General features: G+C 52.2%; 59 protein-coding genes (1 of these 59 cut by a window edge). All 59 read right to left on the reverse strand.

The features are described from left to right. Nucleotides 1-841: the 5' portion of a polysaccharide deacetylase family protein gene (locus CHH67_RS13395; RefSeq protein ID WP_095265691.1), read on the reverse strand. It extends 140 nt beyond the left edge of the window; 841 of the gene's 981 nt are visible here — the first part of the coding sequence; it begins with the start codon at nt 839-841; its stop codon lies beyond the left edge, outside the window. Nucleotides 842-997: 156 nt separating this feature from the next. Continuing rightward, nucleotides 998-3,097 carry a polyribonucleotide nucleotidyltransferase gene (gene pnp / locus CHH67_RS13400; protein ID WP_095265692.1) on the reverse strand — a complete coding sequence of 700 codons (2,100 nt, stop codon included), beginning with the start codon at nt 3,095-3,097 and terminating at the stop codon, nt 998-1,000. A 294-nt stretch (nt 3,098-3,391) separates the two neighbouring features. Continuing rightward, nucleotides 3,392-3,661, reverse strand: coding sequence for a 30S ribosomal protein S15 (gene rpsO / locus CHH67_RS13405; RefSeq protein WP_095265693.1), 270 nt, complete (start codon nt 3,659-3,661; stop codon nt 3,392-3,394). A 183-nt stretch (nt 3,662-3,844) separates the two neighbouring features. After that, nucleotides 3,845-4,798 (reverse strand): bifunctional riboflavin kinase/FAD synthetase, encoded by a 954-nt coding sequence (locus tag CHH67_RS13410; protein WP_095265694.1) that lies wholly within the window; start codon nt 4,796-4,798, stop codon nt 3,845-3,847. 35 nt (nt 4,799-4,833) lie between these two features. Then, nucleotides 4,834-5,745 carry a tRNA pseudouridine(55) synthase TruB gene (truB, locus tag CHH67_RS13415; RefSeq protein ID WP_095265695.1) on the reverse strand — a complete coding sequence of 304 codons (912 nt, stop codon included), beginning with the start codon at nt 5,743-5,745 and terminating at the stop codon, nt 4,834-4,836. Next, nucleotides 5,742-6,719, reverse strand: a complete 978-nt coding sequence (locus CHH67_RS13420) for a DHH family phosphoesterase (protein ID WP_095265696.1) — start codon at nt 6,717-6,719, stop codon at nt 5,742-5,744. The genes truB and CHH67_RS13420 overlap by 4 nt, the downstream gene beginning before the upstream one ends. A 32-nt stretch (nt 6,720-6,751) precedes the next feature. Continuing rightward, a complete protein-coding gene (gene rbfA / locus CHH67_RS13425; protein ID WP_095265697.1) occupies nt 6,752-7,105 on the reverse strand; it encodes a 30S ribosome-binding factor RbfA in 354 nt (117 codons plus the stop codon). Nucleotides 7,106-7,122: 17 nt separating this feature from the next. Next, nucleotides 7,123-9,648, reverse strand: a complete 2,526-nt coding sequence (infB, locus tag CHH67_RS13430) for a translation initiation factor IF-2 (protein ID WP_095265698.1) — start codon at nt 9,646-9,648, stop codon at nt 7,123-7,125. Further along, the gene (locus CHH67_RS13435; protein WP_179292127.1) at nt 9,641-9,964 is read right to left on the reverse strand and encodes a L7Ae/L30e/S12e/Gadd45 family ribosomal protein; all 324 of its coding nucleotides are present in this window, start codon (nt 9,962-9,964) and stop codon (nt 9,641-9,643) included. Before CHH67_RS13435 ends, infB begins: the two co-directional genes overlap by 8 nt. Next, complete coding sequence (gene rnpM / locus CHH67_RS13440; RefSeq protein ID WP_095265700.1) at nt 9,957-10,265, reverse strand: RNase P modulator RnpM; 309 nt, start codon at nt 10,263-10,265, stop codon at nt 9,957-9,959. Before rnpM ends, CHH67_RS13435 begins: the two co-directional genes overlap by 8 nt. Nucleotides 10,266-10,293: 28 nt before the next feature. Continuing rightward, nucleotides 10,294-11,391, reverse strand: a complete 1,098-nt coding sequence (gene nusA / locus CHH67_RS13445; protein ID WP_095265701.1) for a transcription termination factor NusA — start codon at nt 11,389-11,391, stop codon at nt 10,294-10,296. Between the two features lie 32 nt (nt 11,392-11,423). Further along, on the reverse strand, nt 11,424-11,885 hold the full coding sequence (rimP, locus tag CHH67_RS13450; protein ID WP_095265702.1) for a ribosome maturation factor RimP: 462 nt from the start codon (nt 11,883-11,885) through the stop codon (nt 11,424-11,426). 192 nt (nt 11,886-12,077) lie between these two features. Further along, on the reverse strand, nt 12,078-16,394 hold the full coding sequence (locus tag CHH67_RS13455) for a PolC-type DNA polymerase III (RefSeq protein ID WP_095265703.1): 4,317 nt from the start codon (nt 16,392-16,394) through the stop codon (nt 12,078-12,080). 211 nt (nt 16,395-16,605) lie between these two features. After that, complete coding sequence (gene proS, locus CHH67_RS13460) at nt 16,606-18,063, reverse strand: proline--tRNA ligase (RefSeq protein WP_095265704.1); 1,458 nt, start codon at nt 18,061-18,063, stop codon at nt 16,606-16,608. 162 nt (nt 18,064-18,225) lie between these two features. Continuing rightward, nucleotides 18,226-19,500 (reverse strand): RIP metalloprotease RseP, encoded by a 1,275-nt coding sequence (rseP, locus tag CHH67_RS13465; RefSeq protein WP_095265705.1) that lies wholly within the window; start codon nt 19,498-19,500, stop codon nt 18,226-18,228. A 129-nt stretch (nt 19,501-19,629) separates the two neighbouring features. After that, the gene (locus tag CHH67_RS13470; RefSeq protein WP_095265706.1) at nt 19,630-20,769 is read right to left on the reverse strand and encodes a 1-deoxy-D-xylulose-5-phosphate reductoisomerase; all 1,140 of its coding nucleotides are present in this window, start codon (nt 20,767-20,769) and stop codon (nt 19,630-19,632) included. Nucleotides 20,770-20,786: 17 nt separating this feature from the next. Next, nucleotides 20,787-21,587: a phosphatidate cytidylyltransferase gene (locus tag CHH67_RS13475; RefSeq protein ID WP_095265707.1), complete on the reverse strand. Its 801-nt coding sequence runs from the start codon at nt 21,585-21,587 to the stop codon at nt 20,787-20,789. Between the two features lie 20 nt (nt 21,588-21,607). Further along, complete coding sequence (locus tag CHH67_RS13480; protein WP_095265708.1) at nt 21,608-22,375, reverse strand: undecaprenyl pyrophosphate synthase; 768 nt, start codon at nt 22,373-22,375, stop codon at nt 21,608-21,610. Nucleotides 22,376-22,447: 72 nt separating this feature from the next. Continuing rightward, nucleotides 22,448-23,002, reverse strand: a complete 555-nt coding sequence (gene frr / locus CHH67_RS13485; RefSeq protein WP_095265709.1) for a ribosome recycling factor — start codon at nt 23,000-23,002, stop codon at nt 22,448-22,450. Then, nucleotides 23,002-23,730, reverse strand: coding sequence for a UMP kinase (pyrH, locus tag CHH67_RS13490; protein WP_095265710.1), 729 nt, complete (start codon nt 23,728-23,730; stop codon nt 23,002-23,004). The genes frr and pyrH overlap by 1 nt, the downstream gene beginning before the upstream one ends. A 169-nt stretch (nt 23,731-23,899) precedes the next feature. Beyond that, nucleotides 23,900-24,550, reverse strand: a complete 651-nt coding sequence (gene tsf, locus CHH67_RS13495) for a translation elongation factor Ts (RefSeq protein ID WP_095265711.1) — start codon at nt 24,548-24,550, stop codon at nt 23,900-23,902. Between the two features lie 132 nt (nt 24,551-24,682). Further along, nucleotides 24,683-25,381 (reverse strand): 30S ribosomal protein S2, encoded by a 699-nt coding sequence (gene rpsB, locus CHH67_RS13500; RefSeq protein ID WP_095265712.1) that lies wholly within the window; start codon nt 25,379-25,381, stop codon nt 24,683-24,685. Between the two features lie 237 nt (nt 25,382-25,618). Next, the gene (locus CHH67_RS13505; RefSeq protein ID WP_095265713.1) at nt 25,619-26,218 is read right to left on the reverse strand and encodes an endolytic transglycosylase MltG; all 600 of its coding nucleotides are present in this window, start codon (nt 26,216-26,218) and stop codon (nt 25,619-25,621) included. After that, on the reverse strand, nt 26,215-26,772 hold the full coding sequence (locus CHH67_RS13510; RefSeq protein ID WP_095265714.1) for a DUF6115 domain-containing protein: 558 nt from the start codon (nt 26,770-26,772) through the stop codon (nt 26,215-26,217). Before CHH67_RS13510 ends, CHH67_RS13505 begins: the two co-directional genes overlap by 4 nt. Before the next feature lie 32 nt (nt 26,773-26,804). Beyond that, a complete protein-coding gene (locus tag CHH67_RS13515) occupies nt 26,805-27,113 on the reverse strand; it encodes a hypothetical protein (protein WP_095265715.1) in 309 nt (102 codons plus the stop codon). 75 nt (nt 27,114-27,188) lie between these two features. Further along, the gene (locus tag CHH67_RS13520; protein WP_095265716.1) at nt 27,189-28,598 is read right to left on the reverse strand and encodes a flagellar assembly protein A; all 1,410 of its coding nucleotides are present in this window, start codon (nt 28,596-28,598) and stop codon (nt 27,189-27,191) included. 28 nt (nt 28,599-28,626) lie between these two features. Then, on the reverse strand, nt 28,627-29,415 hold the full coding sequence (locus tag CHH67_RS13525) for a FliA/WhiG family RNA polymerase sigma factor (RefSeq protein ID WP_095265717.1): 789 nt from the start codon (nt 29,413-29,415) through the stop codon (nt 28,627-28,629). Nucleotides 29,416-29,430: 15 nt separating this feature from the next. Then, nucleotides 29,431-29,844, reverse strand: coding sequence for a hypothetical protein (locus CHH67_RS13530; RefSeq protein WP_095265718.1), 414 nt, complete (start codon nt 29,842-29,844; stop codon nt 29,431-29,433). Nucleotide 29,845: 1 nt separating this feature from the next. Continuing rightward, nucleotides 29,846-30,343 carry a chemotaxis protein CheD gene (locus CHH67_RS13535; RefSeq protein WP_095265719.1) on the reverse strand — a complete coding sequence of 166 codons (498 nt, stop codon included), beginning with the start codon at nt 30,341-30,343 and terminating at the stop codon, nt 29,846-29,848. Further along, nucleotides 30,336-30,929, reverse strand: a complete 594-nt coding sequence (locus CHH67_RS13540; protein ID WP_155618140.1) for a chemotaxis protein CheC — start codon at nt 30,927-30,929, stop codon at nt 30,336-30,338. The genes CHH67_RS13535 and CHH67_RS13540 overlap by 8 nt, the downstream gene beginning before the upstream one ends. A 35-nt stretch (nt 30,930-30,964) precedes the next feature. After that, on the reverse strand, nt 30,965-31,426 hold the full coding sequence (locus CHH67_RS13545; protein ID WP_095265721.1) for a chemotaxis protein CheW: 462 nt from the start codon (nt 31,424-31,426) through the stop codon (nt 30,965-30,967). An 85-nt stretch (nt 31,427-31,511) separates the two neighbouring features. Continuing rightward, nucleotides 31,512-33,620: a chemotaxis protein CheA gene (locus tag CHH67_RS13550; RefSeq protein WP_095265722.1), complete on the reverse strand. Its 2,109-nt coding sequence runs from the start codon at nt 33,618-33,620 to the stop codon at nt 31,512-31,514. A 23-nt stretch (nt 33,621-33,643) separates the two neighbouring features. Then, complete coding sequence (locus CHH67_RS13555) at nt 33,644-35,035, reverse strand: protein-glutamate methylesterase/protein-glutamine glutaminase (protein WP_095265723.1); 1,392 nt, start codon at nt 35,033-35,035, stop codon at nt 33,644-33,646. Between the two features lie 34 nt (nt 35,036-35,069). Then, complete coding sequence (locus CHH67_RS13560; RefSeq protein WP_095265724.1) at nt 35,070-35,957, reverse strand: MinD/ParA family protein; 888 nt, start codon at nt 35,955-35,957, stop codon at nt 35,070-35,072. Further along, nucleotides 35,954-37,363, reverse strand: a complete 1,410-nt coding sequence (flhF, locus tag CHH67_RS13565) for a flagellar biosynthesis GTPase FlhF (protein ID WP_095265725.1) — start codon at nt 37,361-37,363, stop codon at nt 35,954-35,956. The genes CHH67_RS13560 and flhF overlap by 4 nt, the downstream gene beginning before the upstream one ends. Next, a complete protein-coding gene (gene flhA, locus CHH67_RS13570) occupies nt 37,360-39,393 on the reverse strand; it encodes a flagellar biosynthesis protein FlhA (protein WP_095265726.1) in 2,034 nt (677 codons plus the stop codon). Before flhA ends, flhF begins: the two co-directional genes overlap by 4 nt. A gap of 24 nt (nt 39,394-39,417) precedes the next feature. Continuing rightward, a complete protein-coding gene (gene flhB / locus CHH67_RS13575) occupies nt 39,418-40,512 on the reverse strand; it encodes a flagellar biosynthesis protein FlhB (protein ID WP_095265727.1) in 1,095 nt (364 codons plus the stop codon). Nucleotides 40,513-40,538: 26 nt separating this feature from the next. Continuing rightward, nucleotides 40,539-41,324, reverse strand: a complete 786-nt coding sequence (gene fliR, locus CHH67_RS13580; RefSeq protein WP_095265728.1) for a flagellar biosynthetic protein FliR — start codon at nt 41,322-41,324, stop codon at nt 40,539-40,541. A gap of 11 nt (nt 41,325-41,335) precedes the next feature. Next, the gene (fliQ, locus tag CHH67_RS13585) at nt 41,336-41,605 is read right to left on the reverse strand and encodes a flagellar biosynthesis protein FliQ (RefSeq protein WP_095265729.1); all 270 of its coding nucleotides are present in this window, start codon (nt 41,603-41,605) and stop codon (nt 41,336-41,338) included. Between the two features lie 40 nt (nt 41,606-41,645). Continuing rightward, nucleotides 41,646-42,398, reverse strand: coding sequence for a flagellar type III secretion system pore protein FliP (gene fliP / locus CHH67_RS13590; RefSeq protein WP_095265730.1), 753 nt, complete (start codon nt 42,396-42,398; stop codon nt 41,646-41,648). Next, nucleotides 42,395-42,916 carry a flagellar biosynthetic protein FliO gene (locus CHH67_RS13595; protein ID WP_095265731.1) on the reverse strand — a complete coding sequence of 174 codons (522 nt, stop codon included), beginning with the start codon at nt 42,914-42,916 and terminating at the stop codon, nt 42,395-42,397. The genes fliP and CHH67_RS13595 overlap by 4 nt, the downstream gene beginning before the upstream one ends. An 11-nt stretch (nt 42,917-42,927) precedes the next feature. Then, nucleotides 42,928-43,293: a response regulator gene (locus CHH67_RS13600; RefSeq protein WP_095265732.1), complete on the reverse strand. Its 366-nt coding sequence runs from the start codon at nt 43,291-43,293 to the stop codon at nt 42,928-42,930. Between the two features lie 28 nt (nt 43,294-43,321). After that, entirely contained in the window at nt 43,322-44,560 is a 1,239-nt protein-coding gene (gene fliY / locus CHH67_RS13605) for a flagellar motor switch phosphatase FliY (RefSeq protein WP_095265733.1), read from the reverse strand. Beyond that, the gene (gene fliM / locus CHH67_RS13610) at nt 44,550-45,548 is read right to left on the reverse strand and encodes a flagellar motor switch protein FliM (RefSeq protein WP_095265734.1); all 999 of its coding nucleotides are present in this window, start codon (nt 45,546-45,548) and stop codon (nt 44,550-44,552) included. The genes fliY and fliM overlap by 11 nt, the downstream gene beginning before the upstream one ends. A gap of 36 nt (nt 45,549-45,584) precedes the next feature. Next, complete coding sequence (locus tag CHH67_RS13615; protein WP_095265735.1) at nt 45,585-46,043, reverse strand: flagellar basal body-associated FliL family protein; 459 nt, start codon at nt 46,041-46,043, stop codon at nt 45,585-45,587. Then, the gene (locus tag CHH67_RS13620; protein ID WP_095265736.1) at nt 46,040-46,264 is read right to left on the reverse strand and encodes a flagellar FlbD family protein; all 225 of its coding nucleotides are present in this window, start codon (nt 46,262-46,264) and stop codon (nt 46,040-46,042) included. Before CHH67_RS13620 ends, CHH67_RS13615 begins: the two co-directional genes overlap by 4 nt. Before the next feature lie 53 nt (nt 46,265-46,317). Continuing rightward, nucleotides 46,318-47,142: a flagellar hook-basal body complex protein gene (locus CHH67_RS13625; protein ID WP_095265737.1), complete on the reverse strand. Its 825-nt coding sequence runs from the start codon at nt 47,140-47,142 to the stop codon at nt 46,318-46,320. Nucleotides 47,143-47,215: 73 nt separating this feature from the next. Beyond that, complete coding sequence (locus CHH67_RS13630) at nt 47,216-47,611, reverse strand: TIGR02530 family flagellar biosynthesis protein (RefSeq protein ID WP_095265738.1); 396 nt, start codon at nt 47,609-47,611, stop codon at nt 47,216-47,218. Continuing rightward, complete coding sequence (locus CHH67_RS13635; protein ID WP_095265739.1) at nt 47,608-48,177, reverse strand: flagellar hook capping FlgD N-terminal domain-containing protein; 570 nt, start codon at nt 48,175-48,177, stop codon at nt 47,608-47,610. Before CHH67_RS13635 ends, CHH67_RS13630 begins: the two co-directional genes overlap by 4 nt. A gap of 20 nt (nt 48,178-48,197) precedes the next feature. Beyond that, on the reverse strand, nt 48,198-49,538 hold the full coding sequence (locus CHH67_RS13640) for a flagellar hook-length control protein FliK (protein WP_095265740.1): 1,341 nt from the start codon (nt 49,536-49,538) through the stop codon (nt 48,198-48,200). Between the two features lie 32 nt (nt 49,539-49,570). Next, entirely contained in the window at nt 49,571-50,500 is a 930-nt protein-coding gene (locus CHH67_RS13645) for a MotE family protein (protein WP_095265741.1), read from the reverse strand. A gap of 44 nt (nt 50,501-50,544) precedes the next feature. Then, nucleotides 50,545-50,988 (reverse strand): flagellar export protein FliJ, encoded by a 444-nt coding sequence (fliJ, locus tag CHH67_RS13650; protein WP_095265742.1) that lies wholly within the window; start codon nt 50,986-50,988, stop codon nt 50,545-50,547. Between the two features lie 9 nt (nt 50,989-50,997). Further along, nucleotides 50,998-52,317 carry a flagellar protein export ATPase FliI gene (fliI, locus tag CHH67_RS13655; protein WP_095265743.1) on the reverse strand — a complete coding sequence of 440 codons (1,320 nt, stop codon included), beginning with the start codon at nt 52,315-52,317 and terminating at the stop codon, nt 50,998-51,000. Next, on the reverse strand, nt 52,304-53,155 hold the full coding sequence (locus CHH67_RS13660; RefSeq protein ID WP_095265744.1) for a FliH/SctL family protein: 852 nt from the start codon (nt 53,153-53,155) through the stop codon (nt 52,304-52,306). Before CHH67_RS13660 ends, fliI begins: the two co-directional genes overlap by 14 nt. Then, nucleotides 53,148-54,164 carry a flagellar motor switch protein FliG gene (gene fliG / locus CHH67_RS13665; protein ID WP_095265745.1) on the reverse strand — a complete coding sequence of 339 codons (1,017 nt, stop codon included), beginning with the start codon at nt 54,162-54,164 and terminating at the stop codon, nt 53,148-53,150. The genes CHH67_RS13660 and fliG overlap by 8 nt, the downstream gene beginning before the upstream one ends. An 11-nt stretch (nt 54,165-54,175) precedes the next feature. Next, nucleotides 54,176-55,753: a flagellar basal-body MS-ring/collar protein FliF gene (fliF, locus tag CHH67_RS13670; protein ID WP_095265746.1), complete on the reverse strand. Its 1,578-nt coding sequence runs from the start codon at nt 55,751-55,753 to the stop codon at nt 54,176-54,178. A gap of 34 nt (nt 55,754-55,787) precedes the next feature. After that, nucleotides 55,788-56,096, reverse strand: coding sequence for a flagellar hook-basal body complex protein FliE (gene fliE / locus CHH67_RS13675; protein WP_095265747.1), 309 nt, complete (start codon nt 56,094-56,096; stop codon nt 55,788-55,790). Between the two features lie 44 nt (nt 56,097-56,140). Beyond that, nucleotides 56,141-56,590, reverse strand: a complete 450-nt coding sequence (flgC, locus tag CHH67_RS13680) for a flagellar basal body rod protein FlgC (protein ID WP_095265748.1) — start codon at nt 56,588-56,590, stop codon at nt 56,141-56,143. Nucleotides 56,591-56,596: 6 nt separating this feature from the next. After that, nucleotides 56,597-57,004 (reverse strand): flagellar basal body rod protein FlgB, encoded by a 408-nt coding sequence (gene flgB / locus CHH67_RS13685; protein ID WP_095265749.1) that lies wholly within the window; start codon nt 57,002-57,004, stop codon nt 56,597-56,599. Nucleotides 57,005-57,294: the final 290 nt, after the last annotated feature.

Here is a 57,294-nt window from a genome sequence, read left to right on the forward strand (position 1 = left end):
CGGCCTTGGTTGTGATTTTATGAACGACCGATTCCGGAGACGGCTTTTTCCAATCGACCGTATCCAGCGTCCACAGCACCGTTTTCAGTCCACGGGCGTGGGCAATTTCGACCGTCTGCTGGTTGAAATCGCCGGAAGGCGGAGCGAACCACTTGTTCTCTACACCAAGGCTCTCCTTTAGCAGCTGCTGCGTTTTGGCGATCTCGAGCTCGGCGCGAGCGCGGCTCAAGGAGCTCATATTCGGATGCGAGTAAGCATGATTCTCGACCTCATGACCGCGCTTGACGATTTCCGCTGCCAGCTCCGGGTTCTTTTTGAGCCAGCTGCCGTCCAGGAAAAAGGTCGTCTTTACGTTCTCCTCATCCAGCGTATTGAGCATCGGGACCAAATACTCATTGCCCCAGGCCACATTGATCATCAAGGAAACCATCGGCTTGTTCGGATTGCCGCGGTAGATCGGATGGACGCCCAGATCGTCTAGCTTCACTTTGGCAGGGATCTGGCGATATATGTAGGTAATCGGACTTCCGGGCTTATACTGCTGCACAGCCTGCTCATAGGTCGCCTCCACATCAACTTCAAGGCCGTTATAGCCGGGGATCGCCTTCCATACGCTGTCCACTCTAGCATCCTGCGGCTCTACCCTCACCTTGGCAGCCTCCGCTTCAATCGTATTTAACAGCTCCAGATGGACTTCGCTCTTCCGCTCTGGTTTGGCGGTGATCCCACTGGCTGGATAGGCGCTTATTCCCTGTACATAATCCCAGGCTCCGCTGAACACAGCAAGAGCCGATACCATTGCGGCACCAGACAGGAGCACCGTTATTTTTTTCCGATTCATGGGCTTGATCCCCTCTCTTTGAGAAGCTTTGTCCCATTTTATGAAAAAATCGGTCATTAAATACGTCCTTAAACGCAAAAAAAGAGCCAGAAATCAGTTCTGTCTCTTTTCTACGCTGGTACAAGCTTGATGCGGTTGATCCGAATTCAGCAGGCCTCAGCTTTTGCTCGCTTCGGCTGTCAGCACGGCTTTGCGCGACAGGTTGATGCGGCCTTGCTGATCGATCTCGGTTACTTTTACCGTCACAACATCGCCGATAGACACCACATCCTCCACTTTCGCCACCCGTTCGGTGGACAGCTGGGAAATGTGAATCAGCCCATCTTTATTCGGAAGAATTTCTACGAACGCGCCGAATTTCTCGATCCGTTTTACCGTTCCGGTATAGATTTCACCTACGGCAACTTCGCGGACGATACCTTCGATAATCGACAGCGCCTTCCGGTTCATCTCTTCGTTGGAAGAGGCGATGAATACGCGGCCATCCTGCTCAATGTCGATTTTTACGCCGGTTTCTTCAATAATTTTGTTGATGATTTTACCGCCAGCACCGATAACGTCACGGATTTTATCCGGGTTAATCTGCATGGTGATGATTTTAGGCGCATATTGGGAAAGCGTCTCTCTCGGCTTCTGGATCACTTCCATCATTTTGCCAAGGATGAACATGCGGCCTTCCTTCGCCTGCTCCAGCGCTTCCTCAAGAATCGCGCGGTCGATGCCGTCGATTTTGATATCCATCTGAATCGCCGTAACCCCATCCGGCGTACCTGCCACCTTGAAGTCCATGTCGCCCAGATGATCTTCCATGCCTTGAATGTCTGTCAGAATGGACACATGATCTCCGTCTTTGATGAGACCCATCGCTACCCCGGCAACCGGCGCTTTAATCGGAACGCCTGCGTCCATCATCGCCAGCGTGCTGGCACAGATGCTCGCCTGCGAAGTCGAACCGTTAGACTCCAGCACTTCGGATACGAGACGGATCGTGTAAGGGAAATCCACCTCGGAAGGAATCACCTTGGACAAGGCGCGCTCGCCCAATGCGCCATGACCGATTTCGCGTCGTCCCGGTGCACGAAGCGGACGAGCTTCGCCGACACTGAACGGCGGGAAGTTGTAATGGTGCATGAAGCGTTTCGTTTCTTCCAGATCGATGCCATCGAGGATCTGCACGTCGCCAAGCGCGCCAAGCGTACATATGCTGAGCGCCTGAGTTTGACCGCGCGTGAACAGCCCTGAACCGTGCGTACGCGGCAGCAGGCCGGTATCGCATTCGATCGGTCGGATTTCGGACAGACCGCGTCCGTCCGGACGAACTTTGTCATGGGTAATAAGACGGCGAACTTCTTCCTTCACAATATCGTGAAGAACCTCTTTCACGTCTTTCAGCAGCTCTGGTGTTTCGATATATTTCTCTTCAAAATGGGCATACGCCTCTTCGTTGATGGCATCAATCGCTTCCTGACGCGCATGCTTCTCGGCAATGCGGACTGCCTCAACCAGACGAGCGCCCGCAAATTCGCGCACCTCGCGATTCACCGTTTCGTCAACGGCATGAAGCTTGACTTCCATCTTCTCTTTGCCGGCAACAGCCACCAATTCCTCGATTTTCGCCACGATGTTCTTGATCTCGTCATGCCCGAACATAATCGCTTCCAGCATCACTTCTTCAGGAACCTCGTTCGCTTCAGCCTCAACCATCATGATGGCGTCCTTCGTACCGGCAACGACGAGATAAATGTCGCTTGCCTCCTGCTCCGCAATCGTCGGGTTCACAACAAAGTTTCCGTTCACCCGGCCCACGGCCACGCCGCCGATCGGTCCGTTAAACGGCACGTCCGAGATGCTCAGCGCCGCCGAAGTTCCGATCATCGCTGCAATTTCCGGTTCACAATCCTGATCGACACTCATGACCAGGTTCAGCACCTGCACATCGTTCCGGAAGCCTTCCGGGAACAATGGACGAATCGGACGGTCTGTCAGACGGCTGGCAAGAATCGCTTTCTCGCTCGGTCTTCCTTCACGTTTGATGAATCCGCCCGGAATTTTGCCGACAGCGTACAGTCTTTCCTCATAGTTAACAGTCAACGGGAAAAAATCCAGATCTTTGGGCTCGCTGGAAGCCGTCACCGTACACAGTACAGCCGTTTCGCCGTAGCGCACCATGACCGCCGCATTCGCCTGTTTGGCCAGACGTCCGGTTTCAAGAACCAGCGGTCTTCCACCGAGCTGCATTTCAACACGGGTTTCCATATAATCCCTCCTCGTGGGGACAGTATTTTTTGTTCCTTCAAGTGTTAAGTATTGCCTTTATTATGAATGTTCATAAAATAGGATTGTTCGTTGCAGCCGAAACGATAGCGATTCTGGTTCTCATATGTAAAATACAGCACACAAAACGTTTCATCAACCAGCAGATTCAGCCGACATAACAACTCCTATCCACAGGCAAAACCAAAAAATTTAGAAAAGAGCCCGGCTGCGCCGCTGTCGTTCCAGGAAGGACAGTGGACAACCAGGCTGCTTTTACGCACATCGTATGGATGATTAGCGACGCAATCCAAGCTTTTCGATCAAAGCGCTGTAACGGGTAACATCCTTGTTTTTCAAGTATGCAAGCAATTTACGGCGTTGACCGACCATTTTCAGCAATCCGCGGCGGGAGTGATGATCCTTCTTGTGAGTACGCAAGTGGTCAGTCAGGTTCGTAATATTTTCCGTTAGGATAGCGATTTGCACCTCTGGAGATCCTGTATCGGACTCGTGAGTTTTGTGCTCGTCAATCAGTTGTTGTTTACGTTCTTGAGTCAATGCCATCCTGTTCACCTCCTTCATCATAATCGCCATTGGCCGAGTATACCGACGGTGAGATCAAGCATCCAAGCCAAGGTTATAATTGCCGTGTTTTCCGGCAACCTCTACGAGTATAGCATACTTTGCCCAAAAAAGAAAATCAAAACGAAAGAAAAACATGCTTCATCCGCCGCACGAGGAAAACAATTATTCGGACTCGCTTAAAATTGTGCGGGCTTCCGCTGCATCGCGGTTAATCCACTCCACCAGTTCGTCCACCGATTCGAATTTATGCTCCTTGCGAATGTAGGACACCAGATCGACGGTCAGCATTTGACCGTACAGATCTGCTTCATAATCGAACAGATGCACTTCAAAAACCGGCTTCGTTATCCCTTCGTGGAAAGTTGGCTTGACGCCGACATTCATCACGCCCGGAATGCGGCGGTTCTCGCCGGGAATCTGTGCAAATACGGCATATACGCCGAGCGCAGGCACGACATAGGACTCAGCCAGCTCCAGATTCGCCGTCGGAAAGCCGATCAGCCTGCCCCGCTTCTCCCCGTGAATAACACTGCCGCGGATGCGGTAATGGCGGCCGAGCCACCGGTTGGCATCCGACAGCTGTCCCGTCTTCAGCGCTGTTCGGATGGAGGAGCTCCCCACCTTCTCTCCGCTCATCAAAAACGGCGGAATCGTAATGACTTTCATCGCGCCCTTGCCCAGCTCTGCCAGAATGTCGGCGTCACCCTGGCCCTTGTGACCGAAGCGGAAATCAAATCCGACCACGGCCGTTTTCAGTTCAAGCGGAAGCAGCACATCCGTAAAAAATGCTTCCGGACTTACCTTGGACAGCGCTTCGTTGAATTCAACCACATAGAGGATGTCGATGCCCATATCGGCCAGCAGTGCTTCCTTGTCCGGCTGGGGCGTCAGATAGCCCTCATAGCTCCCTTTGCGAATCACATCCTTCGGATGCGGGTAAAAGGTAATGAGCGCGGCCGGAACGCCTTCTTCCCGGGCCAGACGAACCGCTGTGGACAGCACGCTCGCATGTCCCAGATGCAGCCCGTCAAACTGGCCGATCGCCGCAATTTGCGGCTGACCGAGCTGCTGTTTCAATTCCGATGAAATCGGATAGGATAGGGAAACCACTTTCACGAATTTCTCACCACCAGTCCATATACTATATATCTCTAGGAAAACACTTTTACAGGCGCAATCGCCCCGGATTCTTCCTGCTTCTGAAAGATTCCCAAAAACTTGCCGCTGCCATCATACAAGCGAACAGGACGCTCATCCTGGACCGGGGGAGTAACCACTCTGGCGGACAGCCGCTGCCCTCGAAGCGCCGCTTCCGCCTTCTCCTCTCCGACACGATGAGCCGGGAGATGAGAAATCGCCTCATCCACCGGAATCAAATAAGCGTCCAGCGTGCCTTCGGACATCAACCGTTCGATGTCTTCAATCGACAGGCACTGCTCGGCCGTAACGCCAGCGGATCGGGTTCGCTCAAGCTGGACCATAACCGATGGAAGGCCAAGCGCCTTCCCGATATCCACGCAGAGCGTGCGGATATAGGTTCCTTTCGAGCAGAGCACCCGAAACGAGATATCGGTGCCGGCATCCCCAGCTTCAAAGCCGGTCATCTCGATTTCATGGATGAACACATTCCTGCTTTTGCGCTCAACCACTTTCCCTTCCCTTGCAAGCTCGTACAGCCGCTTCCCGTCTACCTTGACGGCCGAATACATCGGAGGCACCTGGGAAATCTCCCCGACAAAAGAACGCAGCGCTTCCTCCGCCTCTTCTCTTGTCACATGAACCTCATCTACCGATTCCAGCACATTTCCGGTAACATCCTCCGTATCCGTAGCATAACCAAGCCGCATGACCGCCTTGTATTCCTTGGGCAGCTCCTGCAAATATTCCAGCACCCGGGTGGCTCGCCCTAGACACAGCGGAAGCACGCCCGTTACCTGGGGGTCAAGGGTGCCGGCATGGCCGATCCGTTTCATCTTCACGATCCGGCGTACCTTGGCTACCACATCATGCGAGGTCCAGCCAGCCGGCTTGTTCACTGCCAGTATTCCTTCCAGCGTACTCATAAGGCGAGTCTCACCCGCTCAACAATCCGGGTTATGACTTCCTCCAGATTCCCTTCCATTCTGCAGCCTGCCGCGCGTACATGTCCGCCGCCGCCGAAGCTTTGAGCCAGTGCAGCCACGTCCACCTTGCCGGCGGAGCGCAGACTGACCTTAACGCCTCCGTTCTCCAGCTGCTTGAACAAAATGCCGACTTCCACCCCTTGAATGTTGCGTGGATAATTGACGATGCCTTCGAGATCTTCATTGATCGCGCCGCACAGCTTCATATGCTCCGGCGTCACATAGACCCAGGCGATCTTGCCATCCTCGCTCAGACTGAGTGTATTCAGCGCCTGCACAAGCACCTGCATCTGCGGCAGCGTCATCTCCTCCAGCAGCGATTCAGCTAGCTCCGGACCGTTCACACCATAAGACAGCAGTTCCGAAGCGATCCCCATCACCTTCGGGGAAGTATTCGAGTACCGGAAGCCCCCGGTATCCGTCAGCAATCCCGTATAGAGTGCAGTTGCAATATCGGCATCCCAGCGGATATCAAACAACTGTAACAGATCATACAAGATTTCCGCCGTAGCTGCTGCATCAGATCTCACAGCGTTGACGGCGCCGTATCGGTTATTGGTCGGATGATGGTCGATGTTGACGATCAGCGCATCCTCCGCAAACCATTCCTTGGTGCGGCCAACTCGGTCAAAATCCGCACAATCGACGCAAATGACAAATTTGAAGTTCCGACCCGGCTGCTGCTCGGACAGATTGATCAGCTCGTCCGCATTCCACAGCCCGCTCATCCGCTTCGGAATCGGCCCTTCGTTCATCATTGCGAATTTTTTGCCCAGACATGAGAGAAGCCAGCCCACCGCTAGGGTGGAACTGACTGCGTCTCCATCGGGCTGAACATGCGACACTACCAAGTAATCATCATGCTCCAGCAGAAATGACTTCACCTGCTGCAGTTCCTGTTCATAGGTCTGCATTCGCCCTCTCCTTTATACAACAAACTACCTGATCACTTCTCTTCGTTCTCGCCGATCTCATTCAGCAGCTTTTCAATCCGGCTGCCGTACGCAATCGAATCATCGAACTTGAAAAGCAGTTCCGGAACATGGCGAAGGCGGATTCGCTTGCCCAGCTCCGAGCGCAGGAAACCGCTGGCTTTCTCCAGCCCTTTCAAGGAAGCGGCTTTCTGCTCGTCATCCCCGAGAACGCTCAAGTACACCTTCGCCTGGGACAGATCATTGGTTACATCCACGCCCGTCACCGTAATGAACCCGATTCTCGGATCCTTGATCTCCGTCTGGATCAGCTGGCTAAGCTCCTTCTTGATCTGTTCTCCTACGCGTCCTGTTCTTATTTTCGCCATTTAGATCACCTCTTTGATTAGCGCTCCACCGTTTCCATGATAAAGGCTTCAATGACGTCGCCTTCTTTGACGTCGCTATAGTTTTCCAAGGTAATCCCACATTCATAACCTTGAGCAACTTCTTTTGCATCATCTTTGAATCGCTTGAGGGAATCGATCTTGCCTTCGTGAACGACAATGCCGTCGCGAATGAGGCGGACTTCGGCATTTCTCGCAATCTTACCGGAAGTGACCATGCAGCCGGCAATCGTTCCGACCTTGCTCACTTTAAAGGTGTTCCGCACCTCGGCGTGGCCGATAACCGTTTCCTTGTACTCCGGATCCAGCATGCCCTTCATCGCCTGCTCGATTTCCTCGATTACCTTATAAATTACCCGGTGGAGACGAATGTCTACCTTCTCTTGCTCTGCCGTCTGTTTCGCCTGAACATCAGGACGGACGTTAAAGCCGATCACAATCGCATTGGAAGCTGCGGCCAAAATAATATCGGATTCCGTAATGGCACCGACACCGCTGTGAATGATTTTCACGCGCACGCCTTCCACTTCGATTTTGTTCAGCGAGCCTTTGAGCGCCTCGACAGAACCTTGAACGTCCCCTTTGATGATGACATTCAAATCTTTAATCTCGCCATCTTTAATGTGCTTGAACAGATCGTCAAGCGTCACTCTTGTGTTGGTGTTCAGCTCGGATTGACGCTGTGTAACCGCCCGTTTCTCGGCAATGGAGCGCGCTTTGCGCTCATCTTCAAACACCATGAATGGATCGCCGGCGCCCGGCACTTCGGTCAGACCCGTAATCTCTACCGGCGTCGAAGGTCCGGCTTCTTTCAGACGGCGGCCTTTATCGTTCACCATCGCACGAATCCGTCCGAAGCAGTTGCCCGCCACGAAGGCATCGCCGACTTTGAGCGTTCCGTGTTGAACGAGAATCCGCGCTACCGGACCGCGGCCTTTATCCAGCTCGGCCTCGATGACCGTACCGCGGGCGCGCTTATTCGGATTGGCTTTGTACTCGTTCACTTCGGCAACGAGCAGAATCATCTCCAGCAGATCTTCAAGGCCCATGCGCTGTTTCGCTGAGACATTGACAAAGATCGTGTCGCCGCCCCACTCTTCAGGCACAAGCTCATATTCGGTCAGTTCCTGTTTGACTTTATCCGGGTTGGCATCCGGTTTATCGATTTTGTTGACAGCTACGATGATCGGCAGTCCCGCTGCCTTCGCATGGTTGATCGCCTCAACCGTCTGCGGCATCACGCCGTCATCCGCAGCCACAACGATAATCGTAATATCCGTCACCTGCGCACCGCGCGCACGCATCGCCGTAAACGCTTCGTGGCCCGGGGTATCGAGGAAGGTGATCTTCTTGTTGTTGATCTCGACTTGGTAAGCCCCGATATGCTGCGTAATACCTCCGGCTTCGCCACCGGTTACATTGGTGGAGCGGATTGCGTCAAGCAGCGTCGTTTTACCATGGTCAACGTGTCCCATAATGGTGACGACTGGCGGACGCTCAAGCAGATCCTCTGGCGCATCGTTCTCCTCAACCGTCTCGAACCGATCTTCTTCCACCGGAATCTTCACTTCTACCTCAACCCCGAACTCTCCTGCAAGCAGCTGGATCGTCTCGATGTCGAGCTCCTGATTGATCGTGGCCATCACGCCGAGGAAAATCAGCTTCTTGATGACTTCGGAAGCGTCCTTATGAAGCAGCTTTGCCGTCTCACCGACGGTCATGTTGCCGCGGACGATAATTTTCTTCGGCGTGTTGTCGATTTTCTCGCGAGGCGGCTGGTTGTTCTGATTCCGCCCGCGGTTGTTTCTGCCGCCGCGGTTGTTGTTCCGGAAACCTCCCTGGCGGTTGTCATCAAAGCGCTTGCCGCCGCCCGAACGGTTCTGGTTGCCGCCGGTTTTGTTGCGGTTCTGATCGCCGCTTCGATTTGGAGTCCCGCTATTGTTTCCGCCGCCCTGTGGACGGGAACCGCTTGGCTGCCCATTGCTCTGCGGACGCGCTGTCGTTTGTACCGCTGCGCCTGGTCTTTGTCCGTTGTTCCGATTGTTGTTCTGCCCCTGTGGGGAGCCTGGCTGACTTTTTCTTCCGTTTTGGGTGCTGGAAGAGTTCTGGTTATTTTGATGATTTCTATTATTCATACCTACCTGCTTTTCCTGTTGTTTTTTTGGCTGCTGTCCTTGTCCTCGGCTCTGGGAGCGCTGGCTGCCATTGCCATCTCCACTGCGCACAGTGGTCGCTCCGCCCTGTCCGCCTCCGGTCGTTGCCTGGCTGCTCGCGACCGATGCCGACTTGCGGCTGTCTCCGCGAGAAGCTTCTGCAGTATCGCGTTTGGCGGCTGCACTAGACTTGATGTCCTTAAAGAACTGCTCCACCTTGGATACCGTATCATTTTCCATAACACTCATGTGGTTATTGACCGGAATATCCAGACGCTTGAGAATCGTAATGATCTCTTTACTGCTCATATTCAATGATTTCGCGTATTCGTACACACGAAGTTTATTATCCTTGTTTTCCTGTTTACTCAATATACTCCACCTCCGACATTGTCTCCATACCTTTGGAGATCAGTTCTGCGAATCCTTGATCCGTAATGGCCAGCACAACCCTTTCGGGTTTTCCTACACTTGTGCCGAGACTGTCCCGGTCAAATCCGATTACCAGAGGGATGTTGTAAGAACCGCATTTGTCGCGGAACTTTTTTTTCGTAAGATCTGAGGCGTCACCCGCCAGAATAACCAATTTTGCTTCGGAAGACCGGATTGCTTTCAGCACAACCTCATCTCCGGTAACCACCTTGCCTGCGCGCATGGCCAGGCCCAGACGAGAAAGCGTTCTATTCATCATCGGCACGGTCCTTTGCCGCAAGAAATTCATCCTCAACCTTGATGAAGTCCTGGGCCAGCTGCTCGTAAATTTCCGGCTTAACATTATGCTTCAGGGCGCGGTCAAGCGCCTTGTTTTTATGTGCCAGCTTGAAGCAGGAAACGTTGCCGCACAGATACGCCCCTCGGCCCGATTTTTTGCCGGTCAGATCGATGAGTACCTCCTCCTCGGGGGTTCTTACGATCCGGATCAGCTCTTTCTTCGGTTTCATTTCCTGACAAGCCACGCATTTGCGCAGCGGTACTTTTCTTTGTTTCAACACGATAACCCCCCGTCACGCTATGATTTTAGTCGACGGAGACGGAATCCTGATGCATTTCTCCCGCTTGGGATCTCGGTCTGCCAAATTCCTGTTCCGCCTGGCTTTCGCTTTTAATATCGATTTTCCAGCCTGTCAGCTTCGCCGCAAGACGAGCGTTCTGGCCTTTGATTCCGATCGCAAGCGACAGCTGATAGTCCGGAACGATCACCCGCGCCATCTTCTCGTCCTCAAATACTTGAACCTCAAGCACTTTGGACGGGCTGAGCGCATTGGCTACATATTCCTCGACATTATCCGAATAGCGGACGATATCAATCTTCTCTCCGCGCAGCTCGTTGACAATCGTCTGTACGCGCATCCCCTTAGGTCCGACGCAGGAGCCAACCGGATCGACTTCCTCGTTCCGCGAATAGACCGCAATTTTGGAGCGGAAGCCCGCTTCGCGCGCAACCGAACGAATCTCCACCACGCCGTCGAAAATTTCGGGCACCTCAAGCTCGAACAGACGCTTAAGCAGTCCTGGATGTGTGCGGGACAGCATAATTTGAGGTCCCTTAGTCGTATTTTCAACCTTAGTAATATACGCCTTAATCCGGTCTCCGTGCTTGAACTTCTCGTTTGGCATCAGCTCAGTCAGCGGCAGCGCAGCCTCGATCTTGCCCAGATCGATATAAATGTTGCGCAAATCCTGGCGCTGCAGCGTCCCGGTTACGATATCGTCTTCCTTATCGATAAAGGCGCTGTAGATCAGTCCACGCTCAGCTTCCCGGATGCGCTGGGTTACGACCTGCTTCGCCGTCTGCGCAGCAATGCGCCCGAAGTCGCGCGGCGTAACCTCGATTTCCGCGACATCCTCCAGCTGAAAATGAGGATTGATTTCGCGGGCCGCATGCAGAGAAATTTCCGTGCGCGGATCCAGAACCTCTTCCACGATCAGCTTGCGGGCGAACACCTTGATTACCCCGGTGTTGCGGTTCATGTCAACCCGCACGTTTTGCGCGGTGTTAAAATTCCGCTTGTAGCTCGAGATCAGCGCTGCTTCTATCGCTTCAAACAGCACGTCCTTGCTTATGCCCTTCTCTCTCTCCAACTCGTTCATTGCCTCAATAAAATCCATACTCATTGAAAATCGGTTCCCCCTTTCAAAACTTCCGTTTAAAAAATGATGGCCAATCTGGCGCTGGCTACTTTAGCATATGGAATAGCGTGTTTTTTTCTGGCCGTCTGAACAACAAGCTCCTCATTCTCAAAGGACTCCAGCTTGCCTTCAAATTCCTTCAGCCCATCGATCGGCTCGTACAGCGTGACGAACACGTTCTTGCCGACCGCCTTCACAATGTCCTCCTTCTTCTTGAGCGGACGCTCTGCGCCTGGAGAAGAAACCTCAAGAAAATAAGCTGTCGGGATCGGATCGTTCTCATCCAGCTTCTGGCTCAAATATTCGCTGATCAAGCCGCAATCCTCAATATCGATACCGCCTTCTTTGTCCACAAACACACGCAGAAACCAGCTGCTGCCTTCTTTCACATATTCCACATCTACCAATTCAAAGCCGTGTTCGTCCAAGTATGGCTGCACCATTTCTTCCACAGTCGTTTTAATCTTCGGTGTGCTCAAAGAACATAACCTCCAACTTTCTTTTCCTATATACCAAAGAGTAAAGAGTGGGTCGCCCCACTCTTTACACAACGGTTTTATCTCCATGATTACCAAAAAAATTATAACATAGTCTGGTAATAGTGACAAGTATGACTCCTTGACTGTCAAGCCGCTCCGAAAAGCAGGAAGCGGCGGCTTACGTCTCGTTCATTAAAACAGCGACAGCTGGTTGCTTTCCGGCAATCCGCGGAAGCAGCCCATCTGCGATAAAAGCTCCACGGCGGTTTTACTCGCCTTCGCCTTTTGCTGGAAATCTTCAACGGACAGGAATTCCCCGTACTCGCGAGCGGCAGCGATGTTGCGGGCCGCGTTCTCCCCGATGCCTTGCAGCGCGGAGAATGGCGGGATGAGCGAGTCGCCGTCCACAATGAATTTGACTGCGTCGGACCGATACAGGTCGATGGACTTGAACGAGAAACCGCGTGCCGTCATCTCAAGGGCCATCTCCAGAATCGGCAGCATCCCCTTTTCCTTGGCGCTGGCCGAGAAGCCCATCTGCTCGATCTCCTCGATCCGGCGATATATCGCATCATAACCTTGGCAGCACAGCTCGATATCGAAGTCCTCAGCCCGAACCGAGAAGTAGGTCGCATAGTATTCAATCGGATGGTACAGCTTGAAATAGGCTGTCCGTACCGCCGAAATAACGTAGGCCGCGGCGTGCGCCTTCGGGAACATGTACTGGATCTTAAGACAGGAATCGATATACCACTGCGGAACTTTGCAGCGTTTCATCTCCTCGATCCATTCCGGGGTAAGCCCCTTGCCTTTACGCACGCTCTCGGTAATTTTAAACGCCAGGCTTGCGTCCATCCCGGCTTTATAGATCAGGAACAGCATGATGTCGTCGCGGCAACCGATCACGGTCTTGATGTTGCAGGTGCCGTTCTTGATCAGTTCCTGCGCATTGCCAAGCCATACGCCGGTTCCGTGAGACAGACCGGATATTTGCAGCAAGTCCGCAAAGCTGGACGGCTGCGATTCCACCAGCATCTGGCGCACGAACTTCGTGCCCATCTCCGGCACGCCGTAGGTGGCGACCGGGGAACGAATCTGCTCCGGCGTGACGCCGAGCGCCTCGGTCGAGTTGAACATGCTCATGACTTTCGGATCATTCATCGGGATCGTAGTCGGATCAACTCCGGTCAGGTCCTGCAGCATCCGCATCATCGTCGGATCATCGTGCCCCAGAATATCCAGCTTGAGCAAGTTCGCATCAAACGCGTGGTAATCAAAATGCGTGGTCTTCCATTCCGCATTCACATCATCGGCCGGATACTGCACAGGGGTAATATCCTCGACCTCGATGTAATCCGGCACGACGACAATACCGCCCGGATGCTGACCGGTGCTCCGCTTGACGCCGGTACAGCCGGCAGCCAGGCGGCTCAGCTCCGCCCCGCGCCAGCGCTTGTGATGATCTTCCTCATACTTTTTGGCAAAGCCGAACGCCGTCTTTTCCGCAACCGTACCGATCGTTCCCGCCCGGAACACGTTTTTCTCCCCGAACATTTCTTTCGTGAAATTGTGCGCGTGCGGCTGATATTCCCCGGAGAAGTTCAGATCGATATCCGGAACCTTGTCCCCCTTGAAGCCAAGGAACGTTTCGAACGGAATATCCTGGCCTTCCCCCTTCATCATCTGTCCGCAGTCCGGACACGACTTGTCGGGAAGGTCAAATCCGCTCGGCACACTGCCGTCAAGGAACCACTCGCTGTGCTTGCACTCCGGATTGAGGCATATGTAGTGCGCAGGCAGCGGGTTGACCTCGGAGATGCCGAGGAACGTTGCGACGACAGAGGAGCCGACAGACCCCCGTGACCCTACCAGATACCCGTCCCGGTTCGACTTTTTAACCAGACGCTCGGAGATCAGATAGTTGGCCGAGAAGCCGTATTTGATAATCGGCTCCAGCTCTTTTTCCAGCCGGGCGACCACCACTTCAGGCAGCGGCTCGCCATAGATGGATTTTGCCGTCTCATAGCAGGTGTTGCGGATTTCTTCATCCGCTCCGTCAAGAATCGGCGTGAACAGTTTATCCGGGAACAGCTCCAACTCCTCGAAGCGGTCGGCCAGTTCGCTCGTGTTCTTCACGACGACCTCGTAGCATTTGTCCTCGCCCAGAAATTCGAACTCGGCCAGCATTTCCTCTGTCGTGCGAAAGTGGGCATCCGGCTTGCGAATATCCTTAAGCGGGCTAAAGCCGGTGATCCCGTGAATCGTAATATCCCGGAACAGCTTGTCCCGCGGCTCCAGATAATGCACATTGCCTGTCGCGATGACCGGCTTGTCCAGCTTCTCGCCGATGCGGACAACTTTGTGAAGGGCCGTTTTGATTTCCTCCGGACTGCCGACTAGGCCTTTGTCTACCAGATGCATGTACATCGTCAGCGGCTGTATTTCAAGCACATCATAGAACTGGGCGACCTCTTCGGCCTCCTCCTCCGTCTTGTTGAGCACCGTTTCGAAGAACTCGCCTTTCTCGCAGCCGGACAGAATGAGCAGCCCCTCGCGCATCTCCTGCAGCCTCGATTTCGGAATGCAAGGCACGCGCCTGAAATATTCCGTATGGGACATGGACACCAGCTTGTACAAGTTCTTCTTGCCCGTCATATTCAAGGCGTAAATGCCGCAATGGAACGGACGTGCATTGGACAGATCTGTACCGACATAGTCGTTCAGCCGGTCCAGCATTTTGATCCCTTTCATCTTCTCGGCATCAGCCAGCAACCCGTTCAGAATGCCGGCCAAGGCAACGGTATCGTCAATCGCCCGGTGATGGCTTTCCAGTGCAACCTTGTATTTGTCTGCCAGCGTGTTCAACCGGTGGTTTTTCATGCCTGGATGCAGGAGGCGAGCCAGCTCCACCGTATCGAGATACGGGTTGTCGAGCGTCTCCATGCCCAGATTTTTCAGCGACGCCTGAATGAAGCCAACGTCGAACCGGGCATTGTGGGCAACAAGCACCGCATCGCCGACGAATGCTACAAACTCCTTCATCACATCTTCCAGCTCCGGTGCATCCTTCACCATCTCATCGTTAATGTTCGTGAGCTGCTGAATATGGTACGGAATTCGTTCATGCGGGTTGACAAAGGTCGCGTACCGGTCGATCTCCTTACCCTCCTGCATTTTGACAGCGGCGATCTCGATAATTTTGTTCGCTGTGATCGACAGACCCGTCGTCTCGATATCAAAAACAACAAACGTCGCGCTGCTCAGTTCCAGCGGCTTGGCATTCTCGACTATGTTGACCGCATCGTTAACCACGTTGGCCTCAAGACCATACATCATCTTGATGCCGTTCTTCTTCGCGTGTTTGGCCGCATCCGGGTAGGACTGCACGCCCCCGTGATCGCTGACGGCGATCGCTTTGTGCCCCCAGCTTGCAGCTGTTTTGATGTACCGGTCAATCGGGGTTACGGCATCCATCGTGCTCATCGTTGTATGGAGATGGAATTCCACCCGTTTCTCAGGGGCGTTGTCTTTGCGGGAAGGCGGAGCCTGAACTTCAACCAGATCGGAAGGGATCATCACCAGCTCAGGCACCTGCATAAAGCGGTCATACTCCACTCGTCCGCGCGCTTTGACCCATTTGCCATTCGCCAGCTGGCCAAGCACCTTCAGATCATCCTTCGTCTTGGCAAACATCTTCATCTGCAGCGAGTCGGTGAAATCCGTCAAGTTAAACATAAACAGTGTGCTTCCGTTCCGGAGTTCCTTCTGATCCAGCCCGAATATCGTGCCTTGAATCGTAATTTTCTTCTCTTCATCCTGAATTTCCTGAATCGGTACAGGCTGCTCCTTGATCTCATAACCGACCTGCAGGCGGACCTCGCCCTCTTCCTGCTCTTCGGCCAAGCTCTCGGCCTCCAGGCTGCTCATGAGCGCCTCAATCACTTCCCGCTCTTCCTGGCGTTTGCGCTGCTCAAACTCTTCCATGGCAGCCACATCACTTACGCCAACCTGCATCTTCACCCTGAGATCCAGCTCGAAGTACTTGCCAAAAAAGCGTGTGATCGCCTGATCGATCTGCTTCTTGCGGGCAAGCTCAAGCGACATGCCATCCGACATCGTCAGCGTCAACAGCCCTTCATGGACCTCATATCGCGCTCTGGCCATCCAGCCGTTGACCGATGGGATCTCGCGGTGAACCCATTCAAGAAACAATCCCCAATATTCTTGAACGATGTCGGCCTCATGAACTTGGCCTCCATATTTGAACACAAAGCTGATCTTGGCAATGTGGTTCATCTTCTCCTGAATTCTCAGACAGAAGGTCCGGTAGACTTCACCCGGAACCAGCTTTTCCTTATGAATCGTGATCTTCCAATCCTTGCTGGCGCGGCTGATTTCCACCTTCTCAATCCAGCCGTCCAGGAAATAGGGTTCCACCAGACTGGCCGGGACTTCTCCCTGCTTCATCAGCAGTTCAAATCGCTTCCTTTTCTCTTCCTGTGTGCCCATGGCTTCCTCCCCCCGCATAACCTAAAACTTCAAACGAAAGATATGAATGAAAAAGGCTTCCGTCGGCAGCCGCCTATTACTCCTGTTGCCACAGAGCGTAAAGTCATACTGCCATCCGGAAGCCAGCTCCGAATGCTAGTCTTCTTAAAGATTCAATGATTGAACCCGTGTGATCGGGACGAACAAGATCAATGAATCCATACACTGATCCTTAGTACGCTCTTGCAAACAATACGGTATGCTTCGCTGCATCGCCGCACACGAGACATGTTGTTTTCTTCTCGCCTGGTTCAAACGGAATGTTTCGGCTCGTCGCACCGGTCTCCTGCTTGACCGTGTCCTCGCAAGCCTCGGAGCCGCACCAGCCAGCCAGCGTAAATCCGCGCTGCTCTTCCATGCTTGCCTTCATCTCATCCAGCGTATTTACGGAATAGAAGTGATCTTCCATGAACTGCTTCGCACGGTCGTACATCTCCTGATGCACCTGCTCAAGCATCGCCTGAACCTCTTCCACCAGGTTCGCCTGCTGAACGATCTTCTTCTCTCCGGTGATCCGGGATACCAGAACGCATACGCCGTTCTCCATATCGCGCGGACCAATCTCCAGACGAACCGGCACGCCCCGCATTTCATATTCATTGAACTTCCAGCCCGGACGAACGTCCGGATTGTCGTCAACACGCACCCGGATTCCGGCCGATTTCAGCTCACGGAACAGCTCGTCCGTACGCCCGACAACGGCATCACGCGTCTTCGGCGGGCCGATCGGAATCATGATCACCTGCGTTGGAGCGACCTTCGGCGGCAATACGAGCCCGCGATCGTCCCCGTGAACCATAATCAGGGAGCCGATGAGGCGCGTGCTGACCCCCCATGAAGTGGTGTGTGCAAATTCGAGCGTGTTATCACGGCTTAAATACTGGATTTCAAAAGCCTCGGCGAAATTCGTGCCCATATAATGGGACGTTCCTGCCTGAACGGCTCGTCCATCCTTCATCATCGCTTCGATGGAATAGGTATCGACCGCACCCGCAAACTTCTCGGAAGGCGTCTTCTGCCCTTTAATGATCGGAATCGCCAGATAGTTCTCTACAAAGTCAGCGTAGATGTCCAGCATTTGCATCGTTTCCGCTCTCGCTTCTGTTTCGGTCTCGTGAGCGGTATGCCCTTCCTGCCATAGAAACTCGCTTGTGCGCAGGAATGGCAACGTACGCTTCTCCCAGCGCACCACATTTGCCCACTGGTTAATGAGAACCGGGAGATCACGATAGGATTGGATCCATTTCGAATACATATGACCAATCATCGTTTCCGAGGTTGGACGGATCGCCAGGCGCTCCTCCAGCTTCTCCCCTGCTGCCTCGGTTACCCACGGAAGCTCAGGATTAAAGCCCTCGACATGCTCTTTCTCTTTCTGGAAGAAGCTTTCCGGAATGAACAGCGGGAAATACGCGTTGCGATGACCGGTTTCCTTGAAACGGCGGTCAAGCTCCTGCTGGATATGCTCCCATATTTCGTAACCGTCCGGCTTGAATACCATGCAGCCCCGAACCGGAGAGTAGTCCATCAGATCGGCTTTCTTAATAACGTCGATATACCAGCGGGAGAAATCCTCCCCTTGCGGCGTTATCTCAGTCACAAATTGTTTGTTGTTGGCATCCTTCGACATATCAATCGTGTTCCTCCCATAAATAAAACGTCGATGCCCCGCAGCGCTCCCGCGACCATCGCGTTATCGGCATAAGTAAAATACAGCTGCAGGTAAAATGTACAGCAAAAGGCACGGCTCGTAAAGCGGCTGGCGCCTCCAAGCCGTACCGGTGTGTCCTTCTTACCCGTTAATCAGACGCAATATATCATTGTAGGTGACGGCTATCATTAACAGGAACAGCATCGCAAAACCTATGAAGTGGACCATCCCTTCACGGTTGGGATCAATCGGCTTGCCGCGCACGGCTTCCACGCCAAGAAATACAAGGCGGCTACCGTCCAGAGCCGGAATTGGCAGCAGATTGAAAATGCCTAAGTACAAACTCAATATCGCAGCCCAATAGGTGAGCTGTTCAATCCCTTGTCTTGCAATTTGACCGGTAACCTCAAACGTCCGCACAGGACCGCCAAGATCATCCATGGAGAAGCGCTCGATCAGCTGCCTGAATCCCTGGAAGATGATCCCGGTTGTATCCACCATCGCGGTACCGGCCCCCGTCACGGTCTCGATCGGACCCGCTTGCCGGGTCGGCAGCTCCGGTACAATGCCCACCTTGCCGCCTTCCTGTCCTTCCATCGCCCGAGGCGTCAAGGACAAGTCAAAGGTTTCCTCACCGCGCTGTATCGTCCAATCCATCGGCTTGTCCGTCGACGCCGAGATCAGCTCGATCATCTTCCGGTAATCCGCACCGATCGCTGTTCCATTAATGCTGACAATAATATCGCCAACCTGCAAGTTCGCTTCATCCGCCGGCGCGCCTTTCGTAATTTCGCCGATTTTGACATAAGTCGGATTGTCGACAGGAAGCCCTGCCATCTGAATATGAAGCGCGAACAGTATAAAGGCCAAAATAAAGTTCATCAATGGCCCGGCAAAAATAGCAAGTGCCCGCTGTCCGACCGTCTTGCTGTTAAACTGGCGGTCTCTCGGGGCGATCTGCGTTTCGATTCCCTTCGCAACCGTCATCGCCTGCGGGTGAATCTCGTACTGTTGAAATTCGCCATCCACATCCAGGCGAACGGACAGTCGATCCACCATATCAATAAACTGAACTTCCCCGCGGATCACATTCTTCCGGTTATCCAGCTGATCCAGGTAAATCTTCTTCACCTGATTCTCTTGATTGAGGCGGACCGCGATCGTCTGTCCGGCATGAATCTCTACCAGTTCCGGGTCTTCTCCAGCCATGCGGGCATAACCGCCAAACGGCAGTAGCCTTAGCGTAAACTGGGTTTCATTTCGCTTATATGAGAACAGCTTAGGGCCAAACCCGATCGCGAATTCCCGAACCAGAATCCCGGCACGCCGGGCAAAATAGTAGTGCCCCCATTCATGTACGGTCACAATGACAAAAAACATGAGCACTGTCAGAAAGACGATCCGCACCATTTCCAATTGATTACATCCCCCTTTTCCCGCTGAGAACGCAGTATGTCCTTATAGATTATCATTATTCTCCTATCGTCCACAAGAGAATCACAAGCTGACAGCTTTTTTCAAGGGAGATTGCAGGCCAGCTGAATTTCACAGCCTTGATGCCAGTTCACGGGCGGACTGATCAGCCTCTTCAATCGTCTCGAGCGCCGGGTTCGCAATCGTCTCATGACGATCCGTCACCTCTTGAATGATCTCTTCAATCTGAAGGAACGAAATTTCTTTCCGCAAAAAACGGGCAACCGCAACTTCGTTTGCCGCATTAAACACGGTTGGAGCCGTCCCCCCCATTTTACCACATTCATAAGCCAGTCTTAAACACGGAAACCGCTCCATGTCCATTTCACGGAAATTCAGCTTGCCTGCCTCCGCCAATGACAGCCTCGTCGCCGGAGATTCCCAGCGTTCCGGATAGGTCAGGGCGTACTGGATCGGCACGCGCATATCCGGGTTGCCCAGCTGTGCAATAATGCTCGAATCTCTGAATTCAACGAAGGAATGAATGATACTCTCAGGATGCAGAAGCACCGATATCCGGTCATACGGAATCTGGTACAGCCAATGCGCCTCCATCACCTCAAGCCCTTTGTTAACCATCGTCGCCGAGTCGATTGTAATCTTCGCGCCCATCGACCAGTTCGGGTGCTTCAGCGCATCCTCCACCGTCACATTCACCAGCTGTTCACGGGTATAGTCACGAAAGGAGCCGCCCGAGGCCGTCAATGTAATCCGTTCGATGTCCTCATGCCGCTCCCCGTTCAGGCACTGAAAGATCGCCGAATGCTCGCTGTCGATCGGCAGCAGCTTCACACCCTTCTCTTCAGCCAGCGCTGTGACCAGATGACCTGCTGTCACTAACGTTTCCTTGTTGGCCAAGCCAATCGTTTTGCCTTCGCGAATAGCCGCCAGTGTTGACGGAAGCCCCATGCTCCCCATCACGGCTGTCACGACAAGCTCTGCCTCCGTACCCGCGGCAATCTCGACAAGCCCCTCCGAACCGTAATACAGCTGCGTACCAGACGGAAGCTCATGCTTGATGCGCTCGGCCAGATCCCTGGAAGCTACGGAGACTTTACTTGGCGCAAATTCGTGAACCTGCGCAAGCAAAAGCTCCGTATTGCCTCCCGCCGCCAACCCTTCAATTTGAAACCGTTCCCGGTGCTTCCTGACCACATCCAGCGTTTGCGTTCCGATGGAGCCGGTCGAACCGAGCACACTGATTTTTTTCATGCTTCTCTTTCCTTTCATCAGTAAGGCAGAAGATTAATGATATGTACAAACGGAAAAACGATGATCCAGCTGTCACAGCGATCCAGAATCCCGCCATGCCCGGGCAGAAGCTGGCCGGAATCCTTAATGTCGTACACTCGTTTGTAGGCGGACTGAACGAGATCCCCCAACTGGCCGATTACGGCACAAGAGAGGCCAATCAGCGCTGCTTGTCCCGCAGGAAGAAGCCCGCTGGAGAGAAAAGCGAATACCAGCGATGTAAATACCGCGATAATGACACCGCCAACAGCGCCTTCGATCGTTTTGTTCGGGCTGATCGCCGGCCACAGTTTATGCTTTCCGATCCATTTGCCAACGAAATATGCGCCTGCATCACTTGCCCAAATCGACACCAGAAGCAGAAACGTCCAGAACAAACCGTTGCCGTCCGGTGCGCTACGGGATTCAGCGATATAAGAGAAGCCGATCCCGATATATACCGCACCGAGAAGAAGCAGCGATACCCGGCGAATATCAACACTGTTCTTGGTCGTTACCGTTACGAGCAGCAGCAAAAACAGCAGCAGCCAGATGACCTGCTCCCATGGAAGGGTAAAGGCGATACCGAAACCTTCCCATGGGAACACAAGTGCAGCCACCCCTGCATAACCCAGTGCAGCCGCTCCTCCAAATGGTGCCGTACCTGTCATTCGGGCAAACTCATAGAAGCCGACCAAAGCCATGGCCACAATGAGAAAGTGATACCATAACCCGCCTATGAAACATAATCCCAAAAAGACCGCTCCCGCAATGAATCCGGTAATCAATCGCTGTTTCAATATGCTCCATCCTCCATATTCTACGACAATCCGCCGTAACGACGTGTTCTGTGCTGATACTCCGCAACGGCCTCGATCAAGTGTTCCTTGGTAAATTCCGGCCAGTAGATATCCGTAAACCATAATTCACTGTAAGCCAGCTGCCAGAGCATAAAATTGCTGAGGCGGAGCTCACCGCTGGTACGGATGAGTAAATCCGGATCAGGTAGGTCGCCTGAGAGAAGCCGTTCACCTATCATTTCCTCGGTAATATCCTCAGGCAGTAGGGTTCCCTCGCGGATGTCTTTTCCAAGCGCCCTGATGCTTTCCGTTATTTCCTTGCGGCTGCCATAATTAAGCGCAAAATTTAGGACAAGTCCGGTATTGCTTGCTGTTCGGGCAACCGCTTCTTCCATCGCATCCCGCGTATGCTGCGGCAGATCCTCAGGATGTCCCATCATCCTCACCTGGACATTCTTCTGAATCAGCTCTTCCAGCTCAATTGCCAGAAATTCCTGCGGAAGCTTCATCAGGAAATCAACCTCATCTTTGGGGCGTTTCCAGTTCTCCGTCGAAAAAGCGTACATCGTCAAAATTTTGATGCCTAAATCATCGGCTGCGATAGCCGCTCTTTTCACGGCCTTCAATCCGTTCTGATGTCCAACGATCCGCGGCATACCGCGCCGTTTCGCCCAGCGACCGTTGCCATCCATAATGATGGCGACATGGTGAGGGATATTGTCCGGAGAGATCCGGTGCGCCTGCTGACTGTCCTCCTGATTCAACCACGATCGAACCCGTTTGATCATTCCATTTCCTCCAGGCATCTTTCTGCAAAAAAAGAGACAAACCCCACCATAACCGGAGGGGCCGCAAGTCTCTTATACTTCCATAATCTCTTTTTCTTTAGCAACGAGGACTTTGTCGACTTCCGCGATAAACTTATCCGTCGTCTTCTGGATATCTTCCTGATGTCTCCGGGACTCGTCCTCGGAAATATCCGTTTTCTCCATTTTTTTGATGTCATCATTGGCATCGCGGCGAATGTTGCGGATGGCCACTTTCGCTTCCTCGCCGAATTTCTTTGTCATTTTGACAAGCTCGGTTCTGCGTTCCTCCGTCAGTGGCGGAATCGACAGACGAATCTGATTGCCGTCATTGGCCGGCGTCAGACCGATATCTGACTTCATGATCGCTTTCTCGATATCAGCCAAAGAGGATTTATCCCACGGCTGAATCATGAGTGTACGGCTGTCCGGAATGCTGATATTGGCAAGCTGATTAACCGGAGTCGGAGCCCCGTAGTAATCCACCTGGATTCGGTCGAGCAGCGCCGTGTTCGCTCGTCCGGCACGCAGGGTAGCCAGATCACGTTTTAAAGCTTGGATTGCTTTTTCCATACGTTCCTCAGCATTTTTCTTGACCGATTGAGGCATTAGTCTACACTCCCTTTAACAATCGTTCCTATTTTCTCACCCAGAACGACGCGTTTGATATTGCCTTGCTCCGTAATGGCGAATACGATCAGCGGAATGTTGTTGTCCATACATAACGATGAAGCTGTTGAGTCCATAACACCCAGGTTCTTGTTCAACACATCGAGGTAAGTAAGCTGCTCGTATTTCTCGGCAGTTTCATCCTTAAATGGATCCGCGGAGTACACTCCATCCACCTTGTTCTTCGCCATGAGAATAACTTCTGCTTCGATTTCCGCTGCGCGAAGTGCTGCGGTCGTATCGGTGGAGAAGTACGGGTTGCCCGTTCCTGCGGCAAAAATGACGACACGGCCCTTTTCCAGATGACGAATGGCTCTACGGCGAATATACGGCTCGGCGATTTGCTGCATGGAAATGGAGGTCTGCACACGCGTAGGAACTCCGATCTGCTCCAAGGCATCCTGCAAAGCAAGGGAGTTCATCACTGTGGCAAGCATTCCCATGTAATCGGCGGTTGCCCGATCGATTCCGTTGGCACTGCCGGCGATGCCGCGCCAGATGTTTCCGCCGCCGCACACAATCGCAACCTCGACACCAAGCTCGACAACATCCCGAACTTGCTGCGCAATCGATCCGATTGTGTCAGCATCAATTCCGTAACCATTCTGTCCTGCCAGGGATTCCCCGCTGACCTTCAATATCACACGTTTAAATACAGGCTGTTCCAAATGATAACCCTCCACTTTAAGAGGCGCCGGTTTATTACAGCGCCCGTTTGAAAAACGACATGCAGACGCATTCGTGCTGCTAAAGGCATGTTTACTTATGTTCATTTTTAAAAAAGAAGGAACACCGGTGTGTTCCACTCTTTTTCAATAACGTATTAGCCAATCAGGCTTATTTATTCACTTGAGCCATAACTTCTTCTACGAAGTTGTCTTGTTTTTTCTCCAGGCCTTCACCCAGTTCATAGCGAACAAAGCGACGGATAGAGATGTTTTCTCCGATCGTGCTGATTTTTTCGTTCAGCAGTGTGTTGATCGTTTTGTCCGGATCTTTAACGAATGCTTGCTCAAGCAGGCAATGCTCTTCGTAGTACTTGTTGATGCGGCCTTCGACCATTTTTTCTACGATTTTTTCCGGTTTGCCTTCGTTTAGAGCTTGATTGCGCAAAATTTCCTTTTCTTTCTCAAGCTCTTCAGTAGGAACTTCTTCACGACGAACAAATTTAGGGTTCGCTGCAGCGATATGCATCGCGATATCACGTGCAAACTCTTTGAATTGATCCGTCTTGCCTACGAAGTCTGTTTCACAGTTGATTTCAACGAGAACGCCGATGCGTCCGCCGCCGTGAATATAGGATTCTACAACGCCCTCAGTTGCCACACGTCCCGCTTTGTTTGCAGCTGCAGCCAATCCTTTTTCACGAAGAAGCGCGATCGCTTTATCGATATCACCGTTTGTTTCGTCGAGCGCTTTTTTGCAATCCAGCATGCCCGCGCCTGTTCTTTCGCGGAGTTCTTTTACCGCACTAGCCGTTACTGCCATTAGAATTCCCTCCAAATAGTTAGATTAGAAAAGGTCTTGCTTTGCAGCCTTAAAAAAAGGGCGGCGAGAGGTTATCCACCTACCAACCACCCTTTTCATTTAATTCAAAGTTTATACATTTCACTTTGAGGATTAAGCTGTAGTTTCTTCACCTTGGTGAGCTTCCACAACGGCATCCGCCATTTTACCAGTCAACAATTTAACTGCGCGAATCGCATCATCGTTACCTGGAATTACATAGTCGATTTCGTCCGGATCACAGTTCGTGTCCACGATACCAACGATTGGGATACCCAGTTTGCGAGCTTCCGCTACAGCGATGCGCTCTTTACGAGGATCGATAACAAACAGGGCGCTTGGAAGACCCTTCATGTTCTTGATACCGCCCAGGAATTTCTCAAGACGATCTTTCTCCTTGCGAAGAAGGATAACTTCTTTCTTAGGCAGCACTTGGAACGTACCGTCTTCTTCCCATCTTTCCAGTTCTTTCAGACGGTTGATCCGCTTCTGGATCGTTTCGAAGTTGGTCAGCGTTCCGCCGAGCCAGCGCTGGTTGATGTAGAACATACCGCAACGCTCTGCTTCTTCCTTAACGGAATCTTGAGCTTGTTTTTTAGTACCGACAAACAGAATTGTTCCGTTCTCGGCAGCGATGCTCTTAACGAAGTTAAAAGCCTCTTCTACTTTTTTGACCGTTTTTTGCAGGTCAATGATGTAAATACCGTTTCTTTCAGTGAAGATATATTTATCCATTTTCGGGTTCCAGCGACGAGTCTGGTGACCGAAGTGAACGCCAGCTTCAAGAAGCTGTTTCATGGAAATAACTGCCATCTTCACACACCTCCTAAATTTGGTTTTTGTGTGTCCCTCCGCCAAGGTCATTTTTCGTCAAGACTCCCCATGAAGGAAGCACCCTTAACGAAATCACTCCAGCGTGTGTTTTAACACCGTCAATTACTATATCATACTCGGAGACAGCTTGCAATGTCTTTTGTAGCGAGGCCGCACATCGAAATAGGGACAATCAGCCGAATGCAACAGGAAAAACCATCCACGCCGGCTTACAGCCTAGTTGGACGGTTTTGTCAGTTCACTAATGATGGTGTCGAAATCTTCTCCTGCCTTGAAGGAGTAGGTTCCTGTCTGCACCCTCCTGTTGATGTTGCGCGAGGAAGCTCTTGCAATAAACGCTTGCTTATCCTCAATAATTCCCGCCTGGAGCAAATCCTCTGCCACATCCGCAAGCATGCTGCCTCGAACCACAACCAGTTTGATCGGCTCTTCCGCAGGCGGCTTCGGCTCAGATGGCGGCGATACCTCACCGCCAGCCTGGGTCGAGGCGCTCTGCGCTTCATCTGGCTGTTCCGGCTGCTGTGGTGCCTCCGGCTCTTCCGGAGCAGGCGGATTGACAGGAGCAGCTTCGGCCTCTCCCTCCGACGTGCCGGATGCAGCGTCCGCTTCTTCCCCGGCTCCTTCTTCGTCCTCGGAGCGCTCCACGACCTGCAAATTCATCGCTTCGGCAGCAGCGATCAGCTGTTCTCTCGTCAAATTGGCAGCCGCATCTTCCTGCGTCTGCTTTCCTTCCCCGATGATCATCAGCTGCAGCAGTATGGCGCCAAGAACAAGTCCGATGCCCAGACCCATCATAAATGTACGGTTTCTGATCATGCGGACTCCTCCTGTTTCGCCAGCTGGATAATCACTTGAACCTCTCCGCGCTGAAGTCCCAAGGATTTTGCAATGCTGTCAATCGACTTGCCCTGATCATATAAATCAAACAATTCCGCATACCTTTGTTTAATGGAAGGAACGGGAGGCGGGCTTGTCTCTTCTGCCAACACTTCGGGACCTTCGACTGCCCCCCGCTCTTCTTCTAAAGCCCTGTAGTTTGCTGCCGCCGCAGAAACCGCTGCTTCTGCGGTCTGGAGGCGCGCCTCCGACTCGGATAAACGCCTCTCCATATCGATCATGCTCGCCCGAAGCTCCTTGATCTGTTCCTGTTGACTCAGCAGTTTGACCTTATGATCTTCCTTCATCTGGCCGACCAGTTCGACAAGCTGCTCATTCTCATTCTGAATCTCCAGCATATACGTCTCGAGCGTGCTCTCCACTTCCTTCACGATGCCCTGCTCCGCTCCGGAGCCATCCTGCCGCTTGGGAAGTAACCAGGCATACAGCAGCGCTGCGACACCAAGAAGCACAATATATATCCAAGGGTACAAAACAATTAACTCCTTTATGCCGATAAATTAGTTTATAGCGTGACGTCAAAATTTCTCCCTTTATAAGGATGCTCCGCCGGCTTCTCCTGCTGCTCGCTGGAATCAGAAGCGTGCCGCTCCTGCTGCTCGCTGGACTGCCGGTTTCCGTCATCTCTTATCGCCGCTTCAGCGGATTCTGACACTTCTGTACTGCGCTGAGACTGGATGCGACTGTTTTTGATCTGCTCTCCGGCAAGCAGGCTCTGGTCGTTGTAGGGACGCTGCTGCAATTCATTGTGCATTTTACCCGCTTCATGGGTACGCGGTACTGCTATTTGCATTTCAACTGATTTCAAGCTCACAGGGAATCACCTCGTATCCTTGGAATAAGTTGCATCAGCATATGCCTGAACACATGGCACGATTGCTTAACAGCATTATATCAAAGGTACCATTGTAATATCACCTTCATTATAATAAAACGAAACACGTTGCGTCGGATCCTTAATAAATCGGGTATAACGTCCGATAACAATTTTAGAGCCGCTGTAGATCGTCTTGATCACATTCACTCTGGCCTTGCTCGTATCCTCAAGCATCTTTTCAATCTCAAGCATCCGATCCTTGATGCTCTCCTGCTCGGTGAGCGCGCTTTTGCGAGTCGCATTCAGCTTGATGCGCATCGCAAGCTTGTCCGGCGGAAGCTGCCCGGTCGAGGCCATCTGATTCAATAAATAAAGCGCTTTATCCGTTTTGTCCATGTTTTCCGTGATCTGCTTAAGCTGGCTTCTCAGCTCGGTAAGCTCATTTCGAAGATCAGGCAGTACACCAACCTCGATGACGGTAGCCGTAGACATGCTGTTCCCGATCGTGCGCGCAATGACTTTCTCGCCGGCCTGCAGGACACCGCCCACAACCAGCCCTTTCGTCCCGACACATTCGATGTTCTCGGCTGCGCGAATATTCGAGTGCATAATGCTCTGGGATACCAATACATTAGCGCCCGCGATCACGTTCCCATCCTGAATGAAAGAGCTCTTCACATCCCGCCCCGCTTTAACGAAGCCTTTATTGTAGCCGATGATTCCGCCCGAAATGTCGATGGAACCGTCCGCTTCAAGCTCAGCGCCCTCCACAAAACCCGTGACGCGTATATCGCCTGCTGCCTTGATCCGAAAACCGGTTAATACGTTCCCGCGAATGACGACCGTACCAACAAAGTCAATATTTCCGATGCTGTAATCTACGTCACCGTTAATTTCATACACAGGAAACACATTGATTTTGCCGTTGCTCGTTTTGGTCACCAACCCGTCCAGCCCTGCGTACATCGCGCTGTTCTCCCCGTTGACAACCACGTTCTTGCCCACTCGGAAATGCGCCTCTTTGCCAGGCTTGCACGGAATCTCCTCGCCGGTGACGGCCGTGCCGGGTGTTCCGCTGGTCGGCGGAATTCGGGTTGCCAGAAGCTGTCCTTTCTTGACGTTGTTCAAGCGGATCACATCTTTATAGTCCACCTTGCCGTCTTCGCTTTCGCGCGGTTTGAGATGTTCTCCCTCTCCCAGATCCACCCTGTAATCGATCCTGCCATGCTCGCCGTTCTCCGGCTCCTTCCCAATGGCTACAGCTACTTTGGTGTACTGAAATTGCTCCCCATCGGTGGCGATCAAGCGCAGCGCCTCAGGCTGAAGCCCATACCGAATCTGATGACTGGCCAAAAATTGCTCCAATGCCTGTACAGAGCAGGTGAAGCTCTCTTCCCAATTTTTGAACTGCACATAAGCAGTCAGCTTGTCATCAGAGACCGTAACGCTTAAATAATGATCCAAATCATGCCCTGCAGACATCCAGGAACCCCCTTCATCAATGACGCGTTCAATCGGCTTGCATGAGCAAATCCCGATCCTTCTCAAGCGCGCCACGAAGTCTTAAAATCGCCTTGGAATGCAGCTGTGAAATTCGTGATGGAGATAAAGACATCACTTCAGCAATTTCACTGAGTGATAGATCTTCATAATATAACAAAGAAACGACAGTCCGCTCTTTCGGCGTCAGCTTGCCGATTCCTTTGATGAGCGCTTCACGCAAATAAAACTCATGTACTTTATGGTCCGGATTCTTGGCCTTCTCATCGACCAGAAGCGACATGCGCGTCTCCGACTCTTCCTCTCTGATCGGATCTTCAAGGGAAGTCAGCGTCATGACAGCCACCTCCTGCAGCATATGGCGGAACTCCTTCTCCGACACTTCCAAGTACTCGCTCATCTCCGAATCGCTGACACTGCGCAAATACTTCTGCTCCAGCTGCTGGTATGCCGTCTCTATTTTTTTTGCTTTTTCGCGTACAGAACGCGGGACCCAGTCCCCTTGGCGAAGCGAATCCAGAATCGCGCCCCGCACTCGCCAGGAGGCATAGGTTTCAAATTGCAATCCCCGTTTATAATCGAACTTTTCGATGGCATCAATCAAACCCATAACGCCATTGCTGGCCAAATCCCCCTTGGAGACATTTTTCGGAAGGCTGACGGCCAAACGGCTGGAAACATAGTCGACAATGTGCAGATGATATTCGATTAGTTTCTTTTTCGCTTCCTGATCCCCATTTTCCTTCCATGCAGCCCATAAATCTGCATGACTCAGATTCGAAGCTTTACGTTCGTCCAATTGCCTTCACCCTCCTTATTTTTCCGTCAGGGAACGAACAGCCTTTGCCAACTCCTCCGGATCTTTGGTGGAAACCAACTTCGGAGGGTCCAGCGGCTTAAATCCTTCTTGCCCCTTTCCGGATTCGGGTTTGAGAAGATCCATCAGCTCTTTGTCCTCCTCCGGTGTAGAAACATCGTACAAGTTCCCCCGGGCCTCATTCGTATCCGTCCCAGGCGCCGCGCTGCGCTGGTGTGCACCGCCAGGGTCGGGGTTCATAATAAATGAGAATACCCATCTTAGAACAAATGCCGCCAGAAACCATATTACAAATGCAAGCAACGCGCGATTCAAACTAGTGATCCACAGATTGTTCCGAGCAGAAAACATAAATGTCAACATAAAGCCGGCAATGCCTAGCCATAGGTTCAATCGAAGTTTTTGCATCATGTCACAGTTCCTTTATTCCCATTTGTACACTCCGTATCATAAACTTCCCTGTTGTACAATCCAGTTCAACCGTTCTTCCGTAATTCCCCCCCGTATCCTCCGCTACGATTGGAATACCCAGCATGGCGAGTCCTTCACGGCATGATTCTACATTCCGAGGACCGATCCGCATGCTGTCTCCCGCGCCGGCAAACGCAAACATCTGCGCGCCTCCGGCCATCTTGGCGATCATTCGCTGGGGTGATGCCCCCAGGTCTCTCATCTTGTTCAGCAGTATCGGAAGCGCCGTGTCTGCATACTTGGCCAGGTTCAACTGCCCCTCTTTGGCGATGGCCGAGCTGGGCAGCATTACATGTGCCAATCCTCCGATTTTGGTCACCGGGTCATACAAAGTCAGCCCGACGCATGAGCCGAGTCCCATTGTTCTTAGAACACCATCCGGACCTGCGACGTTCAGATCCGCCATCCCCACATGTACAATGGTTTTCTGATCACTCATTCTCCAAAGGCACTCCCAGAGCTTCAAAGATTTTCGTAAATGAATCTGGATCAGGGATCAGAAAGAATTGCCCTTCTACCTCGTTATGTCCTTCAAGAAACGTCGTATTGATTAAGAGGGCATCGTCTCCCATTTCACCAAACTGAATCAATCCGTAGCTCAGAATCGCCCCTGCCATATCCATGGCCAGTCCGGGCACCGTCGGGGTCATCACAAGATTGGTGAAGTCTGCAAGGGACGACAGGTATGACCCAGCCAAAATATTGCCGATTTCACACAGTGCAGACTGCTCCATCTCGGAGAACATCCCGCCTTCTTCAACTTCAATGCCTGCAAGACGCTGCAGCAGGTTTTTCCCCGCCTCTGGGCTCATAATAAAAAACAGATTGCCCGGTGCCTCTCCCTCCACTCTCAAAAAAACTGCCAGCACCAGTTGTTCGGCCCCGCCGACACATTCGGCAATTCTCTCGAACGGGAGAAGCTGAACCATCGGCACAGCCATGTCGATCGGCTTGTTAAGGAGATGAGACAGAGCCGTCGCTGCGTGACCTGCGCCGATGTTTCCTACTTCCTTCAGGACGTCCATCTTGACGTCCTTTCCATGTTTAAAGAGCTCCACCGCTATTCTTCCAAGCCTTCAAGCTGAATGATTTCGCTCTTGTTCAGAACCTCGGAGAGGTTCAACATGACCAGAAGGCGCTCCTCTCCTACCTTCGCCACACCTTGAAGGTATTTCGCTTTAATGCCGCCGACCACCTCTGGCGGGGAATCGATCTGGTCGGAGTTAATATCGATAACGTCGCTGGCCGAATCAACGATAAAGCCGACCTGCATCTCATTTACAGCAACAATGATAATTCGGGTCTGATCGGTTTCTTCAATCTCAGGCAGTCCAAAACGACCGCGCAGGTCGATAACCGGAATGACAACACCCCGAAGATTGATTACACCTTTTACAAATGAATAGGTTTTCGGAACCCGTGTAATAGGCATCATCCGCTCGATCGTCTGAACCTTGTCCACCTCGATGCCATATTCCTCGCTGCCAAGTCTAAAGACAATTACCTTGATTTCTTCTCCCATGATTGAAAACCTCCCCTAAAAATGTTTGCCTGTTGGTCCGCCGCTAGCTGCCGGCAGCCGTATGTTTCGGGACTTTACAACGTCCTCATTTTATAAACGCGTTCGCGTCTATAATCAGAGCCACTTGTCCGTCGCCAAGGATGGTCGCGCCGGATACGCCTTGAATGGCCGGCAAGTATTTGCCGAGGTTCTTGATCACGATCTCGCTCTGGCCGATGAAATCGTCCACGGTCAGGGCGGCAAGGCGATCTCCCTTGCGAATGATCAGAATTTCCGTTTCTTCTTCTTGCTCCTCGTCGAAATCAGGAACTTCGAACACCTGGCTTAGTGAAATAATCGGTATGAGCGACTCGCGGAAGTGAATCATCCGGCTTCCGTGTACATTCTTGATCTGATTGCGCTTGATCGCGGAGGTTTCCACGATGGAAGACAGCGGGATTGCATATTTCTCCGAGCCCATCTTGATCAGCATGGCACCGATGATCGACAGCGTAAGCGGCAGCTGAACCGAGAAGTTCGTGCCTTTACCCGGCGTGGAGTAGATGGTGACATTGCCTCCGAGAGAGACGATCTTCGATTTAACAACATCCAGTCCTACGCCGCGGCCGGATACGTCCGATATTTTCTCTGCAGTACTGAAGCCAGGCGCGAACAGAAGCTGATGCACCTCTTCATCCGACATCGCATCGGCTTCGGCCTGAGTGACAATGCCTTTCTTAAGTGCATTGCCCAGTACCTTTTCCCGGATGATGCCTCTTCCGTCATCTTCGATTTCAATGAACACGTTATTGCCGCTGTGGAAGGCACGAAGCTGAACGGTTCCCGTTTCCGGCTTGCCAGCAGCGATCCGATCTGCCACCGGCTCAACCCCATGATCGGCAGAGTTCCGGAGCAGATGGACGAGCGGATCTCCAATCTCATCGATCACCGTGCGGTCAAGCTCCGTATCAGCGCCCGTGATGACAAGATCGATCTTCTTGTCGAGCGTCTTGGCCAAATCACGCACCATTCTCGGGAAGCGGTTGAACACGGTGTCCACCGGCACCATCCGCAGCTTCAGTACGATGTTCTGCAGATCACTGCTGACCCGGCTCATATGTTCGACCGTATCGGTCAAGGCTTGATTGTTGGTCTCGCTGGCAAGCTGTTCGAGCCGGACGCGGTCGATCAGCAGCTCGCTGAACAGATTCATCAGCACATCCAGCCGTTCGATATCCACCCGGATCGTCCGGGACGGATTAGCAGCGGCGCCTCCGCTTCGGGCCGGCGCTTTGGCTGCAGATGCTGCCGTATCGCCGCTCTTGCCGGATGACGGGGCTGCGGCCGGTGCGCTTGGCGTACTGCTTGGGGCCGGTGCAGCAGTCGGCGCAGCTGTGGCAGCCGTTTCCGCAACAGAAGCGCTTGCCTGTGCCATCTGCTGCAACGATTCATGATCCAGCGCGGTTACCGTCACGCTCTCGATTTCGGACACACCCTGGATTTGTCCTTCGATATCCTGCGCGTCTTTTTGTGTTATGTAATATAAGGAGAAAATACGTTCAAAATCGCCTTGCTCGATCTCCTGAACCGCCGGATGGGACTTCACAACCTCGCCGGACCGCTCCAACAGCTCGAACACCATGTAGGCGCGAACGGCTTTCAGCTGACAGTCCTCTCGAAGCGTTACCTGTATGTAGAGGACCTTGTGTCCCTCCGAGATCGACTGATCCAGAACCGAGTATTGAAACTCATCCAGTTCAATGCCGGCATGAACGGCCGATCCGCCCGAAGCCCCTGCGGCAACTTCAGCTTGTGCAGAAGCCGCTGCCGGCCCTTCCCCGCGCACGATTGCCTGCAGGGAAGCGACGATGGAACTGACATCCGCCTTGCCTTCTCCTCCCTGCATAATATCCTGCACCATGGATTCAAGTGCGTCCAAGCTTTTGAAGAGTGTGTCGAAGATAAAATCCTGCATTTTCAGTTTCTCGTTGCGAACCAAATCCAGCACGTTTTCCATCTGGTGGGTCAGCGAGGCCAGGTCTTCAAAGCCCATCGTTGCTGCCATCCCTTTTAACGTGTGCGCCGACCGGAAAATAATTTGCACAATGCCCAGGTCGTCCGGATTGCTTTCCAATTGAAGCATGTTTTCATTTAATGATTGCAGATGATCATTTGACTCATCAATAAACATCGTCAAGTATTGATTCATGTCCATTGAGAGACACCTCCTCCGTAAGTTCACTTTCCGTTATTTACTGCTTGAACCAGCCTTGGTGCAATTTCATGCAGCGGAAGAATGTGAGTCACACATCCCAGCTCAACGGCCGAGCGCGGCATTCCGTATACGACACAGGTCTCCTCGCTCTCCGCAAAGGTTGAAGTAACCCCAGCGTCATACAGTTTTTTCATCATCTTCGCCCCGTCGCTCCCCATGCCGGTCATCAGGACCAGATGTCGCTTCAGGGAAGTTAACGGCATCAGCGATTCGAACATGACATCGACCGACGGACGGTGTCCGCTTCGCGGCGCATCATCCGTTGTCTTGATTCCCAGCTGACCGCTTGGCAGCTGTTCCACCAGGATGTGGCTTCCGCCCGGGGCGATATAGGCATGTCCTGCCTGAAGCGGCATGCCATGCTCTGCCTCCACCACCTGCACGCTGCTGAATGAATTCAGGCGCTGGGCAAGCGATCTGGTGAATTTGGGCGGCATATGTTGAACGATGACAATCGGTGCAGGAAAGTCACCGGGAATTTTCTCCAGGAACGTCTTCAAGGCCCGAGGACCTCCTGTCGAGCAGCCGATGGCAACCAGGCTGGAGAAATCCGAAGCCGCTGCCGCAGCAGAAGCCGGCTTCTGCATGTCCGGGCGTCCGGCATCCGGAATGCCGCGCTGCTCTTGAACTGCAGGCTTGCTGCTCTCAAGCGTCCTTCTGACTTCAATCGGCTGGGATGCCGGAAGTTTTTGCACCCGCTTTTTGAACTCTTTCGGCTCCGGCAGCTTTTTCTCAGCCCTTTCAGGCTTCCCAGACCTTTCAGGCTTTGCCGCGCTGCTCGCTTTCGGCTTCGCCTGCTTCATACCGGATTGGCCTCCTGATGACAGATCAGAAGGCTTGGTCAATGGGAATGTCGTCTTAGCAGCAGGCGGTGCATGTTTAACTTCCTTCGCGTCCGCACGGCCAGCCTCGGCCCGCAAACGCTCCTCTTCCTCCCATTGCGCTCTCCTTGCCTTCGCCTGCATGGCAACATGCAGCTGTTTCATCAGTTCCTGGCGAACCTGTTCAATATCCATCGCATTGGTGATCGAAGGCTTGCGTATAAAATCAAAAGCTCCGGATTCCAGAGCAAGAATCGTTTCCTTCATCCCCTGCTCGTTAATGCCGGATAACATAATGACCGGGCGCGGCCCTTCCTGCATCATGATCTTCAGCGCGTCCAGACCGTTCATCACCGGCATCTCGACGTCCAGCGTAATCACGTCGGGGTCCAATTCTTTCATTTGTTCAATAGCGTCTCGACCGTTAGTCGCTGTTCCGACCACCGTAAAGAGCTCATCCCGCTCGATAAGATCGGAAATAATCTTCCGCATAAATGCTGAATCATCTACAACAAGCACGCGAAAAGGGGGCATAAAGTCCTCCAGCTCCTGTCCTTCCAAATAAGAATCATTTTGAGCGCCTTAACCAACGGTGCATGAAACCTTTGATTCCCTTCGGAATCGCTGCCTCCTGTGGAGCGGGTGCGGCAATGTAGCGAAGAGCGATTCGCTGAATGTCGCGGGAAGCCTCACAACGAGGATGAGCGACGATAAATGGAACCTGTCGTTTGACCGATTGGACAACATGGGGATCATCCGTAACCTTGCCCAGCAGCTTAATATCCAGCTCCAGAAAGCGCTGTGCGGTTAGAATGATTTTATCAGAGGCTTCCTTCGCCTCGCCGTCATCTCCCGCACGATTAATGATCAGGCTGAACGGTACCGATGGTTCCGTCACATGCACAACCTTGATCAAGGCATAGGCATCGGTGATCGAGGTCGGCTCGGGCGTCGTCACTACGATGCATTGATCCGCAGAGGTGATAAATTTCATCGTCTCCTTGGACAGCCCTGCCCCGGTGTCAAAAATAATGTAGTCCATCCCGTCAGACACCGTCTCGATCTGAGTCATGAAATAGTGCAGCTCTTCCTCCGACAGCGAAAACATATTCGACATCCCCGATCCGCCGGCAATGAACGGCAGCTGCTGCGGTCCATATTGAATAATTTCCTCCATCCGCTTCTCCCTTTGGAGCAGATGATGAAGGTTGTAGGGAGAGGACACTCCCATCAGAACATCGATATTCGCCATGCCGATATCAGCGTCAAACACAAGAACTTTTTTTCCCAGAGCTTGAAGCGCAAGTGCAAAATTCAATGTGAAATTCGATTTGCCAACCCCGCCCTTGCCGCTGGTGACGGTAATGATCTTGGCGGTTCTTGCCGATGGATCCTGCAGCTCTTCTGTCCGCTGGGCGGAAACCAGCTGTCTCAGCGACTGAGCCTGATCCGTCATGACGCCATCTCTCCCAGCAGCAGCCTGCACAACAGTTCGCCATCCGGGATGATCAGATCGTCAGGCACGTTTTGACCATTGGTCATATAGGATAGGCTGAGATCGTACGAATCCAGCACGTTAAACAAAGATCCGTAGCTTCCGGTTTCATCCATTTTCGTGAAAATGACTTTGTCCAGCGCATACTTGGCGAAATGATCCGTGATCTCGATCATGTCCGAGCTTTTGGAGGTGAGACTGAGCACCAGATAGGTTTCGCTTTGAGCGGAGTGGGACAACAGGCTCTGGAGCTCGGACACCAGCAGCTCGTTGCGATAATTCCGGCCAGCGGTGTCCATCAGTATCAGATCGCAATCCTCCAGCCGCTGCATCGCCCGCTGCATTTCCCCCGGTGACTGCACAACCTCCATCGGCACATTCAGGATCGACGCGTAAGTACGCAGCTGTTCCACTGCGGATATCCGATACGTATCCGAGGTGATGAATCCTACCTTGCGATGAAACTTGAACAGCTGCTCGGCCGCAATTTTGGCAATCGTTGTCGTTTTCCCGACACCGGTAGGTCCCGCAATGTACACGATGCGCGTATCCTTCCGCACACCTCCCCCGAACCGGTCAGCGAGGAACGATGCCGCCTGCTGGCGTATAATGTCTTGCAGCTGCTGGTCGTCCAGATTTTTGCCGCTGGCATTCCAGGCATCGATCGCTGCATCCATCCATCTTTCCGCCAGCTTGGCGGATACCTCCTGCTTCAGCAGCTGATCGCGGATTCGCTGCATTGGCTCAGGCAGCTGTTGTGCCTCCAGGTTCTGCCGCGACAACTTGGCCATCCATTCTTTCATCTCGCGCAGTTCCGCCAGCAAATTTTGTTCAGTGATGCTCAACTCGGAAGCTGCGCTCGGGCGCTTGTCATCCCTTGCTTCGGGAACCTTTCTCTCCTTGCCAATCCGGGAAGGCCCCGCTTCTTCAGCTACCCGCTGCCTCTCCTCCACAGAGGACGGATCCGGCTCCAGCTGGGCTGCGGCCGCTTGGTGGAGAGCCGACGCGAACCGTTCATACTCTTCATCACGCTTCGGAAGGCTCTCTTCCGGCGGCGCGGTGGCGATGGCTGCGCCTCCCTGCTGCTGTCCGGCATTTAAGCTGGCTGCCTTCTTATAAGCCTGGGGAACAGCCCCTCCAGCGACTGCGGACGCCGCCGGCCTCGGCTTGGAGGAGGAAACGGTTTTCTTCTTCTCCTCTTGTTCAGCCGCCGCAATGACCTCAATCTTTCGCCGGCTAAACATGCCGAGAAAACCGCCGACTTTGATATCCTTGGTGCTGAGAATTACCGCATCCGCCCCCAGATCGGTGCGGATATGCTGCATCGCTTCAGGCATCGTGTCCACGATATACCTTTTCACTCTCATAAGTTCACCACCCCGACGCTTTGAATTTCGACATTAGGCTCCAGTTCACTGTAGGACAAGACCGGGATATCCTGCATACCGCGCTCAATCACCTGCCGCAAATACATTCGGATCGCAGGAGATGCCAGGAGAATCGGCTGCTGTCCCATCTGTACAATTTTGTTCACCTGCTCACCGAGCTTCTGGAAGATCGTCTGTGTCGATGACGGGTCCATGGCCAGATACGTTCCTTGATCGCTCTGCTGTACGCTCTCGGCAATCTTCTTCTCAAGCGCAGGCCCAACGGTAATGACCCGCATAACCTCGCCGTCCTGAGCATATTGCTGGGTGATCTGCCTTGACAAGGCCTGACGCACGTACTCGGTCAGCACCTCCGGGTCTTTCGAATAGTGCCCGTAATCGGCCAGTGTCTCCAGAATCGTCACCATATCCCGGATCGATATTTTCTCGCGAAGCAGCTTAGCCAGCACCTTCTGAACATCGCCAATCGTCAGCACCGACGGGATCAGTTCGTCCACAAGCACCGGGTAGCTCTCCCTGATATTGTCGATAAGCGTCTTCGTTTCCTGCCGCCCGAGCAGCTCATGCGCATGCCGCTTGATCAGCTCGGTGAGATGGGTGGCAACGACAGACGGCGGATCTACAACCGTATAACCGGCCAAATCAGCCCGTTCCTTCATCGCTTCGTCAATCCATAGCGCCGGAAGGCCAAAGGCCGGCTCAGTCGTGTCGATGCCGGTCACGGAGTCATCATCATAACCGGGGCTCATCGCCAGATAATGATTCAGCAGCAGCTCGCCGCCGCCGACCGCATTGCCTTTGATTTTGATGACATATTCATTCGGCTTCAATTGGATGTTGTCGCGAATGCGTATGACCGGAACGACCAGGCCGAGTTCAAGTGCGCACTGCCTGCGGATCATGATGATCCGATCAAGCAAATCTCCACCCTGCTGGGCATCTGCCAGAGGAATGAGCCCGTAACCGAATTCGAACTCGATCGGGTCAACCTGCAGCAAATTGATGACACTTTCCGGACTGCGAACCTCCTCGATCTGCTGCTCTTCCTCCAACTGCTCCACCTCGACCTGCTTGCGTTCCAGTGAGTTCTGCATCGTTCGTGCTGCAATGAATAGAACGATGGCAATCGGCACTGTCGTCAACGGGCCAATCGGCGTGAACAGTCCCAGCAGCAGCACCGTGCCCCCCACGATGTAGAGCAGCTTAGGGTAAGATAAGAGCTGGCTGCTGAGATCCTCCGCCAGATTCCCGTCCGATGCCGCTCTTGTCACAATCAGCCCCGCAGCAGTCGAGATCAGAAGGGCCGGAATCTGGCTGACCAGACCGTCCCCGATCGTCAGGATGGAATAGGTGCTCATCGCTTCAGCAAAGCTCATGCCGTGGATGGACATCCCGATAATAAAACCGCCGATCAGGTTGATCAGGAGGATGACAATCGAGGCGATCGCATCCCCTTTAACGAATTTGCTCGCACCGTCCATCGCCCCGTAGAAGTCGGCCTCGCGCTCGATTTTGCGCCGGCGCTCCCTCGCCTGCTGCTCGTTGATCAAACCTGCATTCAGGTCAGCGTCGATACTCATCTGTTTCCCTGGCATCGCATCGAGCGTAAATCTCGCTGCAACTTCAGCCACGCGCTCGGAGCCCTTCGTGATAACGATAAACTGCACGACAACCAGAATGAGGAAGACCACGAAACCGACGGCTATTTCTCCGTTGGCTATCCAGCTGCCGAAGGTAGCTACAACCTCGCCCGCTTTAGCCTCAGATAAAATCAGCTTGGTGGTCGAGATGTTAAGCGCCAGCCGGAACAGGGTTGTAATGAGCAGGAGCGATGGAAATATCGAGAAGTCCAGCGCTTCTTTTGTATTCATGGCTACCAGCAAAATGATCAGCGCCAGTGAGATGTTGATGATGAGCAGCACGTCCAGCAGCCATATCGGGATCGGGAGAATCATCATCATCACGATGCCAATGATACCCGCAAGGACAGATATATCTTTAATTTTCACTGCACTCGGCCTCCGGTCCCCTAGTTATTTCGCTTTACCTTTAAGTTTATATACATAGGCCAGCACTTCCGCTACGGCCTGGAACAGATCTCCGGGAATGGCTTCCCCAATTTCCGACCGCCCGTACAACGCTCGTGCCAGCGGCTTGTTTTCGATCGTCATGATGCCATGTTCCTTGGCAATTTCTTTAATTCGCAGAGCCATGTAGTCCTGGCCCTTGGCAATAATTTCTGGAGCTTCCATCGTGGCCCCATCGTATTTCAGAGCGACGGCAAAATGCGTCGGGTTCGTAATGACCACATCCGCATTCGGAACCTCTTGCATCATCCGCTGCAGAGCCATCCTCCGCTGGCGCTCCCTGATTTTGCTTTTAATTAACGGATCGCCTTCCATCTTCTTGTATTCATCTTTAATGTCTTGCTTGGACATTCGTATGTTTTTTTCGTAGTCATATCTCTGATACATATAATCCAGGAAAGCGAGCACGATCAGACCGACCGCAATTTTCAATCCCAGGTTTGTAGTTACACTAGCGGTAAAATGAAAAATTGTATCGGGGCTCATATTCGACAGCGCGGAGAGCTCCCCGCGAGCCGCCCATATCGTGCTGTACACCATGAAACCGATAATCGCGAGTTTGGTGATAGACTTCAGAAACTCCACCAGAGAACGCATGGAAAATATATTTTTAAAACCTTTGATCGGGTCCAGCTTGCTGAACTTCATTTTCAGCGGTTCGCCCGTCACGAGAACCCCGACCTGCAAATAGTTGACGAGCAGCGCAATAACAAAAACAGCTACAAAAATAGGAGCAAGAAGCAGCAAAATCTGAATCCCGTACTCCCCGAACATCGACATCACATTTTCAGGCGTTACGTTCATGGACAGCCGATTGATAAAAATGTCTGTAAAGAGCCGGACGGTCCGATCCTTCATGTATCCGCCAAAAACGAGCAAACAGAACATTCCGGCAAGCAGGACCGATGATCCGGACAGCTCCATACTTTTGGCTACCTGTCCTTTTTTCCGGGTATCCTGACGTTTTTTCGGCGTTGCTTTTTCCGTTTTCTCCCCGGCGAACAGCTGTAAATCCACCTGATATCTGTACTGGCTGGCCATCCGTTACACCTCCAACGTTAAGCCGTTTATGTCCGATCACCTACAGTGTCAAGCAGATACCTCAGCGACTCGAACATTTTACCGAAGAGAAAATCAAACAGGGCGGTTAATCCAGGCATCAGCAGCATAAGCAGGATTAGTCCTACGATAATTTTCAACGCGATGCCGATCACAAACACGTTAAACTGCGGTGCCGTTTTGGCCAGAAAGCCAAGCCCGACGTCCGTCAGAAACAGCGCGGCCACCAGCGGTGCAGCCATCTGCAGCGCCAGGACGAAGGAGTATGCAAACGTGCGTATCAAAAATTCGGCCACACTGCCATCATGGATTTTGCTGAAAATCTCTCCTGTTACAGGGATCCAGTCATAGCTGTACATGATGGCGTCCAACAGATAGTGATGACCGTTCATGCTCAAGAAGACCAACAGCGCCAGCATGTACTTGAAATGGCCAATCAGCGGCGTAGACGCTCCTGTAAAAGGGTCGATCACATTCGCCATGCTGAAGCCGATCTGGATATCGATCAGCGCACCTGCGGTCTGAACTGCAGCCATCATCAGGTAAGTCGTAAATCCAAGCAGCAGCCCCACCAGCACTTCCTGCATAATGAGTATGACATATCCCATATCCTGCGGCACAACCGCGCCGATGCCAAAACTCAAATATACAATCAGCGAGATAATAGAGGACAAGCCGATCTTGTAGGAGGCCGGCACGCTAAGCGTAGAAAACACGGGCACAACTACAAAAAATGCAGTAATTCGACAAAAAATAAGCATAAATACAGGTACTACCTGCTGCAACCATTCCATGGACACTCAGCCTATCCGATATATTTGTGGAGATTGTCCAAAATGCCGTACGTAAAATCGACCATCGTAGTTAGGATCCAAGGACCGAACAGCAGCAGCGCCACAAGCACGACGATGATTTTCGGCACGAAGGCCAGCGTCTGTTCCTGAATCTGTGTTGTCGCTTGGAAAATACTGATCAACAGACCTGCTAACAGTGCCAGAACCAGCATCGGCGCACTTACTTGAAGAACGATATAAACAGCCTGACCTGCCAGACCGATAATAAATTCAGCACTCACGGCGAGTCCTCCTGTTCTGAAATACTTGCCGCTTGAATCTTTACGGGTTAAAACTCATCAGCATCGATTTGACGACAAGATACCATCCATCCACCAGTACAAAAAGCAAAATTTTAAACGGCAGTGATATCATGATCGGCGGCAGCATCATCATCCCCATCGCCATCAGAACGCTCGCTACGACGATGTCGATCACGAGGAACGGGATGAAGATCATGAAGCCCATCTGAAAGCCTGTCTTGAGCTCGCTGATTGCAAATGCCGGAATCAGCACATGCAGCGGCAGATCCTCGTACGTTTCCGGCTTCTCCGCCCCGGTATAGTTTATAAAGAGCAGCAGATCCTTCTCCCTCGTATGGGAGAACATGAATCTTTTGATCGGGTCCTGCGCCCTTTCCAATGCCTCGGTTTGCGTAATTTCCCCGCGCACATAGGGTTGAAGCGCCACTTCGTTCATCGAGGACAGCGTTGGCGCCATGACGAACAAGGTCAGAAACAGCGCCAGACCGATCAGCACCTGGTTAGGCGGCGTTTGCTGCGTTCCCAGTGAAGTCCGGACGAATCCAAGCACAATGACAATCCGGGTGAAGCTTGTCATCAATACAAGGATGGCCGGGGCAATGCTGAGTATCGTGATTAAGAGAATCAAGGATAACGCGCTTGTCCCCGGACTTTCCCCTTCATTGCCGATCTGAATGTCGATATTCGGAATCGGACTAGCCGAAGCCGCCTGAGTAAAGAGCAGGCCGATCAGCATAAAAACCGAGATAAGGTAAATGATCTTTTTATTCATGAATCCTTATGATCCTCCCGCAGCAATTCTTCGACCTTTTGCTTCCGGTTCGGGACGCTGCGCAGCTTGGACTCAAACACCTCATGAAACGAGGATGTCTGCTCCACATCATGATGCTCCTGCGGTTGCTCCTTGCGGAGCCTCGCCGCCAGTTTAGTAACAAATGGCGGCAGCACCCCTGCATGCAATCCGGAATCCTGCTCGAAGGCCGCCCGGATCCGCTCCACTTCATCGGGATCGGAGATCTTGTCCAGCAAGCTTACATCTTCTCCGACACCGACCAGATAGATGGTGCCGCTGATCTCAATCAGCTGGAGGGATTTGCCCGGGCCGAGTCCAACTGCACCGAGGGTACGAATGGAGCGGCCCTGCATCCAGCTCTGATTCTTCCGGTTCAGAAAGCGAATCAATATTACGATCAAAACGATGATGACGGCGAGCACAATAAAGACGTAAAACAACTGTAAATAATATTCGGCAGTGCTGCCTGTTCCTATTTCCTTCGAAGCTGCCATCATCTTAGCTACCCTTATACGCCAAGCGTTTTGTTGATAGCTTCAATGACGCGGTCCGATTGGAACGGTTTGACGATAAAGTCTTTAGCGCCCGCCTGGATTGCGTCGATAACCATCGCCTGCTGTCCCATCGCAGAACACATGATGACTTTTGCGTTCGGATCCGTCTTTTTAATTTCCTTCAATGCAGCGATACCGTCCATCTCAGGCATCGTTATATCCATCGTGATCAGATCGGGACGAAGCTCCTTGAATTTCTCGACAGCTTGCGCACCATCCTGAGCCTCACCTACTACTTCAAAGCCGTTTTTAACCAGAATGTCGCGAATCATCATTCGCATAAATGCAGCATCGTCCACAATCAGAATTCGGTTAGCCATTGATAATAATCCTCCCTAATATATAGTGCTATTGTAATTTTTGAATCCGGTCCCATTGGCTTACGATATCCGTGACCCGAACCCCAAAGTTTTCGTCAATGACCACGACTTCTCCCTTGGCGATCAACTTGTTGTTGACGAGTATGTCTACAGGCTCACCTGCAAGCTTGTCCAACTCAATGATAGAGCCTTGCGTCATTTCCAAGATATCCTTAATTTGCTTCTGGGTCCTTCCTAATTCTACGGTGACTTTAAGAGGAATGTCCATCAGTAAGTTAAGATTGTTTTCATCTACTTGCGCGTACGGTGGAGCTTGCAGATTAGAGAACTGCACCGGTTGCACATTTACATTCCGGTTAGGCATTCCGCCATATTGTTGGGGCTGATGGGGCATCCCATATGGCATGGAAGGCGGTACCTGTCCTCCTTGCATCGGCTGACTGTAATCTGGGCCTGGAGTCTGCATTGGCGCAGCTCCCGCTGGAGGCTGTTGGGTATTTGGTACTGCATGATGATCGACCGCAGGTTGGCTCTCCACAACCGGAGGCGCCTCTGTCGTCACAGCTGCTTCAACAGCAGACTCCTCTGCTCCGCCAATCAGCGTGCGAACCATGTCTTTTGCAAATTCCACCGGCAGCAGCTGCATGATGGTTGAGTCAATCAAATCACCGATAATCAATCGGAAAGAGATTTTGATCAGCGTTTCATCCGGAGGGAGATTGCTTACCCCCGTTCCGCTCTCTACATTCAAAATATCAATCCCGGGTGGCGAAATGTTGACAAAACGGTTGAAGATGGTGGACATGCTCGTTGCCGAGGAACCCATCATCTGGTTCATCGCTTCCTGCACAGCGCTGATATGTATTTCATTCAGCTCTTCATCCGCCGGATTGCCTTCTCCGCCCAGCATCAGATCCGCAATGACCTGGGCATCTCTCGATTTAATGACAAGGGAGTTGATGCCTTCAAAGCCGTCCACATAGGTTACGTGAACCGCAACGTGAGGCTTCGGGAACTCCGCTTCAAACTGGCTTCTGGTAATGATCGAAACTCTTGGCGTTGTAATATCAACCTTTTTGCCCAGCAGTGTCGATAGAGCCGTTGCCGCACTGCCAAAAGTGATATTCCCAATCTCGCCAAGCGCATCTTGCTCGAGAGGCGTTAGCACGTCGTCTACGGTTGCCGCCGAAGAAGGGGCCGGAGCCATTTCCGACTGCTTTAACAAGGCGTCGATTTCTTCCTGGGATAAATAATCTTTACTCGTCAAGTTCTTCAGCTCCTTCGATGACAATTTCATCGATTTGTACAGCAACCCGATCCTTCACCGTGCCGGGACTGCCAATAAACTTCAATCTGTCGCCGACCTTAATGGCTAGCCCATCGTGGACCGGCTTATTCAGGCTGATGACATCCCCGACCCCCAAGCCGAGGAATTCTGCAACCGTCAGCTGTGAAACACCCAGCTCTGCTACAACCGGCAGCTTCGCTTTGCTGACCCGCTGCTTCAGGGCGTCCACCTCTTCCGGAACCCGCGATTTTTTCTCGGAAACGAACCACTGGTGTGCCGAAAGCTTGGACATGATCGGTTCCAGAACAACGTGCGGGATACAGAGGTTAATCATCCCTGTCGTATCACCGATTTTTGTGCTGAGCGATATCAGTGCAATCGTTTCGTTGGGGGAGACGATTTGCATAAACTGCGGATTCGTCTCGAGTGCCTCCAGGCGCGGCGAAATATCAATCACCGTTTTCCAAGCTTCCTGGAGACTTTCAAATGCACGGCTGAAGATTTTTTCCATGATGATCGTTTCGATTTCGGTCATGGCGCCGATCGTGCTTGGCGCTGTCCCGGTCCCGCCCAGCATTCGGTCAAGCATCGCATAGGCGATGTTGGGATGGACCTCCATTACCATACGGCCTTTCAGCGGTTCTGCCTCAAAGATGTTAAGCACCGTCATTTTAGGTATGGAACGGATAAACTCATCATAAGGAAGCTGTTCAACCTGAACGACACTGATATGCACAAACGTGCGCAGCTGGGCTGAAAAATAAGTGGTCAGGTATCTTGCAAAGTTCTCGTGAATCCGGGTTAAGCTTCGAATATGATCCTTCGAGAAACGAACCGCTCTTTTAAAGTCATAGGAACGGATCTTCTTTTGCGTTTCTTCTTTCTTCAATTCCTCAGCGTCCATTTCTCCGGAAGAGAGCGCGGCCAGCAGGGCATCGATCTCATTCTGCGATAAAACATCAACCATCTACTCACCCCCTTACAGGTCACCCGACGAACAGGCCTATATTCCAGCTACGAGAACGTCAGCAATATCAATTTGGACGACTTTCCCTGTTGTAATGGATTCGTTCACCAGGTCCATCAGCTTGCTTGTAAACTGCTCACGGCCTTTGGAACCGTTGAGTGTATCCGGGTTCGTATCAGCCAGCGTTTTGATGATGATCGGTTTAATCTTAATGTCCTTGATTTTATCGAACTCTTCCTTCGCTTTTTTATCGCTAAGCTGGATGGAAAATGCGACGGAAATGATGTAATCAGGATCAGCCAGATTCGTTTTGATGCCGGTGATTTCCGATGTTACTTCAACAATCTCGTCAGCTGACATGTGCGGTTTGACTTTCACTGTCGCCGCCGTTTGGGCATCGTTCTTGCCGTTTGAGTTGGACAACACGAACACGGCAAGCACAATTAGCGTGATCGATAGCATAATTGTGATGATCCACGGAAACATCTTTTTCATGAAGGTTCCTCCATTTGCTGCACTTTAATAGTTGCTTGATGCACACCGACTTCGCGATGATACGCCTTGACCGCCTCGATGACTTCATCTGCGCTCTCGAGCACAATCATGCGCTTGCCGTTGATTAAAGTGATGTAAGTGTCAGGAGTCTCTTCAACCATTTCAATCAAGAGAGCATTAAGCCACATGGGTGAACCGTTAATCCTCGTTACCGATATCATGGACAGACCTCCTTTATTATGAGGGAGGGAATTCACCCCTCCCGTCATTCACCTTAACGCTTCAGATTGACCACTTCCTGCAGAACCTCATCGGAGGTCGTAATAATCCGGGAGTTGGACTGGAAGCCGCGCTGGGCCACAATCATTTCGGTAAATTCGCCTGTCAGGTCCACGTTGGACATTTCAAGCTGACCGGTGATGATGGCTCCGGTGCCGAGCTCTGGGTCATTGCCGGTTGAGATGTAATCCTCAAGTTCACCATCAGGCACAGCATTCAGCGTCACGCGATACAAATTGCCGCCGATTTTTTCCAAGCCTTCAGGATTGGGAACTACGGCAATGCCGATGGTCGCGCCTTCCTCAGTCGTTCCATCCTCCATTCTCTGAATGATGGTTCCATTCTGAGAAATGGTGAAAGCTGTGACTCCTTCTTCAAGAGCGATAGGCTCACCCTCTGCATCAAGCACCAAAAATCCATCGGAGGTTACAAGGTTGCGAGCCACATCAATATGGAAATCACCCGCACGGGTCAAGAACGGCACCTCTTGTTCTTCGCCCAGGGAAACCATGAAGAAGCCGTCCCCGTCAATACGCATATCCGTTGGATAGTTGGTCAGCATCGCACTTCCCGGCGTGTGCAGCGTATCAATCGAACCCAGCGACACGCCAAGTCCAACCTGCTTGGCATTAATCCCGCCGGTTGGGTCCTCCGTTCCTGGGGTAACCCCGGACAAGGTCTGGCTCATAATATCCTTGAACATGACCCTGCTGGCCTTGAATCCTACCGTGTTCACATTGGCAATATTGTTGCCGATCACGTCAAGCTTCGTCTGAAATCCTCTCATGCCGGATACACCGGAGTACATGGATCTTAGCATCGTTTATCCCCTTTCTTAATGGACCGCATCTGTCGATCAGCGGCCGCCTGGCTTCCTAGTCGGGCCAGCCAGTTTATGAAATGATAATTGCACTATCGATCTGGGTGAATACATTGTCAACCATTGCTTTGCCATTCATGGCGGTTACAACCGTGCGATTCGGCACGTTCACAATGAGCGCCATATCCTTCATCAGTATCAGGGATTCTTTACTTCCTTTTGCAGCCGCCTTCTCAATCGCGCTGTGAATTTGGACCAACTGATCCGCTTCCAGCTCGATGCCGCGCTGCTCAAGCCGCTTGGCGGCATGATTGCTGATCTTCAGCAAATTTTCATTCAGGAGCTTACGGAACTCACCGGACCCTGGTGTACTATGGGATGGTGAATGTGCCTGTGAGCGATCCCGATGAATCGCTGCCGGGTGAAGCGTGCCGGAATACAGCTGACCAATCGTCATTCGTTCACTCATGGTCCTGTTCCTCCGGCCGGTTCATCGCCGCTGCTCTCCCCGGCCCCATCTGCGCCTGTATCCGGCTCGCTAGCTCCGCTATCTGGTGCAGGTGGCGTCTGCGGCATCTCAGGCGTCTCTGGCACAGCCGCATTTTCAATCTTCACAATCTCGTTAAGCGGTACTTCGTTCACCCCGACTTTGGCATATGTGAGGCCGTCCCGGACGATAATGGACTCCACCAGACCGCTCTCCATCTGATATTGCGTACCGCCCTCCGGGAGAACCATCCAGCTGATCTGTTTGCCGATCAAGCTTGATGCCGCGCCAAGCGACTGGCTCAACTGGTTCAGCTGGGAGTTGATATTCATCAATTGCTCCAGTGAAGTAAATTGAGCCATCTGCGATATAAATTCCCGGTCCTGCATCGGCTGGAGCGGATCCTGATAACGAAGCTGAGCCACGAGAATTTTCAAAAACTCGTCCTTGCCGAGCTCGCCGCCAGGCACCGTCTTGTCCTTCGAATTCGAACGGGTATGGCCAGGCTCTACATTGCTAAAGCCAACATTACTGACATTTTCCGCCATGATTACTCACCTCCCCGCGATTAGGCTTCTGCTGTAAATGTGCCTCCATGCTCTTCCTCTTCAGCTTGAACGGATGCGAGCCAGTCGTTCCATTCCTCTGTCAGATCCGCAGCAATAACGGCATCATCATTCGGTCTGTCCTTCTCTTGGGATCGGTGCTGCTGCGACTGCTGCTGTCCGGAGCCGGACTGACGGCCATCCTGGTACAGATATGCGGTCGAAGAGGAGCTGCTTTGCGTCACCTCGATCTTCTCCACCTGCAGGCCCTGTGCCGCGAGCGCCGCTCTTAACTGAGCCATCTGCTGATCAATCAGCTCCCGCGCTTCGGCCGTTCGCGTCATGAATTGAGCGATCAACTGACCATTTTGCATCGTCAGCTTGATGTCAACCTGCCCCAAATGCTCCGGGTTCAAGGAAATTCTCGCTTCCGTTGCCCCGTGCATCTTGACGATCTCCAGCTTGTTGATAATGAAGTTGGTCATCTCATTGGCGAAATTCTCCACCGGCACTGGTGGTGCTGCTGGCTTAATCGCTACCTGCGTTCCAGAGCGAAGCGCCAGCTGTCCGGCCGTAACCGTTCCCTGTTCCAGCAAAGATTCGCCTTCCGGGAAGAGCGACTCAAACTTCAGAGCCTCGCCTTCCACACGAATGGTCGGCGCTGGGTTCGGATTCGATCCGGTTGCTGTGCCAGAATTCCCATTGGACATTCCAGCCTGCTCACTAACCTTTGCATGAGCCGTGTTCGTTGGTGCAGCTTGTCCGGCCTGATCGTTCAGCATGCGGCCAAACGCGGTGGACGTCTGATCTGTGTGCCGTATTTCACCCATCAAACCTTGGAATGCCTGAACGAGCTGTTTCATCGGTGCCTCAAGATGCTGTGCCTGTGAGCCGAGCAATTTCACCTTCTCGATCAGCTGGGCCACCGTATCCTGTACCGCAAATCGGACGGTGTCGCTATGCATCGCCAAAGGAGGCAACAAAGCCTCTCCATCGCCAGCCTCTGCCGTCTTCCCCGCTGCCGTCTGCTTGTCTCCTTGAATCAAAAGATTCGCTTGAGCCAGCCAAGCCTGCAGCTGCTGTAACAGCGACGGATCTTCTGCCAATGCTTCATCCAGCAGATCCAGATCATCCAGCAGTTGCGTGAGCAATTCTACTAGCCCGTCCACCGCCTCATCCGATTCGGCAGGCAGAACCGGCAGCGCCACTGCCGCTGCAGTTTCGCTTTCCGATGCCCCCTGGCCTGACAATTGGGATACCAGCACGGCTTCAAATGCAGTGCCTCCTGCTGTGCCCGCCTTGCTTGTGCTCCCGACCGTCGATGCAGAAGAGATCGAAGGAACTGCGCCTTGAATTAATGTCATCTTTCTCACCTCCTTTCCAAGCGATTACGCTTTTAGTTGGAGCCCATGAGTCGATTCAACACCCTTGCCGCAACTTCGGCATCCTTCTGGGACATCGCGTCAAGAATTCGGGAACGCGTAGCGTCATTGACAGAATTCAAAATCGTGATGGCCTTGCCAGGACTAATCTTGTAAATCTGCATCAGAAGATCTGCTGCATTCGCCGGCGTCATTCCTGCAAATGTCTGATTCAGCTGGCTCTGATCGAGGTTGGCTGATGTACTCTGCGTCGACTGCGACTCATTCCGGTCCAGCCGCGACTGAAGCGCTGCTATTGCCAAGTCTTCGGATGGCTTCGCGTCCTTCAGCATCATCGTGGCATCAGCGGCCACCTTCGGGTCCATACGCTGCAGTATCGCCGAGCGGTCGGCGCTCTTCATTTCACTGAGCATGAGCACCATTTCTTCCAGTGTCAGATTTTGCATAATCGGCGCTGCCTTGCTCGGGCTCATCCCCGCATACAGCTTGGCCAACTCGCGAATCTGCTTCGTATATTCATCGTCTTCTTCAACCGGCTCGACTGCAGTTGCCTGATTCTCCATTGTTTCGATCCGAGACTCTAGCTGCTGAACTTTGCTGGCTTCTGCTTCCTTTTCCTCAGCCAACTGAGCGATTTCCTCTTCCCGTTCTGCAAGCTGCTTCTTGAGCTCCGCGATGGTCGCCTCGGCGCTTTCCTCCTGCTCCTTGGCCTCCTTAAGCTTCTGCTCCTCCGGCGACAGCACCGGATCGGGAACCCAGTCTTTCACAATCGGAATTTTGTTTGCAAAATCAAGTACACCGTCCCGGACATCAGACCTGAAAAAAACGGCCAGCGCGCCTAACAGAACGATGGTGAAGATAGCCGGAATGAGGATTAACAGAATTCGCTCGAATCCTCCGCTTGACTCTTCTTTGTCTATTGGCATATCGTCGTTTCTAGCCACTCTTATCCCTCCTTCGCCTTAACCCGGCGGTATGGCGATGACCGTTAACGAGCCTTAATCGCAAAACGCACCGTTGCCATTTCATCCAGCTCGTTTTGTTCCCGAAGGAGACTTGCATGCCGGAACCTTTCCTTGGATTTTTCCCTGGCTTTGAGCCATACCTTTTCATCCATCATCTTCTCGGTTAGAAACTTCTGATTCTTCTCAACATTGACATGAGCCCGGCGAATGTCGTCACGCTTGCGATGAATGCACTGTTCCAAATACTCAGCGTACTGCTGGATATTCCTCACTTCAGCCACTGGCGCTCTTTTCGCTACGGCTTCTTCCTGGGCACGGTACATCTCGTCTCTAAGCTCATACAGCTCATGCAGGCTTTTCTCTTCCGCCTGAAGTTTCCCGATGGCACTGGAGAGCATCCATTCTGCCTGGTGTTTTTCATTCGTTTTCAGATCCACGATTTTCTGGAATGCGTAATGAAATTTCATTCGTCACAGTCATCTCCTTGAGAACTCGGAAATCAGTCGTTCCTGAACCTCACTCAATGTCGTCTTTTCATTTACCTTCTGTCTCGTGAAATCCCATATCCGTTGAATATGCTCGATGGATTCGTCGATGTCTGCGTTTGAACCTTGCTGATAGGCTCCGATATTGATCAGATCCTCGGAGTCCCGATAAACGGCGAGCAGTCTTTTCACATTGTCCGCTGCATCGATCTGCTCTTCCGGCGCGATGTCTTTCATGACACGGCTGATGCTGGACAGTACGTCAATGGCCGGAAAATGTCCCTTATTGGCAATTCCCCGGTTTAGCACAATGTGTCCATCAAGAATTCCCCGGACCGTATCCGCAATCGGTTCGTTCATATCATCGCCATCCACCAGAACCGTATAAAATGCGGTGATCGAGCCTGTCGGCCCGGTGCCCGCTCTCTCCAGCAGCTTGGGCAGACTGGCGAAAACGGAAGGGGTGTAACCCCGCATCGCCGGTGGTTCGCCAACTGCCAATCCAACCTCACGCTGAGCCATGGCGTAACGGGTGACCGAATCCATCATCAGCATGACGTTGAGTCCCCGATCGCGGAAGTACTCTGCTATCGTCGTCGCGATGAGCGCCCCCTTAATCCGAATCAGCGCCGGCTGGTCCGAGGTCGCCACTATGACGACCGAGCGCTTCAGGCCTTCCGGGCCCAAGTCGCGCTCAATGAAATCCAGCACCTCACGACCGCGCTCACCAATCAGGGCAATAACATTGACATCCGCTGACGTGTTTCTTGCAATCATGCCCATCAGCGTGCTTTTCCCGACACCGGAACCGGCGAAGATGCCGACACGCTGCCCCTTGCCGATCGTCAACAATCCGTCAATCGCCCGAACGCCAATGCTGATCGGCTCTTGGACGCGTGGCCGATTAAGCGGATTCTGCGGCGTGTTGTTGGTGTTATAGTGCGGCATCCGCGCCGGAATGATCGAGCCGTCAAGCGGCTGCCCCAAACCGTCAAGCACCTTGCCCAGCAGTTCAGACCCAACCTGTACGCTAAGCGGTTTCCCCGTACCGACCACATCGCATCCCGGTCCGATGGAATGAAGCTCGCCAAGCGGCATCAGCAGCACCTTGTTGTCCCTGAACCCGACAACCTCGGCCTTCAAGGGCTTGGACTGCTTGGTCGGATAGATGTAGCACACATCCCCGATGCTCGCGTCAGGCCCTTCGGACTCTACCATCAACCCGATCACCTGCGTCACTTTTCCGTTAATTCGAACCGGATCCAAATGCCGAAGCTGGTCAATATAACGCGTGCTGTCAAGCGTCCTCATCCTGATTTCTTCGCTCCTCATCCTCCAGAGCTATTCGAACCAGCTCTTTCTTGATCTCTTCCAGCTGAGTATCAATTCGCGCATCCACACTTCCGAAGGAGGAGCGGATGACGCATCCTCGATCCTGAACCGTCGCGTCAGGCAGTATTTGCAGCTCTGCCTGTGAATCGATCACCAGCCCCAATTCTTCGCGGGCCGCGTATATAAATTCAAAATGCTCGGGTGCGACGCAAAGCGAGATCACGCCTTTTTCTCGTTTGCGGGACAAGTTCTTGCGTATTAGCTCCACCATCAATTCAGGCTCGACGGTCAATTGCCGTTCGATGACCTTCTCGGCAATCGCACAGCTCAGTTCCACAAGAAAGGGCTCCGCTTCCTGTATCAGTTCTTCCTTGGCCCGGTAAGCCTGCTGGAGCAGCTCCTGCGCTTCATGAGTAGCCTTATCCAGCAGCTCCCTCATTTCCTGCTCGGCTTTTGCCGCGCCTTCTTCATAGCCTTGCCGGTAACCTTCCGACTTCAAGGCTTCGGATAAATCGTTGTCCTGGAGTCTTCGTTCCTCCCACCAAGCGTCAATCTGCTCTTTCGCTTCAGCCAGCATCCGCTCCGCTTCCTCCGAAGCTTCCCTCAGCTGTCTTTCCGCGAATTCCTGGGAATCCTTGAGCATCTCATCCTTCATTCGTTCAGCCTCGGCCAGCGTTACCGCTACCGCGGGATCAACACCTTTCGGAACCTCTTCTTCAGACTGCTCCTCAACCGGCACATGATAATGCCGGGCAAGATCCAGTGCAGCCGGTTCGTTCATGGGCTTATAATGGGACGATTTGATCAAATTAGACAATGATGTCATCCCCTCCACCACGAGCAATAATGACTTCGCCCGCTTCTTCGAGTCTGCGGATCGTGCTTACAATCCGGCTCTGTGCTTCCTCAACATCACGCAGCCGAACCGGTCCCATGTATTCCATCTCTTCCCGGAAGGACTCGGCCATGCGTTTGGACATATTGCGGAATATAACGTCCCGCACCTCTTCGCTTGCCACCTTGAGCGCAAGCTGCAAGTCGGCATTCTCGACATCGCGGATAATTCGCTGTATGGAACGGTTGTCCACATTGACGATATCTTCAAATACAAACATCCGTTTCTTGATCTCTTCGGCAAGTTCCGGATCTTGGATCTCAAGCGAGTCGAGTATCGTGCGCTCGGTTCCGCGGTCTACACCGTTCAGAATCTGAACGATGGATTCGATTCCTCCCGCGCTTGTGTAATCCTGGGTGACTGTCGCGGACAGCTTCTGCTCAAGCACTCGCTCCACTTGGGCGATGACCTCCGGCGAAGTGCTGTCCATCACAGCGACCCGGCGTGCAACCTCAGCCTGTTTCTCCTGCGGCAGAGAGGAAAGAATGACAGATGCCTGCTCGAACTGAAGATAAGACAATACGAGCGCAATGGTCTGTGCATTTTCATTCTGAATAAAGTTCAGAATTTGTGCCGGATCCGCCTTGCGTGCAAAGTCAAACGGCCGAACTTGAAGCGTAGCGGTCAGTCTGTTAATAACTTCACGAGCCTTTTCTTGACCGAGCGCCTTCTCCAAAATTTCCTTCGCGTAATTAATGCCGCCCTGTGATATGTATTCCTGAGCCAGGCATATCTGGTGAAACTCCTGCAGGATGGTGTCTTTCTCATCGCTTTCCACTTTTCTCACATTCGCGATTTCAAGTGTCAGCTGTTCAATCTCTTCTTCTCTTAAATGTTTAAATATTTGGGCGGACACTTCAGGTCCGAGCGTAATTAACAATATTGCGGCTTTCTGACGACCGCTCAATTCCGTGCTGTTTCCCTTGGCCAACGCTACCACCTCTATTCCTCAGCAAGCCATGTGCGAAGTAAATTGACAAACTCATCCGGCTTCTTCTTGGCCAGTGTCTCAAGCTGCTTGCGAACCTGACTCTCGTTCGTGACACTTTCCAGATTGACCGATGGAAACTCCGTAGCAGGAGGAAGCGGAACATCGTCTTCCAGCATTTCTTCCTGCTGTCTGCGTCTGCGAATGAAGAAGTATGCGCCTCCGGCAATGAGAGCCAGTGCAGCGATACCAATCCCCCACAGCAGCGGCTGGGACAGAAGAGTTTGCGGCGTATCCGGATTAGTATTAATTACCTGCGAAACAACCGAAACTTTTTGTGCCAATTGTGCGTCTGTATAGTTAGAGCCGGAATCTGAAAGTGAAGCTCTAACAATGTTGACCAGAATGTTCTCAATCGCCATTCTTGTCGTGTCATCCAAAATTTCTTGTCCCGAAGGTGGTTCAACCGAGACATTTATGGTTAAATCTTTAACAACATATGGACTGGCAATGATATCTCTCGTAATCCGGTTAACCTCGTAGTTCACAATTCTTGATTCTTCTTCTGAGGTTGTTTGTCCACTGGACGCATCGCCTGGATAGCCTGCGATTTCTTCTTCACCGACTCCAGCTACACCACCCGTTGGACTACCTGTTCCGGAATAGTTCTTCTGAATTTCCTGGACGCTGAGCTCGATGCCCCTCATCTCTTCTTCATCCACAGGGGTCACCAGGTTTTCTTTGCTCTGCACCTGATCGAAATTCAGTTTGGATGCAACCAGAACATTGACTTTGTTGGAGCCCATATACTTGGACAGAAATTGCTGTACGTTCTGCCTAACATCGTTCTCGAATTTCTTCTGAAGAGCGAAGTTCTCTTCAACTTTGCCCATGAGACCGCCTTGACCGCCTTTGGCAGTGGCAAGCAGCTCCACCTCATCGTTGGTGATGGTGATATTCTCAATCGGCAGATTCGGAATCGCTGTTTTGACAAGGTTGTAATACCCGTCAATCGCTTCCTGATGCGGACGGAAGCCCGGTTTGAACTGAAGCACTACCGAAGCACTGGCCTTATCTTCATTGCCGGTGGATGCAAACACGCTTTCCTTTGGCAGATTGAGAAGCACGGTAGCGTCTTGGATGCCCTGCATTTTTTCAAGCAGTCGCTCCACTTCGCCGTTCAGCGCGTTTACATATTTCACTTCAAATTCATTTTCAGTCATGCCGATTGCCGAGGAATTCTGTTCAAACGTTTCAAAGCCGATCGTCCCGTTCTGGACTAGGCCTTGAGACCCAACATCAACCATTACCCGGGCAGCCTGGGTGCTCGGCACTGAAATGCTTTGCCCATCGGGGCTCAATTGGTAGCCAATCCCCTGGGATTCGAGATAGCTGATAATGCCAGCGGCATCGCTTGAATTCAGGTCTCGGAACGCTACCTCATACTTGGTCTTGGAAAATTGGACCGTTAGAACTATCAGCGCGATGAGCAGAATCGCAATCGTTGCAATCAGCATTATTTTTTGTTTTTGGCTAAACTGGCTCCAATATTGGGTCGCTTTATCCCGATATTGGGAAATTCTCTCGTTCACATCGTCACCCCATCCGAAACTTTGCTAGAAACTTTTAGATTTGCGTACGCATGATCTCCTGATAGGCTTCTACCACCTTGTTTCGGACCTGTGTGGTAAGCTGTATGCTTAACAATGCTTGCTGGCCTGCTATCATCACCTGATCCACGTTAACTTCGCCGAGCATCAATTTGTCACTCATGACGTGGGCCGTTTTTTCCTGGGAAGCTACCGCATTCAGCGCTTCGCCCAAGTATGAGCTGAACTCTCGGATGGTCTCGGTCGGCGCCGCTTTCGCCGCAACGCTGTTCTGCAATTGAAGAGGCTGTACCTGCGCGGTACTGAACATTGTATTTTGAATCATGAAATTCTTCCCTCCAGCAATGGTTATGTATTTAGAGCAATTATTTATCTACCGATTTCCAGAGCCTTCATAATCATAGCTTTGGAGGCATTGATCGCTGTAACGTTCGCTTCATAGGAGCGAGAGGCTGAAATCATGTCCACCATTTCTTTGGTGATGTCCACATTAGGCATATAAACATAACCTTCGGCGTTAGCATCCGGATGGTTCGGATTATAGACCAGCTTCAGAGGAGATTGGTCCTCTTGAACCTTGCCTACCTTTACCCCTTGAAACGCCTGTCCGCCCGACATCTCCGCCCTTAGCATCTGCTCAAACGAAGCCTGCCCAGGCTCAAGAACAACCGTTTTCCGCCTATACGGAACCGCTTCTCCATTGACGATGCGGGCTCTTGTTGTCTCCGCATTCGCAATATTGGAAGAGATGACGTCCATCCGTAGACGCTGTGCCGTAAGCGCCGATGCGCTGATTGCGAAGCTGTTGCTGATGTTCATGTCATGTTATCTCCCTTCGATCGCTGTCCGCATGATTCGAATTTGCTCGTTAACAGCCTGTACGTAGGAATTGTAGCGGAGCTGGTTTTCCGCGAGCAGTGACATTTCTCGATCCACATCGACATTGTTCTGATTGTTGTTCATGGAGCTTGTTTCGTCCGTTAGAACTACAGCATCAGGAATCCGATTGGAACGTCCGATTTCAAAATGTCTGGGATCTGTCCTTCTGCCGGAGAGGGATAATTGGGTCCCTCCCATTTCTTTCTTCAAAAGACTTTCGAATGTAACCGCAGATCTCTTGAAATGGGGAGTGTCCACATTCGCGATATTGTTCGACAGAACCGTGTTTCTGAGGTTCGCTGCGTCCAATCCGCTTTGAAGCCGTTGAAAGCTACTGTTATTCAATAGATTCACTAGCTCATTCCTCCTATTTGGATTGCTGAAAGGCACTGCGCACTTCCTAACTTAATCCTTTTTTCGACAATTAATCTAATCCGTACGCACTAACCTAGGTCTTAAGTAGAAAAAGACAACATGATGTCATATAAACTAAGTTTCTTAAAGATTGGGACTTTTTACAATAAGAAAAAAGCCCTATCTTTCGACGAAAAGAAGGGCTTTTTAATCATTTTTTATTGTTTTTTTCCTAAAAAATTGAAAAACGACACCTGATTCTGTAAATTTTTCTCGTATTTTCACACCAC

It is taken from the genome of Paenibacillus campinasensis, from assembly GCF_002272015.1.
GTDB lineage: Bacteria > Bacillota > Bacilli > Paenibacillales > Paenibacillaceae > Paenibacillus_AQ > Paenibacillus_AQ campinasensis.

What these genes read in the sequence shown, in the direction of transcription:
- pnp (WP_095265692.1), bottom strand. Translation starts at nt 3,097, where the DNA reads ATGGAAACCCGTGTTGAAATGCAGCTCGGTGGAAGACCGCTGGTTCTT.
- rpsO (WP_095265693.1), bottom strand. Translation starts at nt 3,661, where the DNA reads ATGGCATTGACTCAAGAACGTAAACAACAACTGATTGACGAGCACAAA.
- truB (WP_095265695.1), bottom strand. Translation starts at nt 5,745, where the DNA reads ATGAGTACGCTGGAAGGAATACTGGCAGTGAACAAGCCGGCTGGCTGG.
- CHH67_RS13420 (WP_095265696.1), bottom strand. Translation starts at nt 6,719, where the DNA reads ATGCAGACCTATGAACAGGAACTGCAGCAGGTGAAGTCATTTCTGCTG.
- rbfA (WP_095265697.1), bottom strand. Translation starts at nt 7,105, where the DNA reads ATGGCGAAAATAAGAACAGGACGCGTAGGAGAACAGATCAAGAAGGAG.
- CHH67_RS13435 (WP_179292127.1), bottom strand. Translation starts at nt 9,964, where the DNA reads ATGAATAGAACGCTTTCTCGTCTGGGCCTGGCCATGCGCGCAGGCAAG.
- nusA (WP_095265701.1), bottom strand. Translation starts at nt 11,391, where the DNA reads ATGAGTATGGATTTTATTGAGGCAATGAACGAGTTGGAGAGAGAGAAG.
- CHH67_RS13455 (WP_095265703.1), bottom strand. Translation starts at nt 16,394, where the DNA reads ATGGGCACACAGGAAGAGAAAAGGAAGCGATTTGAACTGCTGATGAAG.
- proS (WP_095265704.1), bottom strand. Translation starts at nt 18,063, where the DNA reads ATGTCGAAGGATGCCAACAACAAACAATTTGTGACTGAGATAACGCCG.
- CHH67_RS13470 (WP_095265706.1), bottom strand. Translation starts at nt 20,769, where the DNA reads ATGAAAAAAATCAGTGTGCTCGGTTCGACCGGCTCCATCGGAACGCAA.
- CHH67_RS13480 (WP_095265708.1), bottom strand. Translation starts at nt 22,375, where the DNA reads ATGATCAAACGGGTTCGATCGTGGTTGAATCAGGAGGACAGTCAGCAG.
- frr (WP_095265709.1), bottom strand. Translation starts at nt 23,002, where the DNA reads ATGCCTCAATCGGTCAAGAAAAATGCTGAGGAACGTATGGAAAAAGCA.
- tsf (WP_095265711.1), bottom strand. Translation starts at nt 24,550, where the DNA reads ATGGCAGTAACGGCTAGTGCGGTAAAAGAACTCCGCGAAAGAACAGGC.
- rpsB (WP_095265712.1), bottom strand. Translation starts at nt 25,381, where the DNA reads ATGGCAGTTATTTCCATGAAACAGCTTCTTGAAGCTGGCGTTCACTTC.
- CHH67_RS13505 (WP_095265713.1), bottom strand. Translation starts at nt 26,218, where the DNA reads ATGATCAGAAACCGTACATTTATGATGGGTCTGGGCATCGGACTTGTT.
- CHH67_RS13520 (WP_095265716.1), bottom strand. Translation starts at nt 28,598, where the DNA reads ATGTCTGCAGGGCATGATTTGGATCATTATTTAAGCGTTACGGTCTCT.
- CHH67_RS13530 (WP_095265718.1), bottom strand. Translation starts at nt 29,844, where the DNA reads ATGATGCAAAAACTTCGATTGAACCTATGGCTAGGCATTGCCGGCTTT.
- CHH67_RS13535 (WP_095265719.1), bottom strand. Translation starts at nt 30,343, where the DNA reads ATGAGTGATCAGAAAACCATTGTACATGTGGGGATGGCGGATCTGAAC.
- CHH67_RS13540 (WP_155618140.1), bottom strand. Translation starts at nt 30,929, where the DNA reads ATGGACGTCCTGAAGGAAGTAGGAAACATCGGCGCAGGTCACGCAGCG.
- CHH67_RS13545 (WP_095265721.1), bottom strand. Translation starts at nt 31,426, where the DNA reads ATGGGAGAAGAAATCAAGGTAATTGTCTTTAGACTTGGCAGCGAGGAA.
- CHH67_RS13550 (WP_095265722.1), bottom strand. Translation starts at nt 33,620, where the DNA reads ATGGACATGAATCAATACTTGACGATGTTTATTGATGAGTCAAATGAT.
- CHH67_RS13555 (WP_095265723.1), bottom strand. Translation starts at nt 35,035, where the DNA reads ATGCCCCCTTTTCGCGTGCTTGTTGTAGATGATTCAGCATTTATGCGG.
- CHH67_RS13560 (WP_095265724.1), bottom strand. Translation starts at nt 35,957, where the DNA reads ATGACGGATCAGGCTCAGTCGCTGAGACAGCTGGTTTCCGCCCAGCGG.
- flhF (WP_095265725.1), bottom strand. Translation starts at nt 37,363, where the DNA reads ATGAGAGTGAAAAGGTATATCGTGGACACGATGCCTGAAGCGATGCAG.
- flhB (WP_095265727.1), bottom strand. Translation starts at nt 40,512, where the DNA reads ATGGCCAGCCAGTACAGATATCAGGTGGATTTACAGCTGTTCGCCGGG.
- fliR (WP_095265728.1), bottom strand. Translation starts at nt 41,324, where the DNA reads ATGGAATGGTTGCAGCAGGTAGTACCTGTATTTATGCTTATTTTTTGT.
- fliP (WP_095265730.1), bottom strand. Translation starts at nt 42,398, where the DNA reads ATGAATAAAAAGATCATTTACCTTATCTCGGTTTTTATGCTGATCGGC.
- CHH67_RS13595 (WP_095265731.1), bottom strand. Translation starts at nt 42,916, where the DNA reads ATGATGGCAGCTTCGAAGGAAATAGGAACAGGCAGCACTGCCGAATAT.
- CHH67_RS13600 (WP_095265732.1), bottom strand. Translation starts at nt 43,293, where the DNA reads ATGGCTAACCGAATTCTGATTGTGGACGATGCTGCATTTATGCGAATG.
- fliM (WP_095265734.1), bottom strand. Translation starts at nt 45,548, where the DNA reads ATGGTTGATGTTTTATCGCAGAATGAGATCGATGCCCTGCTGGCCGCG.
- CHH67_RS13615 (WP_095265735.1), bottom strand. Translation starts at nt 46,043, where the DNA reads ATGAAAAAGATGTTTCCGTGGATCATCACAATTATGCTATCGATCACG.
- CHH67_RS13620 (WP_095265736.1), bottom strand. Translation starts at nt 46,264, where the DNA reads ATGATATCGGTAACGAGGATTAACGGTTCACCCATGTGGCTTAATGCT.
- CHH67_RS13625 (WP_095265737.1), bottom strand. Translation starts at nt 47,142, where the DNA reads ATGCTAAGATCCATGTACTCCGGTGTATCCGGCATGAGAGGATTTCAG.
- CHH67_RS13630 (WP_095265738.1), bottom strand. Translation starts at nt 47,611, where the DNA reads ATGAGTGAACGAATGACGATTGGTCAGCTGTATTCCGGCACGCTTCAC.
- CHH67_RS13635 (WP_095265739.1), bottom strand. Translation starts at nt 48,177, where the DNA reads ATGGCGGAAAATGTCAGTAATGTTGGCTTTAGCAATGTAGAGCCTGGC.
- CHH67_RS13640 (WP_095265740.1), bottom strand. Translation starts at nt 49,538, where the DNA reads ATGACATTAATTCAAGGCGCAGTTCCTTCGATCTCTTCTGCATCGACG.
- fliJ (WP_095265742.1), bottom strand. Translation starts at nt 50,988, where the DNA reads ATGAAATTTCATTACGCATTCCAGAAAATCGTGGATCTGAAAACGAAT.
- fliI (WP_095265743.1), bottom strand. Translation starts at nt 52,317, where the DNA reads ATGAGGACGCTTGACAGCACGCGTTATATTGACCAGCTTCGGCATTTG.
- fliE (WP_095265747.1), bottom strand. Translation starts at nt 56,096, where the DNA reads ATGATTCAAAATACAATGTTCAGTACCGCGCAGGTACAGCCTCTTCAA.
- flgC (WP_095265748.1), bottom strand. Translation starts at nt 56,590, where the DNA reads ATGAACATCAGCAACAGCTTCGCAATCAGCGCATCGGCGCTTACGGCA.